Genomic DNA, 55,076 nt, shown 5'->3' on the forward strand with positions numbered 1-55,076 from the left:
CCGTGCGGACCCGCAGGGCGGCCACCGAGTCGATCCGCTCGTACTCCAGGTCGTGGGTGCGTTCGACGAGGAAACGGGCCCGGGGTCCGAGCAGCGCGCCGAGTGCCTCCGGGTCGGTGAGCCGGGCGAGGGCCCGGTCCTGGATGACACCCATGCACGCGTCCTTTCACGCCGCGGCGGACCCGCGGAGCGAAGGCGCTCCGGGCGGCGGCAGGAGACAGGGACGCACGTGGGCACGGGGCGCGACAAGGGCTTCTACTCCGTGCGGTGGAGAAGAGGAACCGATCGGGCGATTGCGCTCCGCCGGGTGTTTCCGGCCCTCTCCCCCGCCCCTTCGGGGGAGCGCGCGGGGTGGGCACGGGGTGGCGCGCGGGGGCGCGCGCACACCGGACCCGGGTGCCGATCTCCGCCCCGCACGGCATATCTGACGTGACGTCACATTCAGGGGCGGAGCGTCACGCGGTCAACACGAGTCCCCTCAGGCGCGGCCGGGGTCACCGAGCAGACCGAAGACCGGGCGCAGCCCCTCGGGCCGCCGGTCGACGGGGAGGTGGTCGACGAAGTGGACCCGGGCGCCGAGGGCGAGGGCGCCGCCGTCGGCGGTGCGGTCGTCACCCACCATCAGCGTCTCGGCCGGGGCGAGCCCGAGGCCGTCGCAGGCGTAGCGGAAGATGGCCGGGTCCGGCTTCTGGACGCCGACCTCGTAGGACAGCGCGTAGAGGTCGATCCACTCGTCGAGCCCGTGCGCGCGGAACACCGGCCGCAGGTCCCAGCCGATGTTGCTGACGACGGCGACGAGCACGCCGCCTCGGCTCAGCTCGCCGAGCGTCCGGGCCGTGTCGGGGTACGGCTGCCAGGCCGCCGGGCTCATGTGCCGGTCGTACAGGGCGCGGACCAGCGCGGGGTCGGTGATCCCGGCCGCTTCGATCAGACCCGAGTAGGCGGCACGGTGCCGCTCGGCGTCGAGGTCCCGCTCGTCCCACAGGCTCCGCAGCCCGTCCGGCACCCGCAGCGGGGACGGGCCGCCGGGCAGCGCCCCGTACGCGGTCAGGCGCTCGACGGCGTGGGCGAACTCGTCGCCGGAGAGCCGGACGTCCGCCTCGGCGAGGACGGCGTCCAGCCAGTGCGCGGTGGACTCGACACGCAGCAGGGTGCCGGAGAAATCGAACATCACGCCTTTGATCACCCCTCGATCCTAGGACGTGTCGTCACCCTCCCGCCGTCGCCCGGGCCGGGCCGGGAACTTCCGGAACCTCCTCCGCGTTATACCCCCCACGGGTATACCGAGCGGTGTACCGAGGAGGAGGCACGGTGCGAACAGAAGGCACGGCGCGGACCGACCGCCCGGCACGGCGGCTCGCGGCGCTCGAACCGGAGCAGGCCACGGGCAAGGCGCGCGAACTGCTCGCCGACATCGTCGAGCGGCACGGCTCGGCCGGCGAGATGGTGTCCACGATGGCCCACTCGCCCGCGCTCATCGAGGGCTATCTGAGCCTGTCCCGGGCCATGAAGCGGGTGAAGATCCCCCGGGCGCTGAGCGAGAAGCTGTCCCTCGCCGTCCAGGAGTGGATCGGCTGCGGCACCTGCCGCGAGGCCCATGTGGCGGCGGCGCGGGCCGCCGGACTGTCCGAGGCGGACATCGAGCTGGCCCGCCAGGGCACCTCCACGGACGCCCGCGAGGCGGCCCTGATCGCGGTGGCGCTGCGGGTGCTGGCCGAGCCGAGCGCCCTCGGCGACGAGGACGTGGCGGAGCTGCGGGCGCACGGGTGGAGCGACCGGATCATCGCGGAGGTGGTCGGGGTGGTGACGCTCAACCTGCTGACCGGCGCCTTCAACCTGCTCGCGGGCATCCAGCCGGCGGGGCCCGGGCATCCGGAGGGCTGAGGCGCGGGGCGGCCCGCCGGGCCCGGCACCGTCGTGCCGGGTCCGGCGGGCCGCCGGGGAGGTCAGACGCGGTCGGCCGCGATCAGGACGTACTGGAACGAGCCGTCCCGGTACGAGTTGATGAAGGCCTCCTCGATGCCCGTGACCAGGGACGAGGTGGCGCGCAGCTCCCAGTACGGCAGGGTCTCCGGGGTCAGGTCGATGACCGCCTGCGGGACCAGGCGGTTGTCCGCCATCGTCTTCAGGTACTCGCGGCGCGAGTGGATGTTGCACTCGAAGTGCGCGTTGATCTGGGAGACCCACTTCGAGGGCTGGCCGTAGCGCGGGTTCCAGCAGCCGGTGATGGTGACGTACCGGCCGCCGACCTTCAGGATCCGGGAGTGCTCGGCGAAGAGGTCGTCCAGGTCGACGTACATGCTGGACTCGTTGTTCCAGGAGCCGGCCGCCTGACCGGTCTCGAAGGGCGTGTTCAGCATGTTGCACACCCGGGCCCGGACGTGGTCGCCGATCCCCAGCTCGGCGGCGCGCCGGTTGGCGAACTCGGCCTGCTTCGCCGAGAGGGTCACGCCCTCCACCGTGGCGCCGAAGCGCTGGTGGGCCATGACCATGGAGCCGCCGCGCCCGCAGCCGGCGTCGACGAGGGTGTCGTCGCGCCCGATGGCCCCCAGGTGGTGCAGCAGCACGTCGGCCTGCGCCGACTCCAGCCGGTGCAGCTCGGCGATCAGCTTCTTCTCGTACGCGCTGTCCTCGGTGTCGCCCAGGGCGGCGTGGTCGATGTCGCCGATGCCGTAGTGGTGGTGGTAGAGCCCGTCGACGTCGCCGAGCTTCAGGTTCACCGGTCGGGCCTCCGCGTCCCAGTACCGCGCGATGTCCCCCTGGTACGGCGAGGCCGGGCCGGGGACGAACGCGGTGGGAGCGGCGCCGTTGAGGGTGGTGAACTCGGTGCTGGTCACAGATGAATCCATTCTCTTGATTACCAGAAGTCGGGCAGGCTGTATCGATAGGTGTTGGTCTGGTGCCAGTAGTGGTTGCCGTCCACCCAGACGGCCACCCCGCGCAGGAAGCGCAGCAGGGTCGGCACCGGGCAGGCGGCGGCCAGTTCGGCGCTCTCCGCCTCGAAGGCGCGCATCAGGTCGTTGTGGACCCCGATCGCCTTGAGGTAGGCGTCCTTCTCCGCGAGGCCCTCGCGTTCGGCGAGCACCACGGGCAGGTTCAGGTGCTTGCCCGGGCTGTCCAGCTCCTTGGTGTAGGAGTACAGGTCGTTCACGATGGTGCTGGCGTTCCCGGCGAGCGCGAGCACCCGTTGCATGGCCGGCTGGGCGTGCAGGTCCGCCGGCAGTTCGTAGCCGCCGACGGTGTCCGTGATGGTGGGGCAGGGGCGGAAGTTGTTGAACTGCCGCATCGCCAGGTACTCCCACACCTCGGGCAGGTGGTCCGTCTCGGCCCAGGCCGCCTCGGCGAGGTAGCCGAGGTGCAGCCGGGCCATGTCGTGCCGGAAGCGGTCGGCCTGGGAGGGGGTGGCCTGCCGGACGAAGTAGTCCATGGCGGACCGGTAGGAGCGCCGCGGCGCGTCCGCGTGGAGCGAGTCGGCCCAGGCCGGGGCGTACTCGTCCGTGGTGTGCAGCGGGTCGAGGGCGGTGTGCGCGAGGAGCAGCCGCCCGCCGAGGCCGACGGGCGAACCGCCGTGGTCCTCGCAGTAGATGTCGTCGACGGCGTTCTCGGCGACCATCAGGCGGGTCGCCACCATCAGGTGCTCGATGGTGGGGGCGTCCGGGTGGCAGGCCACCATGTAGCGCCCGACGGAGAAGCCGTCGAACTCGCCCTCCCAGTCGTCGGGGAACAGCTGGACCTCGTCGACCGCCCAGTCCTTGATCCGGCGGCTGACCTCCGCCACCCGGGCCGGGTCGGGCTCCGCCACCGGGTGGTAGTAGAGGCCCGGGATGTGCAGGGCGTCCGCCGGCGGCGCCGGTTCGGACACCGGGTCCCCGGCCGGGTCCGGCACGGGGACCGGGTCCGGGGCGAGGAGCGGTTCCGGCACGGGGGCCGGTTCCGGGCGGCGGGCCAGGGACAGCGTGCTCGTGCCGAGACCGCTGGGCCCGCGCAGGATCCGCTCGATGGCGGAGGGCTGGTCGGTGAGGGGGGAGGGCCCGGGGTCGGGCATCCGTGACTCCTTGCTGAGGTGAAGAGGCTGACCCCGGCTCCCGGGCGGGCTCGCCCGGCCCGGGCAGGTCCGGGCCGGGCCGCGGACCCCGGGCGGATCCTCCGGTCGCGCCCGCGGTCACGCGCTCGCGCCGCGCGGCTCAGTCGCGGCGGCGGGCGATCTGCACGTTCTCCAGCACGCCGAGCGCGTCGGGCACCAGGACGGCGGCGGAGTAGTAGGTGGTGACCAGGTACGAGATGATCGCCTGCTCGCTGATGCCCATGAAGCGCACGGACAGGCCGGGCTCGTACTCCTCCGGGAGGCCGGTCTGGCGCAGGCCGATGACGCCCTGGTTCTCCTCGCCGGTGCGCATGGCGATGATCGAGCTGGTGTTGTCCGGGCTGATCGGGATCTTGTTGCAGGGCAGGATCGGCACCCCGCGCCAGGCCGGGACGGACTGTCCGCCGAGGTCCACGTGGTCCGGGTAGAGCCCGCGGGCGTTGAACTCCCGCCCGATCGCGGCGATCGTGCGCGGGTGGGCGAGGAAGAGCTTGGTGCCCCGGCGGCGGGAGAGCAGCTCGTCCATGTCGTCCGGGGTGGGCGGGCCGGAGTGGGTCTGGATGCGCTGCTTGAAGGCGGCGTTGTGGAGCAGGCCGAACTCGCGGTTGTTGACCAGCTCGTGCTCCTGGCGCTCGCGCAGGGCCTCGATGGTCAGCCGGAGCTGCTCCTCGGTCTGGTTCATCGGGCCGTTGTAGAGGTCGGCGACCCGGGTGTGGACCTTGAGGACGGTCTGGGCCACGGAGAGCTCGTACTCCCGCGGGTTCAGCTCGTAGTCGACGAAGGCGCCGGGCAGGTCGTACTCGCCGACGTGGCCCGCCGACATGGCGATCTCGGCCTCGCCGTGCTTGTTCTGGCGCTGCAGCGGCAGGGAGCTGAACTCCCGGATGTGGGCGTCCAGGCTCGGCGCGGAGGCGAGGACGGCGGCGAAGTCGGCGCGGGAGAGCGTGAGCAGGGTGCCCGCGGTCTCGGCGGTCGCGGTGTAGTCCCACCTGGCGTCGGCGTCCAGGAGGGCGTTCTCACCGAACTGCTCGCCGTCCGCGAGGACCGCGACGGCGATCTCGTCGCCGTACTTGCCGGCCGAGGTCTGGCCGATCCGGCCGTGGGCGATCAGGTGGATCCTGTCGGCGGGGGTGCCCCGCTCGACCAGCACCTCTCCGGCGCGGAACTCGCGCTGCTCGCAGCGGCCGGCCAGCACGGTCAGCACGTCCACGTCGTCGAAGCCGCGCAGCAGGGCCAGTTCGCCGAGCTCCCGGGGGATGACCCGGACGGTGGCGCCGTCCTGGACGAACTCGATGCGCCCGTCACCGACGGTGTAGCTCAGTCGGCGGTTCACCCGGTAGGCGCCGCCCTTGGTCTCCACCCAGGGGAGCATCCGCAGCAGCCAGCGGGAGGTGATCTCCTGCATCTGGGGGGCGGACTTGGTCGTGGTGGCGAGATTGCGGGCAGCCGCGGTGCTCAGGCTGGACTGCGGCCGGTTCGGCTGCTCCAACTGGGCTTCCGCGCCGGTGTCAACGGTCATCGGGCGAGCTCTCCTTCGCGAAGGCGGCGATCGGCACGTTTCCGTGCCGATCGCCGGAAGAGGAAGACAGTGGTCGAAATCTCTGGGAATCGCCCCAGATCCCGGGGAACAGTAACGGCCTGGAAGGCCCGCTCACCCGGTCAGACCGGAGGCATTACCTCGAAGCGGTGATCTTGTATCGCGCGGGGTTTATCCGGGTGAACCTAGGTTTTCCGGCCACTCGCCGAGGAGGCCGGGTGATCGAGGCGATACGGCGTCCGGAAAATGCCGGAAGCACAGTACGGAGCCATGGGTCAGATCCGGCCAAGGGGCGCACAAGGAGCTTTCACCCACCCGAACGGCCGTCCCGCGCACCGAAGTTGCGCGAGAGGCCGAAGAAAGGGTCCCTCCCGGTCCGCGCGGGCCCGCCCCGGCGGCCGGCCGGCCCGGGCCCCGGCGAATGCGTGTACGCGCCATGAGACGTTTCCCGGGTCTTCACATGCGGCACCTTCCGGGTTGGCATGGACACACCTACCCTTCGGGTGCACCGCCCCCCAGCCAACCCCTCAACCGGAGGTAGCCGTGTCCGGCGCGCCCAGACAACGCCGCACCGCCCTTCTGTCCGCCCTCGGCCTCGCCGCCGCCTCGCTCGGCCTGTGGGCCGGCTTCGGCGGGACGTCCTCGGCCCAGGCGGCGGCCACCGTGCCGACCCCGGACCACGTGGTGGTCGTGGTCTTCGAGAACCACGCCTACAGCCAGGTCATCGGGAGTTCCAGCGCCCCGTACATCAACTCGCTGAAGACCGGCGGGGCCAATCTGACCCAGTCGTTCGGCGAGACGCACCCGAGCCAGCCGAACTACTTCGCGCTGTTCTCCGGCTCCACCCAGGGCATCACCGACGACAGCTGCTACACCCCCGGCTTCTCGTCGGCGCCGAACCTGGCCTCCGAGCTGATCGCCGCCGGCAAGACCTGGGCCAGCTACAACGAGACGCTTCCCAGCCAGGGTTCGACCACCTGCAGCAGCGGCAAGTACGCCCGCAAGCACAACCCGTGGTTCGGCTTCTCGAACGTGCCGACCTCCTCCGCCTACACGTTCGCGCAGTTCCCGGCCGACTACACCAAGCTGCCCCAGGTGTCGTTCGTCGTCCCGAACCTGTGCAGCGACATGCACGACTGCTCGGTCGGCACCGGCGACACCTGGCTGAAGAACAACCTCGGCGCCTACGCGACCTGGGCGAAGACCCACAACAGCCTGCTCGTCGTCACCTTCGACGAGGACAACCGGCTCGCCGGCAACAAGATCCCGACCGTGCTCTACGGCCAGCAGGTCACCCCGGGATCGACCTCCGCGACCACGTACAACCACTACAACCTGCTCCGCACGATCGAGGACATGTACGGCACCTCGCACGCCGGGCAGGCTGCGGGCGCGGCCCCGATCACGGGCATCTGGACCTCGTGACGTGTACGTAGCGGACAGTCGCAGCACCCCCGCGACGCCCGCGCCCGCCGCCCGGGGCACCCGCCCCGGGCGGCGGGCCGCCGTCGCCCCGACCGTGCTGGCCCTCGGCACGGTCAGCCTCGTCACGGACGTGTCCTCGGAGATGGTCACGGCCGTCCTCCCGCTCTACCTGGTCGCCGGACTCGGCCTCTCGCCGCTCGGCTTCGGCCTGCTCGACGGCGTCTACAACGGCTTCAGCGCGCTGGTCCGGCTCGTCGGCGGCCACCTCGCCGACCGAGGCGGACGCCACAAGACCGTGGCCGTCCTCGGCTACGGCCTGTCGGCGCTGTGCAAGCCCCTGCTCCTGGTGGCGGGTTCGCTCCCGCTGATCGGCGCCGTGCTGGCCGCCGACCGCACCGGCAAGGGACTGCGGACCGCGCCGCGCGACGCGCTGATCTCGCTGGCCTCGGCGCCGGAGTCCCGGGGCCGCGCCTTCGGCGTGCACCGGGCGATGGACACCGCGGGCGCCCTGATCGGCCCGCTCGTCGCCTTCCTGATCCTGCGTCAGGCCGTGGACGGCTACGACGCGGTGTTCACCGTGAGTTTCTGCGTGGCCGCGGCGGGCGTGCTGGTGCTCGTCCTCTTCGTGCCCTCCCGCCCCCGGCGGCCCGCCGGCGCCGCCCCGGCCGGAGCCCCCCGCGCCTCCCTGCGCGCCGCGCTCGCCCTGCTGCGGATCCACGAGGTCCGCCGGCTCGCCCTCTGCGCCCTCCTGCTGGGCCTGGCCACGGTCAGCGACTCCTTCGTCTACCTGCTGCTCCAGCGCCGCCTCGGCGTCCCGGACCAGTGGTTCGCGCTGCTGCCGCTGGGCACCGCCGCCGCCTTCCTGCTGCTGGCCGTGCCGCTCGGACGGCTCGCCGACCGGATCGGCGGCCACCGGGTCTTCCTCGGCGGCCACCTCGCCCTGCTCCTCGCGTACGCCGCCCTGCTCAGCGGCTGGCACGGCACCGCGCTCCCCTACCTGGTCCTCGTCCTGCACGGCGGTTTCTACGCGGCGACCGACGGGGTCCTGATGGCCGCGGCGGCCGGCTGCGTCCCCGCCGCGCTGCGCTCCTCGGGGCTCGCGCTGGTGCAGACCGGCCAGGCACTCGCCCGCTTCGGGTGCTCGATCGCGTTCGGCGCCGCGTGGAGCGCCTGGGGCGACCGCACCGCGCTCGGCACGGCGACGGGCGCGCTCGCCCTGTGCGCCGCGGCCGCGTTCGCCCTCCTCCCCCGGCCCGCCCGCGCCACCGCGCCCCGGGCCTCCGGCGGCCCGACCGAAGCGCTCGGGCCGAGCGGCCAGATCGACCCCAGCGACCCGGCCGACCCGAACTCCCCGAAGGACAGGCCCGCATGACCCTGCGCGTCAAACTGCTCGTGCTGCTCACCGCGCTCGCCGTGCTCGGCGGCGTGGCCGCGGCCTCGCTGCTGCACGCCTCGGACCGGGCCGCCGAGAAGGACCGGGCCCAGGCGGGCGGCCCGGCGGTGGCCGCCGGACCGGTCTCGCTGGCGCCCGGCACGGCGCGGCGGCTCGTCTTCCGCAACCTGGCCTGGGGACCGCACCGCGACGAGCTGGTCACCGTGCCCGCCGCCGCGCCGGGCGGCCCGCGCACCGCGTCCGGGGTGAAGTGCCTGCGCTTCCACTCCGCCGCGGGCACCGGGATCTGCCTCCAGGCCGAGCACGGCACCGTGGAGGACTCCTACCGGGCGGTGGTCCTGGACGCCGCTCTGAAGGAGACGGCCCGCTACCCGCTGCCGGGCATCCCCACCCGGGCCCGGGTCTCCCCCTCGGGCCGCTTCGTGGCGTGGACGGTGTTCGTCGGCGGCGACTCGTACGCGGGCACCGACTTCTCCACCCGTACCGCCGTCCTGGACACCCGCACGCGGCGGCTCACGGCCTCCCTGGAGGAGTTCGCGGTGATCAAGGACGGCAGGCCGTACCGCGCCGCCGACACCAACTTCTGGGGCGTCACCTTCTCCCGCGACGACCGGCACTTCTACGCCACCATGGCGACCGGCGGGAAGACCCACCTCGTCCGGGGCGACCTCGCCGCGCGCACGGTCACCACGCTCCACCAGAACGTCGAGTGCCCCTCGCTCTCCCCCGACGAGACCCGGATCGTCTACAAGAAGCGGGTCCCCGGCGCCCCCGCCGACGCGCCCTGGCGGCTGTACGCCCTCGATCTGGCGAGTCTGCGGGAGACCCCGCTGGCCGACCGCCGCAGCGTGGACGACCAGGCGGTCTGGCTGGACACGAGCACCGTGGCGTACTCGCTCCCCGGCGACTACGGCGCTGACCTGTACACCGTCCCGGCCGACGGCTCCGGCGCCCCGGCCCGGCTCCTGAGCGCGGGCCTCGCGCCGGTGGTGCTGGGCGACCGTCAGGAGGGCTGACCCGGACACCGCACCCGGCCGGCTTCACGCGCTGAGCCGGGCCAACCGGTCACCCATGTCGCCGAGGCCGAACGCGCCCTGTTCGAGGGCCGGTTCGCCGATCCGTCCGATCCGTCCGGGCCGTCCGGGCCGTACGGGGCGCCGGCGGCGCTCGCGGTCGCGGTGCCGGGGGTGGCGGCCGGCGTCCGCGCGACGCGGAACGCCGCCGTGTGACATGCCGTCGGACGAGAGCGACCGGCCCCGGCTGAGGTGCGACGTCTTGAGCACTGCCCTCACGACGGACGACGAGACCTGGCCGCCGCCCCGCTGCCCCCCCGGAACACCACGGAATGCCACGAGTCGCTACACAGCGCCACGAGGCGCCGAAACGGCCGAAGGGCCGTCTCAGATCGCTCTGAAACGGCCCTTCGGCTACGACTCTCTCGAGTCGGGACGACAGGATTTGAACCTGCGACCCCTTGACCCCCAGTCAAGTGCGCTACCAAGCTGCGCCACGTCCCGGTGCCCGTCTGACCTGGGGTTTCCCCGGCCGAACGCGCATGAGAACCATACCGCACTTCCCCCGGTGCCCACGAACCAGTTCGACGCTTGACCTCAAGCGCGCTTGAGGTAGCACGGTGTAGAGCATGACGAACACGACGCACACGCCGACGCCGACGCCGGACGAGGCCGTCCGGGAGCTGCACCGGCTGATGGCGCTGATGACCGGGGACGAGAAGCACTCCACCGCCGCCACCTCCACCCTGGACGCGCTCTGGGTCCTCTACGACCGGGTGCTCCGCGTCTCGCCCGAGCGCGTGGCCGACCCGGAGCGGGACCGCTTCCTGCTGTCGAAGGGGCACGGGCCCATGGCGTACTACGCCGTGCTGGCCGCCAAGGGCTTCCTCGGCGAGGAGCTGCTGCCCGGCTTCGGGGCGTACGACTCCCCGCTCGGGCACCACCCGGACCGCACGCTCGTGCCGGGCGCCGAGATCGGCAGCGGCTCGCTCGGGCACGGGCTGCCGCTCGCGGTGGGCACCGCCCTCGGGCTGCGGGCGCAGGGGCTGCCCGGGCCCCGGGTGTGGGTGCTGATCGGGGACGCCGAGCTGGACGAGGGCAGCAACCACGAGGCCATCGGCTATGCCGGGCCCGCCGGTCTGGAGCCGCTGCACACCCTGGTGATCGACAACGGCTCCGCCACCCACGGCTGGCCCGGCGGCATCGCCTCCCGCTTCGAGGCGGCCGGCTGGTCGGCCGCGACCGTGGACGGACGCGATCACGAAGCCCTGTACGCGGCCTTCACCGCCCCGCACCCCGGACGGCCGCGCGCCGTCGTCGCCCGCGTCGAGCCGAAGAGCGCCTGAGCGCCCACCTCCCGAGGAGACCCTTTCCATGGACACCATGCGTGACCGTTTCATCGCGACCACCGGCCGGCTGCTGGACGAGGACCCCCGGCTCGCGGTCGTGCTCGCCGAGATCAGCAAGGACGGCTTCCAGCAGGCCCTGGACCGGCACCCGGACCGGGTGATCAACGTCGGGATCCGGGAGCAGCTGCTCATCGGGGCCGGCGGCGGGATCGCCCTGACCGGGCTGCGTCCCCTCATGCACACCTTCGCGAGCTTCCTGGTCGAGCGCCCCTTCGAGCAGCTGAAGCTGGACTTCGGGCACCAGGGCGTGCACGGGGTGCTGGTCAGCGCGGGCGGCTCGTACGACTGGCCGGCCGGCGGCTTCACCCACATGTCGCCCGGCGACGTGGCGCTGATGGACACCCTCGACGGCTGGACGGTCCACGTGCCGGGCCACCCCGACGAGGCCGAGGCCCTGGTCCGGGAGGCGGTGGCGGCCGAGGGCTCGGTGTACGTGCGGCTGTCCGTCCACGCGAACGCCACGGCCCGGCCCCGGGCGCGGAGTGGCTTCAGCATGCTGCGCGAGGGGGCGCGGGGCGTGGTCCTCGCGGTCGGGCCGATGCTGGACAACGTGCTCGCGGCGACGGAGGGGCTCGACGTGGGGGTGCTGTACGCGACGACGGTGCGCCCCTTCGACGGCGAGACCCTGCGCCGGGCGGTCGCGGCGGCCCGGCCCGACGTGGTCCTGGTCGAGCCCTATCTCGCGGGGACCTCGACGGCGGCCGCGAACGACGCCCTCGCCGCCGTTCCCCACCGGGTCCTGGGCCTCGGCATCGGACGCCGTGAGCTGCGCCGGTACGGGACGGTCGAGGAGCACTTGGCCGGCCAGGGGCTCGACCCGGCGGCGCTGCGGGCGCGGATCGACGCGTTCCTGGGGTGACCGGGAGGTCAGCCGCCCTCCGGGGGCCGCCCCACCCCGGGATGCCGGTCGAGGAGCGCCCGCGTGGCCGCCTGCCGCCAGGAGTCGGCGAGGATCGCGCGGAGCTCCTCCTCGTCGTCGAGGGCGGCGAGCCGGACCCTGATCCACGCGTATCGGTCGTCGTGCCCTTCGCGGAGGAAGAACGTGCCGGGTTCGGCCGCGATCAGCTCCGCCCGCTCCTCCTTGGGGCACTTGACGCCCAGCACCTGGTCGTCGTCGGAGAGCGAGGCGAACATCCGGCCGCCCGGTCCGGCCCGGAAGGTGGGCATCCCCCAGGCGGGTTTCTCGACCGCCTCGGGCAGGGAGAGGGCGATCCTGCGCACGTCGTCGGAAGTGACCATGGCCCGACCGTACGGCCTGCCCGCCCGGCCCGGCGAGCGAAGGGGCCCGACACCGGCCGACCGGCCCCGAGCCGCTCCGCGCGTCCCCGACCGCCACCGCCCCGGACGGCCGATCACTGCCGACCGCTCGTCGACCGGACCGCCGACCGAGGCCGACCGGCCGACGGGCGGGTGCGATCGCCTGTGATCGGTAGCGATCAATGACGATCATCTCCGCCCCCGGCTCCACCCGGCACCGACGGCGTACGCGCCCGCGCGCACACCGTCATCCACGCCCCCTCACGCTCTGTATCGCGCCCCGGCGCCGGTGAATGCCTCTGTGCGCCCCTGATGCCGCGCGCGCACTCCGCAGCGGGGTCGTGAAGCTCCAAGAAGCCCGTGTTTCCGGGCCGTGCGCCCCTCGGAGGACCTTTCCGGAATGGCGCTCACGCGGTGTGAAAGGGGCCTCTGAGGCGACTTCGGGGGCCTCGGCGCCATATGCCTCAGAAACCGTTGCCGTTGGCATGTGGCAGAAAGATGCCCTCGGGGAATGTCCTTGCAGTCGGACTGAGCAGGCCAACATCACATCAAACACAGTCGGATACAAACGTCAACCGTTCCTGTTTCAGACAAACTTGGTGGCGATATTGATCCACCCGAGAAAGATCAACACCATGAAGTGGTCGGCCTGTTCGGGACGGGACCACTGCCGATGCACCACCTGCTCGGACCACTAGACGAGCGGGCATAAGCAGGGGAGGGACTCGGATGGACGGCTACTTCAGCAGTCGTATGCATCACCAACTCCGCGACACTGTGAGGGAGTTCGCGGAGAGTGAGGTTCGGCCACGGATACCCGAGATGGAGGCGTCGCGCTCGGTCCACCACGAACTGTCCCGGCTGATCGCCGAGCAGGGCTGGTTGGGCGCGACAATCAGCCACGAGTACGGCGGGATGGGCGCCGGACACCTCGCCAAGACCATCATCATCGAGGAGCTCGCCCGGGTCAGCGGAGCCATGGGCGCCATGGTCCAGGCCTCGCAGCTGGGCACGGCCAAGATCGTGCACTTCGGGAGCGACGAACAGCGCAAGACCTGGCTCCCCGCCATCGCCGCCGGGGAATGCCTGCCGACCATCGCGGTCACCGAACCGGAATCCGGGGGCCATGTCCTCGGGATGTCCGCGACCGCCGAGCGGGACGGCGACGACTACATCCTCAACGGCAGCAAGGTCTACGTCGGAAACAGCCATGTCGGCGACCTCCACGGGGTCGTGGTCAGGACCGGCCCGGGATCGAAGGGGCTCACCGCCTTCCTGGTCGAATCCGACCGCCCGGGCTTCCGGACCGGGCCGCAGCGCGAGGCCATGGGGCTGCACGGGTTCAGCTTCGGCGAACTCATCTTCGAGAACTGCCGGGTGCCGGCCGCCAACCGGCTCGGCGACGAGGGGGACGGCCTCGCCGTCGCGTACTCCTCCAGCGTCCTGTACGGCAGGGCCAATCTGACGGCCGTGTCGCTCGGTATCCATCAGGCCATCCTGGAAGAGACCACCAGGTTTGCCACCGAACGGATCCGCTACGGCAAGCCGATCGCGGAACTGCCCACTGTCAAGCTCAAGTTGGGCCAGATGCAGTCGCGTCTGATGACGGCCCGGCTCGCCGCCTACCATGCCGTCCATCTGCTCGACCAGGGGATGTCCTGCGACACCGAGCTCATGAACGCCAAACTGGTGAACGTCGAGTCCGCCATCGACTCCGGCCGCAACGCCATGGAGATCCACGCCGCCGCGGGCCTCTTCACGGACCGCCCCATCGAGCGGTACCTCCGCGACGCGCACCACATGTTCGCTCCCGCCGGCACCTCCGACATCCAGCTCCTGCGCCTCGCCGAGGTCGCCCTGGGACAGGACAAGGGAAGCTGGTCGGAGCGCCTGTCCGACGTCGTCCGCAGGGAACCCGCGGGCTGCTGAGGAGATGTCCACCGAAGAACCGTGCCCCGGCGTCCGGCGACGAAGCCGAACACCGGGGCACCCGTACGCGCGCGACCGGCCGTACGGAAGGGCGCCGGACGCCGTCAGATCATGCCGTCCTCGCGGCGGTGGATCTGCTCCACCAGCTCGGCGGCCATCGCCTTGATCGTCTCCAGGCCCGCCCGCCCCCAGGGACGCACGTCCGTGTCCACCACGCAGATGGTGCCGAGCGCGATCCCGGTGCGGTCGATCAGCGGGGCGCCCATGTACGAGCGGATGCCGATCTCGTCGACGACCGGGTTCCCCGCGAACCGCGGGTAGTCGCAGACGTCCTCCAGCACCAGGGCCTTGCGGCGCACCACCACGTGCGGGCAGTAGCCGTGGTCGCGGGCCATGAAGCGGCCGACGCCCCCGGCTCCGGCCGCCGCCGCGCCCAGGTCGGAGCCCGAGTGGGTGCCGGCCGGGGTGTGCAGTCCGGCGAAGAACTGCCGGTTCTCGTCGATGAAGTTGACCATCGAGAAGGGCGCGCCGGTCACCTCCGCCAGCCGCCGGGCGAACTCGTCGAAGGCCGGGTCGGGCTGCTCGCCGAGGCCCAGTTCGTGCAGTCGGCGGACCCGGGCGGGCGCCTCGTTGTCGATGGGCGTGAGCAGCAGATGACCGGTCGGGTCGTAGGTCATGTCGTGGCTCCGTAGCTCGGCACCGCGGCCGGGATGGTGGTGAGCAGATGCTGGACGAGGGTCAGCAGGGTGCGGATCCCCGAGCTGGAGATCCGGGCGTCGCAGAGCAGCACCGGCACCGTGGGCTTGAGGTCGAGGGCCGACCGCACCTCGTCGGGGTCGTAGCGGAAGGCGCCGTCGAACTCGTTCACGGCGACCACGAACTCGATGCCCCGCCGCTCGAAGAAGTCGATGGCGGAGAAGCAGTCCTGGAGGCGCCGGGTGTCGGCGAGGACGACCGCGCCGAGGGCGCCCTCGGAGAGCTCGTCCCACATGAACCAGAAGCGCTCCTGGCCGGGGGTGCCGAACAGGTAGAGCACGTTGCGCGCGTCGAGGGTGATGCGGCCGAAGTCCATGGCGACCGTGGTCGTGGTCTTGGACTCCACGCCTTCCAGGCTGTCGGTGGCCGCGCTGACCGAGGTCAGCAGCTCTTCGGTGCTCAGCGGTTCGATCTCGCTGACCGCGCCCACGAAGGTGGTCTTGCCGACGCCGAAGCCACCCGCCACCAGGATCTTCAGCGCGGTGGGAAAGGGGTCGGCGGCGAAACTGTCGTGGCGCTCAGAGCCGTTGTCGTAGGCCATCGAGCACTGCCTCCAGCAAGGAACGGTCGGTTGGGTTGGCGTGGAACCGGGGCGCCCGGGCGGTGATCGCCCCGCAGTCCACGAGATCGGAGAGCAGGACCTTGGTGACGACGGCCGGGAGCCGTAAGTGCGCCGCGATCTCCGCCACCGAGGTGGGTCCGCCACACAGCCCGAGGGCGAGGCTGTGTTCCGGACCCATGTGCGGCTGGGGACTGGCGCCGGTCGCCATCACCATGGAGAGCAGGTCGAGCGCCGCGGTCGGCTTCGTCCGGCCACCACTGACGGTGTACGGGCGGATCAGCCGGCCGGCCGCGTCGTCGAGCCAGGGTCCTTCCTGGTGGGACCCCATGGTCACTGTCCCGCACTGCCCGCCGCGCCGGCGGCCTGTCTGGCCGGGGTGACCAGATAGGGGCGGACGCTCTTGACGAGCATCGCCATCTCGTAGCCGAGCACGGCGGCGTCCGCCTCCCGGCCCGCCAGCACGGCGAGACAGGTGCCGGAGCCGGCGGTGGAGACGAAGAGCAGGGTGGAGTCCAGCTCGACCACCACCTGGCGCACCTCGCCGCCGTCGCCGAAGCGCGCGCCGGCGCTGCGCCCGAGCGAGTAGAGCCCCGAGGCCAGGGCGGCCATGTGGTCGGCCGCGTCGGGGTCGAGGCCGTGGACGGATTTCACCAGGCCGTCGGAGGAGAGCAGAACGGCGTTGCGGGTGTACGGGACCCGCTGGACCAGTCCGCTCAGCAGCCAGTCGAGATCCGAGGAATGGCCGTGCGGCCCATTGCTCGCCATGGTGCATCTACTCCTTGTGCGCGTCGCCTGGACGCAGCGGTTCACGGGGGGAGGGCTGGGATTCGGCGAGTCCGATGCCGCGCTGGAACGCGGCCATCAGACCCGGGTCGTGCAGGGCGTGCTCCTCGGGCTTGCGGGCCGCGGGCTCGTCGCGCAGCTGCGGGACGAGGTGCTCCTGGGCGCGCCGCTTGGGAAGGACGGGCCTGCTCGGCGCTCCGGTGCGCGGGGCCGGGGGGACCGCGGGCGCCGGGGCGGGGTAGGCACCGCCGGGCCCGGCGGGCTCGGCGTGGCTCGGCTGGGACGGGACACCGGACAGGCCGGCGCCGGAGACCGTCTCGGCGTAGACCGGGCGGGGCGGGGCCGGCGGCTGCTGCGCGGGCGGGGGGCCCGGCAGGTGCGCCGTCGGGTGCGCGTGCGCCGGTGCGTGCGCCGGTACGGCCGAGGGGGGCGGCGCGGACAGGTGCGCGGGGGCGGGCACGGACACGGGGGGTGCCGCGGGGGCCGGGGCCCGGACCGGGGCGGGGGCCGCGGCCGGGGCGACCGCCGGGGCCGGGGCGGGCGCGGCGACGGCCTGGGCCGCCGGGGGCGCGGGCTGGACCTGGGGAGCCTGAGGGGCCTGGGCAGCCCCGGCCGTGCCCCGGTTCTCGGTGCGGGCCAGGCCCTCGGGGTCGACGCCGAGGAGTCCCTGCGGCAGGACCAGGACGGCCTGGACGCCGCCGTAGATGTTGGACTGGAGGCGGACGGCGATGCCGTGCCGCCGGGCGAGGGCCGAGACCACGAAGAGTCCGATCCGCCCGTCCTGGAGCAGGTGGGCGACGTTGACCTGGTCGGGGTCGGCGAGCAGGGCGTTCATCTTGTTCTGCTCGGTGACGGGCATCCCCAGGCCGCGGTCCTCGACCTCGATGGCGAGGCCGGCGGTGACGTACTGGGCGCGCAGCAGCACCGTGGTGTGCGGGGCGGAGAACACGGTGGCGTTCTCGACCAGCTCGGCGAGCAGGTGGATGACGTCGGCCACGGCATGGCCCCGCAGCGTACCGTCGATCGGCGGCACCAGCTTCACGCGCGGGTACTGCTCGACCTCCGCGATGGAGGAGCGCAGCACCTCGGTCATGGTCACCGGGTTGGACCACTGGCGGCGGGAGATGGCGCCGCCGAGGACGGCGAGGTTCTCCGCGTGCCGGCGGATGCGGGTGGCGAGGTGGTCGACGGTGAACAGGCCCTTGAGCAGCTCGGGGTCCTCGACCTCGTTCTCCAGCTCGTCGAGGAGCTGGATCTCGCGGTGGACGAGGGACTGGAGCCGGCGGGCGAGGTTGACGAAGACCTCGACCTTCTGTTCGTTTCCGACGCTGCTGGAGAGCCGCGAGGCCTGGACCACGGCGCTGACGGCCGCCTCGTGAGAGCGCGTCAGTTCGTGGGCGAGCAGGTCGAATTCGTCACTCGAACCGGTGCCGGGCGGCAACGCGGGCCGGGCCTCGGGGCTCTCCCCCCTGCGCAACTGTTCGACGACCGTACGCAGTTCGCTCTGAGCCCGGGCGCTCGTGCGGCGCAGCGCGTTGGCGCGGTCCAGGACCGACTTGGCGGCCCGGTCGGCGCCGAGCGCGGCGGCGGTCACCGAGGCCACCGTGAGCGCGGCGGCGCCGGTGAGGGCGGCCCAGAGGCCCGGGGTGACCTCGGCCCCGGTGGAGCGGATGGTGAAGAGCACGGCGGCGGCTCCGCCGAGCGCGACGGCGACGGCCGGGAGCACGGAGGTGCGCAGCAGTTGGGGACGTATGCGCGCCTCGCTGGGCAGCCGCACGGGGGAGGGGGAGGAGCCGGTGCCGGCCGGACCGGCGGCGTTGCGGGCGCCCGACCGGCCGTGGCGCCCGCCCTCGCGGCGTTCGGACCGCGGGGCGGGTGCGCGAAGTTGAGACATGGGTGTCCTTGGTACGTGCCCGGAAATCGGCGTACTACGGGGGGTGCACTACAGGAGAGAACGGTCGGGCGGAACAGGGGGGAACGGGGCTGAACGAGGCTGAACGCGGCTGAACGAGGAAGGTGAATCACGTGGATGTGATGACCCTAACGATGATCACCGAGCAGCCACTGTAGTCGTCAACCGTTCATCTGCGGTGCGCAGTTGGCAAACTTACCCCGTAGGAAGCCCCGGTCTGCTAGCACCCTTCGCACGAAAGGCCGAGACCTGTCGGCCGAAACCTTTCGGACCGCACGGGGAGGGGCGAACGGAAGGGGGCGGAGGCGTGTGTACGCCTCCGCCCCACGGAGAATGCGCCCGCGAACGGAATCCCGTGCGGGGGCGCGGACTAAGGAGTCGGCGCGGTCTCCTGCGCGCTCGGGCCGCCGCTCCAGGCCCTGAGCCGGCCGCCGTGACAGGTGCGGGCGTCGCCGCCGGGGCGTACGGGTCTTCTCTGCGATACGTGAAGCGCGGTGGAACAGGGACGGCCTCAGGGAGCCAGAGCTCGTGCGGCCAGTCCGAGCCCTACGACGACGACCAGGGCGGAGGTGGCCACCGGTCCGATGCGTGAGGCGGTGCCCACGATCCGACGCAGCCGGGGGTGGTCGCCGGCTTTCTTGATGCGGTGTCCGACGTGGAGGAGGAGCAGTCCGGCGAGGGTGAGGGTGGCCGCCATGCCGAGACCGTAGGCGAGGACAAGGAGGACGCCGAAGGCGGTGCGGCCGAGTGCGACTGCTCCGAGGAGGACGACGAGGGCGGAGGGGCTGGGCACGAGACCACCGGCGATGCCCATGCCGATCAGACCCGCCTTCCCGGCAGGGCGAGAAGCATGTGTGTGCTGGGATGGCACATGCCGGTGCGTCCTGTGAGAGGCAGGTGTCGGGGCTGGCACGGTGAGGGTGCGGGTGGCGGCAGCAGCGGATTCCGGCGCGCCGGCACGGGGCTCTGTCGAGGAAGCCTGATGGTGGCCTGTCCCGTGTCCGTGCTCGTGCTCGTGCTCGTGCTCGTGCTCGTGCTCGTGCTCGTGAGAGTGGCCGTGCCCGTGGTGATGGTGGCTGTGTCCGTGGGGGTGATGGTGGTGGCCGGAGGCGGGTTCGTTGCGGAGGGCTCGGGTCAGAAGCCAGAGGCCGATGGCGGTGACGATGAGTCCGCTGGTCAGGCCGAGCCAGGCCAGGATGGTTTCGCCTGCGAGGTGGGTGGCCGTGGGGAGGGCGAGGCCGAGGACCAGGACGCCCGCGGTGTGGGTGAGGGTCACGGTCGCGCCGACGGTGACGGCGTCGCGCCGGGTTCCGCGGCGGCCGGCGAGGTAGGCAGCCATGATCGTCTTACCGTGACCGGGCAGGAGGGCGTGGGAGGCCCCCAGGACGATGGCGAGGAGGAGAGTGAGGAGGCCGACGGGGAGGGTGAGTTCGTGCCGGGAGACGAGGGCGTCGAACCAGCTCGCGACGCGGCCGGCGGATGTCCCCGCGGGGCCGGCCGCAGGCGTGGGGGTGTCGGTGGTGCCGTCGGCGGGAGCGGTCAGCAGTTCGGCGGTGCGCTGGTCCAGTGGTGTGGCGAGCGGGTCCGGCGGGTAGCGGCGGAGTTCCTGTGTGGGGGACGTGGCGGGGAGATCGGTTCCGGTGACGCGTAGTCCGATGCCCTTGGCGGTGATCTCCCGCCATCCGATGCGGGTGGTGTCGTAGTGAGTGTCGACGTTGATGGCGCCGCCGCGCTCCAGCGGGGCGGGAGCGGTGTAGGTACAGGTGAGTCGGCTGGTCTTGAGTCCTGCTTCGCCGGGCTCCCAGGTGAGCTGCGCGGCCCGGGGGCTCCATCGGGAGGGGCCCGCGGCGGTGCGCAGTGCGAGTTGGCCGGCCAGTGCCGTGCAGGTGGTGCGGGCGTACCGGGCGTTCTCAGCTTCGGTGAGGGTGTTGTCGTGGTCGGTGTCGATGAGAGGGCGCTCTTGGAGGGCGGCGATCTCGGCGCGGTCGACGATGACGGTGGCGTCGATGCGGTCTGGGTGCAGGACGAGGCCGGTGTGGTAGTTGACGGTGAAGTTGCCCAGGGGGTGGGCCGGTGCGGCTGCCGCGGCGGGGGTGGTCAGGCTGCAGAGGGCGGTGAGCAAGACGGCGGCTGTGGCGGCGGTGCGGCGTGCTGGGGTCATGGTTGGGTGCCGATTCGCTGGGACAGGGCACGCGCCTGGGCGGCGTGCAGCGGGTTGAGTGCGGGAGCCTGACCGAGTGCAGACCGCAGGTCGGCGGTGGCGGCCTGGTCGTCGCCCAGGGCGTGGTGGATCTCGGCCCGGTGGTAGTGCCACAGAGCGTTCCGGGTGCCGAGCGCGAGGGCCTGGTCGGCGTGTGCGAGGGCCTCCTCGCTGCGTCCGGCACGGTGCAGGGCCCACGCGTAGGCGTCGTGGACGGCGACGAACGGTCTTGTGCGCAGGGCCTGCTCGGCCATGGCGACGGCGCGCGTGGGGTTGCCGTGGTCGGCTTCGAAGAGGATGGCGTCGGTGTCCGGCGAGCCGCCGGCGGCGATACGCAGGGTGTCCTGGGCCCTGAGCAGGGCGTACGAGGCTTCGGCCTGTTCGTCGTGCCCGAGAGCCTGGTGCGTCTCGCCGAGGGCGAGCAGGAGGTGCGGCAGGGGCGCGATGTCCGTCGCGTGCTGCCAGTCGGCGCGTGCCTGTCTCGTCTGGCCGAGGGCGGCGCGGGCGCGTGCTCGGGCATCGAGGAGCGCGGGGTCGGCCGGTGCTTCTCGCAGCCCTTGTCCGGCTTCGCCGAGCGCCTGTCGCGCGTCGCCGTCCTCGAGTGCGAGGCCGGACAGGCAGGCGTGGGCGAAGGCACGCTCGCTGTCGGTGGTGGCCGCGGCCAGGGAACGCCGCATCAGTTCTGCCGCCCGCCCGGTGCTGCCGCGCAACTCGAAGACGTAGGAGGCGCGGGCCAGGGAGGCTGCGTCGGGGCGCAGGTCGTTCATCTTCTGCACGGCCCGCTCGGCGTCGCGGTAGTGGCCGAGCTGGGTGTGGGCGTCGGCCAGGATCCCGTACGCGGCCGGGTTGTAGGGGTCGCTGGTGATGGCCTTGTCGGCCCAGGTGCGGGCGGCGGTGAACGCGTGGCGGGCGGCGGCGAGCGCGGCCATGCCGGTCTCGGCGCCACTGTTGCCGCTCGGCTGCAGGGAAAGGGAGCGGCGCAGGGCCTTCTCGGCCGCGGCGTAAAGGGCGGGGTCGGCGGTGGTGCGGGCCTGCTCGATGCGGGCCATCCCGAGGGCCGTCCAGGTGTTCCAGTCGCCCGGCAGACGCTCCAGGCGAGCGGTGAGCGCCGCAGCCGGAGCCGCGGACCGGGCGGCCCCGCCGGGAGGTGCGGAGGCGGGGGAAGGGGGTGTGCCAGGGACGGCGGGGTGGATGAGTACGGCTCCGGCGGCGAACATCGCGATGCCCAGGGAGAGGGTGATGCCGACTTTCGTCAGCCGGTGTCGGCCGCGGGCGGGCGTGGGCGGGTCAGGGGTCATCGGAGGGTGTCTTCCTGCGTGAATGACGCGCTCCCGGGGCCAGGCCGGTCGTGGTCCGGCCCCGGGAGCCTTGATGGTGCGGTGGCGTCACATCAGGCGCGGCTGCGGCGGCGCATCCGCCATCCGGCCGCCGCGAGCAGGACGGCCCCCACGCCGCCGAGGGAGGCCGCGGACTTCTCCTTGCTCTTGGCCATGCCGGAGGGTCCGCTGTTGACGGACTTGGTGTGGGGCAGGGCCAGGTACGGGAAGGAGTTGCCGAAGGGGACTTCGTTGGCGTTGACCTTGTCGCCGTCGGCGAGGGCCGGCACCAGCTGTCCGGTCTGGGCGGCGCCTTCGACGGCCTGGAGGGAGATGTCGATGACGTCGTCGGTCAGGCGGCGTCCGTTGGGGAACCCGGCCAGGTCGCCGGCGAGCACTCCGTACCGGTTCGGGTTCGCGGCCGGGGGTACGGCCATGTTCAGGCGCAGTTCCTCCGCGGGCACGATGCGGCGGAGGTCGGCGTCACGGTTGAGGCGGTGGGCGTTGAGGTCGGCCTGGATCGGCCCGCACGCCTTGCAGATCCCGGTGAGGTAGATCTCGGCGAGGTCCTTGCGCGGGGCGGGCGGGGCGGGGACGCCGTAGACCTGCTGGATCAGCTTGGGCAGGATCGGGTCGAGGACCTTGTCGACGACCGGCTGGACGGTGCGGTCCTGGTCGGGGTTGAGGGTGTTGAAGGCGTCCTTGTACTTCAGCGGGACGACGACCTCGTTGACCAGGGGGTTACCGAGCCGGGAGACCTGCTTCCACTTGTCGCCGTGCCCGGTGCGGGAGTCGGAGACCTGCACGCCCTTGCGGTCGGTGGTGGACCAGATGCCCACGATCGGGTTGCGTGCGGGGGTGTAGTCGAGTGCCAGGAACTTCTTGGGGATCTGCAGGGCGACGGAGTTGACGTTGTAGCCGGCCAGGGTGTCCTGCCCGCGCTCGGACAGGTTGCCGCCGTACAGCAGGTCGAAGACCCTGAGGTCGGCGAAGAAGGGGTCCTCGGCCTGGCCGGCGAACGCCTTCCCGCCACCCGGCAGACCGCGTACGGCCTGGGCGCGCAGGGAGGCGTAGTCCGGCATGGAGGCGGGGCCGACGCGCGACGGGGCGGCCGGCACGTCGGACAGCAGGACCCTGCTCTTCCTGCCGCGGGTCTCGATGAGGTCGTAGACCTGGCGGAAGTTCAGGTCCGGATCGTCCAGGGTGGTCACCTGGCCGGTGTTGTAGAGGAACTGGTTCGCGTCGTCGCGGATCCGGTTCTTGAACCGCCAGGTGTAGGTGACGTCGGCGTTGCCGTCACCCGTGTTGTCGATCTTGATGTTGTAGCGGAGGTCCTCGCCGAAGGCGTAGAAGTTCGGCCCGCCGTTCGGTTCCTCGAACGGGATCCAGTTCGCCACCAGGGTGACGGTGTCGGACTTGTCGGGGCTGGTGAACGCGTAGACGTCGGTGTTGTCGGCGCGTGGATCGCCGGCGATCAGCGGAGCCTCGCGGTGGCTGGAGGCGGAACTGACGCCGGGGCCGAGAGCGAGGACGGCCATGGCGGTCGCGAGGGCGCCGGAGCCGAGGACGAGCAGGGAGTGGTCCAGCATCCGGCGTCGGCCGGACGCCGTGGGTGTTGCCTTCACGAAGAGGTGCTTCCTTCCCAGCAAGGTGCGCACCGGGCCCGGCCTGACGGGGCGGGCGGCGGTGTCGCCAGGGGCTTGTCGGGTGGCGGTCGGCACCGCGGCGAACGGGAGGTTCGCGCTGCCAGGGCAGGGTCAGGAAAGGCAACGGGGACTGACCAGGCCCGGACACACCATCGCGCAGGGCTGCGCAGGGCGAAGGAAACCACGCCCGGACATCGCCGCGCACCTGCCCGCCGTCCGCCGCCGACGCGTCCGGGCCCGTGAGACGCGCTAATTGCGCAGGTCAGAGGATTTCTGGCCCCGCCTTCGAGACGGGGACGACACGCGGTGTCACTCTTAGCCCGAATGAACCGACTTCCGCTTGTCGCAACTCGGTTGCAACAGTGCAGGGCTGATGACGAGGGTGTCCGTTCAGCTGTTGTCGCCGCGTTGATGACCCCTGGCCCACGTGGCGAAGGAGTGAAGGCGCTCGTCCGTCGTGACAGCCGCCGCGCACGCGGGCCGATCGCTGTCATCGGCCCGTCGGCAGCGTTGCGCCCAGGAGCGGGGAGTAGGCCAGGCCGAGGGGTTCTGCCGGGCCGCCGTCTTGACGCAATCCACGGAGTGGTTCGTCCCGAATCTTCTACGTGAGGTCCAGATGGGCTGCACACCGGTTCCACGCCGAGAAGGTCAAGGGAGGTGTGCATGATGGCCGGGATGTCTGCACGTGCTGAGGCTGATGGCCTCAGCGGCCCCGGTCGGGCTGCTGGCCGGCGCGACCGTGCCGGGTGTTTCCGCCACGGCGCGCGGGGGGTCGACGCTGTCCGCGACGTCCTCAGCGGTCACGAAGGGCCGGGAGCCGGTGCCACGGCTGGTGGTTCCGGTGCGGCGGCTGCGCCCGGGCGAAGAAGCGGTAGCCGTCGTGGAGCTCCGGCACTGCTTGTGCCTCACCCCCGCGCTCTCCGCCCGGGCTCCGGTCCAGGCGGCCACCCACGGCCAGGAGTGATCACAGACACCGCATTCACGTCCTGCGAGCCTCCTGTCACAGCGCACGTTGAGCTTCCGCCGGGTGTCCAGGCCACCGGGCATGCCCGCCAGATCGCCGCACGCATGCTGGCCCTGGAACCGGCCCTGTGCCCTGACCCGGTCGCTGAAGACCTCGTACTCATCGTCTCCGAACTGGTCGCCAACGCTGTCACGCACGCCCGAGGGCCCTACGCGCTCACGGTCAGCATGGAGAAGGGGCGGGTAGGCATCGCGGTCAGCGACGGATCCGTCGGCCTGCCCGGTCTGCAAGGCGAGCCGGAGGAGACCGCCGAAAGCGGGCGTGGCCTGAAGATCGTCCGAGCGTTGGGCGCGGATCTCTTCGTCAGTCCCTCGGACCGTGGCAAACAGGTCATCGCGGTCCTCACCTGGTAGCCCGCGTGGCCCTCGTAGGTGCTGCGGGTGGCTGTGCCGACAGCCACCCGCAGCAGACCCGCCCGGACCGGACGGGGAGACGGTCACCGTGTCCCGGCAGTCCGGAGGGTCACCGGTCCGCGCCGCCCCGTCTTGTCGGCGGCGGACCGGGGCTCTTGCCCTCGGCGGTCGGTCAGGCGTTGACGCAGGTGTTGCCGAAGGCCGGGTTCAGCAGGCCGATGACGCTGACGGTGTTGCCGCAGGCGTTGACCGGGATGTGGACGGGCACCTGGATGAGGTTGCCGGAGCCGACGCCGGGCGAGTACGCGGCCACGCCCTGCGCGCCCGCGTCGGCGGACGCCACCGAGCCTCCGGCCACCACGACCGCGCCGGCGGCCAGGGCAACGGCCAGACCTCGTCGCACACGCACCATGTTTTGCACCTTTCGTGAGGATGGCGGCCGCCCAGAGATCCCGTACGGCCGGTGAGGTATCCCGTGAGCTTCCTCGGGAGCCCCTCACGCATGGTGTTCGCGACTGTTCTCCCGCCGGTTTGGTGCCGGCGCTCCGCGTCCCTCGAACGGGTTACCCGCAGGTGGCGCAGGTGGCGAAGAGCCCGCCCATCCGCAAGGCCGTCCGCTACGAAGAACGGGCGACACACGAACAGATTCCCCACAGCGGACCGTCTCCGGGGACGGTCCGGCACCGTACGAGCGACGACACAAGGAGCGGCATGCGATGGACGCCCCGCCCCCCGACGGCCGGCCCAGGCCGCCGTCCCTGCGCCTTCTCCCCACGGGCGGAGCGGCGAAGGTGAACCAACCGATTCCCTTCGGCGCCGACCGCCCCACCGACACCGGCCGCAACGACCTCACCGAGGTCATGCGGCAGGTCGCCCACGGTGACAAGCAGGCGTTCTCCGCCCTCTACGACGCCCTCGCACCCCTGGTGTTCGGCATCGTGCTCAAAGTCGTACGCGACCGGTCCCAGTCGGAGGAGGTGGCCCAGGAGGTGATGATCGACCTGTGGCGGCAGGCCGCCCGCTACCGGCCCGAAGCAGGCGCCGTCAGAACCTGGGCAGCGACCATCGCCCACCGCAGGGCCGTCGACCGGGTCCGCTCCGCCCAGGCCGCCACCGACCGCGAACACGCGCGGGCGGCCCGCGAGCACACCACCGCCTTCGACGAGGTCGCCGAACAGGTCGAGACCCGCCTGGAGTCCGAACAGGTACGCCGCTGCCTGCGCGGCCTGACCGAACTCCAGCGCCAGGCCGTCACCCTCGCCTACTACCAGGGCCTGACCTACCGTGAGGTCGCCGAGAGCCTGCACACGCCGCTTCCCACCATCAAGACACGCATGCGCGACGGACTGATCCGGCTCCGCGACTGCATGGGGGTGACCACATGAACCAGCACCACTCCGACCTCCACGCCCTCGCCGCCGCCTACGCCCTGGGCGCAGTCGACGACGACGAACACAAGGACTTCGACGCCCATCTCCGGACGTGCGAGGCATGCCGGCAGGAAGCAGCCGAGTTCGAGGCCACCACGGCGCGCCTGGCCGTGGCCGTCTCCCAGACTCCCCCGGCCACGACCAAGGCACAGGTCATGGCCGCCATCGACGGTGTACGCCAGCTGCCCCCGCGTGTCCCCGCGCCCAGGGCGGTGCCCGCCCTCGGTGGCTTCCTGCGTCGTCGTGCGGTGCCTTGGGCGCTCGCCGCCAGCGTGGCCGCCGCCGTGCTGGGAGGCGTCGCGGTCTGGCAGACACAGAACGGACAGGAGCTGGAGCAGCAGGCCCGCCAGGCCCAGCAGCAGCTCGACGCGGTCAGTGCCGTCCTGGCGGCCCCCGATGCCCGCACCGCGCACGGCAAGGCGGCCAACGGCGCCGTGACCACCGTCGTCGCGTCCGAGCAGCGGAACCAGGCCGTCTTCACCGCCGCCAACCTGCCGGCGCCCGGTGCCGGGAAGACCTATCAGCTGTGGCTCGACCACGACGGCACCATGCGCCCGGCCGGACTCATCGACCACGACGGCACGGTGATCCTCGCCGGGAACCCCGCCGACGCGGGCGCCGTCGGCCTCACCCTCGAACCCGACGGCGGCTCTCCCCAGCCCACCACCGACCCCCTGCTCCTGATGGCCCTGCCCACCTGACCGGCCGCCCGCACCCGCGCAGAGACTCGACAGTCATGAAAGGCCCGCCCGCAACCGCCCGGTCTTCCAGCGCATGTGGGAGTTCTACCTCGCCTGCTCGGAAGCCGGATTCCACTCCCGCTACCTCGACGTCCGCCAGCTTCTTCTCACCGAAGGGACCCCCCGATGAGCCCCGCCGCCGACCGACTCGCGCAACTCCTCGGCCACTTCCTCCCGGGGCCGCTCCCCGTGCGCGTCCGGGCCTGGGACGGCAGCCAGACGGGCCCCGCCGACGCGCCCCTGGTGGCCCTCCGCTCGCCCGACGCGCTGCGCCGCCTTGTGTGGCAACCGGGCGAGCTCGGCCTGGCCGAGGCGTACGTCACCGGCGACCTGGACGTCGAGGGCGACCTCGCCGACGCCCTCTCCACGGCCGGCCGAAACGTCCGCGACCGGCCCGCGACCCGCCCCGGACCGGCGGGCCTGGCCGCGGCCACCGCCCTCGCCGTACGCCTCGGTGCTCTCGGACCGCCCCCGAAGCGCCCCGACGGGCGGGCCCGCCTGACCGGCGGCCTGCACAGCGTCGCGCGGGACCGCGCGGGCATCAGCCATCACTACGACCTCTCCAACGACTTCTACGCCCTCCTCCTCGACGAGACGATGGCGTACTCCTGCGCCTACTGGACCCGGCCCGACGATCCGGCCTACACGCTGGCCGACGCGCAGCGCGACAAACTCGACCTGATCTGCCGCAAACTCGGCTTGGGCCCCGGGGACAGGCTGCTCGACGTCGGCTGCGGCTGGGGCTCCCTCACCGTCCACGCGGCGCGCGCACACGAAGCCCGCGTCACCGCGGTCACCCTCTCCCGCGCCCAGCACGAGTTCGTCACCGCGCGCGCCGCGCGCGAGGGAGTGTCCGACCTCGTGGACGTCCAGCTGCGGCACTGGCGCGACATCGACGGCGGCGGCTACGACGCGGCCGCGGCCGTCGAGATGGGCGAACACGTCGGCGACGCCGAGTACCCCGCCTTCGCCTCCGCACTCCACGACGCGCTGCGCCCCGAGGGCCGCCTCCTGGTCCAGCAGATGTCCCGCGGCTCCCACGCACCCGGCGGCGGGGCGTTCATCGAGACGTACATCGCCCCCGACATGCACATGCGCCCCGTGGGCCGCACCGTGGACGTGCTGGAGACCTCCGGTCTGGAGGCCCGCTCCGTCGAATCGCTCCGCGAGCACTACGCGACCACCATCGACGCCTGGCGCTCCACCCTCGAACAGCGCTGGAGCGACATCGAGGCCCTCGTCGGAACGACCACCGCCCGCGTCTGGCGGCTCTATCTGGCCGGCGCGTCGCTCGCCTTCTCCGAACGCCGCATGGGCGTCGACCAGATCCTCGCCGTGCGGCCCGCCCGCGAGGGGGCGTCCGGCATGCCGGCGACCCCCGCAGCCTGGTACGCCGAGGCGGGGCCGGCGTGAACGGCACCGCCTGGGGCGCCCTCGGCGTCAACCTCGCCGTCTGCGCGGCCCGCAGCAGCGGCTTCCTCCCGCTGCCACCCCGGAGAACCGCTCGTGGCACACCGGAGAGGACGCGATGAGCAGATCCGAGCGAAGCAGCGCCTTCCCCGCTCTCCACCTGCCCGAGCCCCGGTTTCTGCCCGCGGCCGGTGCGGTCCTGCTCTTGCACGGCGGACGTGCCGACTCCCTCGCGCCCCCGCCGCCCCTCAACCTCCCCGACCTGAGGATGAGGGCTTTCGCCCGTGCGCTCGGCCAGGACCCCCGCCACGCCGACGTCCTCATCGGGTACGTCCGCTACCGGACGCGCGGCTGGAACGGAGAACGGGCCGACCCCGTCCACGACACGCGCCGGGCCCTGGCCGACCTTGCCGACCTGGCCGGCCCTCTGCCCGTGGTGCTGCTCGGGCACTCGATGGGCGCCCGTGCCGCGCTGCGCGCCGCCGACGATCCGCACGTCCGTGGCGTCGTGGCACTCGCTCCCTGGTGCCCTCCCGGTGAGCCGGTCACCCACCTGGCGCATCGCACCGTGATCGCCCTCCACGACCCAGCCGACCCGGTCACGTCCGCCACCGACACCTGGGCCTGCCTGCGCCGCGCTGAGGCGGCCGGAGCCCGCGTCCGAGGCATCCGCATGCCCGGCGGCCGCCACACCATGATCGGCCGCTCACGCCTCTGGCACAGCCTCGCCGCCCGCGGCACAGCCGACGTGCTCGGCCTGGCAGCCCCGCCCGGCGCCTCTGACCCGGAGACGATGTGGGGCGCCGGGCCGCTGGACGCCGTCATGTTCGTCCCGTCCGCCGGCGAGCGTCACCCGATCCGTCCGCGCCGCCGCCGCAGCTGATCGGTCTCCCGGACGCCGGCTCCTACGCCCTGCTGTCTCCTGATCGAAGGAACCCCATGTCCTCTGCTCGTTCCGCGCTTCTGCTCGCCGGTCTGATGGCCTCGGCGGGCCTCGCTCACTTCGCCGCCCCCACGCGGTTCGACTCCATCGTGCCGCGCTCTCTACCGGGCAGCCCCCGGGCCTGGACCACGGCCAGCGGCGTGGCCGAGCTGGCCCTGGCCGCCGGTCTCGCGCTGCCGGCGACCCGAAGGGCGAGCGCCCACGCGACCGCTCTGTTCCTCGCCGGAGTGTTCCCGGCGAACGTCAAGATGGCCTACGACTGGCGTGACCGCTCGGCAACGGCGAGAGCCGTTGCCTACGCGCGGCTTCCCCTCCAGGTCCCGCTGGTCCTCTGGGCCCGCCACGCCGGTATGCCGGAGGTCCGGCGTGGCCCCGTCGGCGACCACGGGTGAGAAGGAGCACTGAGGTGGCGAGAAGTGTGAGCACTTGGGCGATGACGACGCGATTCCCGTCAGTGGACCAGGCCGGTTCGTACATGAGCACGCAGTGCACGACCACGCTCCTCGCCCGAGAGGCGAGTCAACGGGGCCACGACCCTGCCCCGCTCGTCCTCACCCGACGTCACCGATCACCCGCCAGGTCGAGATCACGCTCGGACGCCTCGACAGGGATCTGCGCCGACTTCGGCCGGCGCCACGGATGAGCGATCGGCTGGGACACTCCCCGCCACCAAGCATCCGCGGGCAGCCTCCCCGCCGGCTCGAACGGCTCACCAGGACGAGGAAACGCCACCGCCTGCCCGACCTCCTCGACCGCGTCCCGCGTCCACTCCCCCGGCTCCGCCCACGGATGCGGGGCGAGGTTGAAGGTGCCCCAGTGGATCGGCAGCAGGACGCCGTGCGGGGCGCCGCCCTGGAGGTCGAGGTGGGCGCGGACGCCCTCGGCCGGGGTCATGTGGATGTCGGGCCAGTACTCGGAGTAGGCGCCGATCTGGATCATGGTGGCGTCGAAGGGACCGTGCGCGGCGCCGATCTCGGCGAAGCCGGAGAAGTACCCGGTGTCGCCGCTGTGGTAGATCCGGTGCTCCGGGCCCTCGACGACCCAGGAGGCCCAGAGGGTGTGCTGCTGGTTGCGCAGCCCACGGCCGCAGAAGTGCCGGGCCGGGGTCGCGGTCAGCCGCAGGCCGCCGACCTCGGTGGACTCGGTCCAGTCCAGCTCGCGCAGCCGCGAGGCGGGCACGCCCCAGTGCTCCAGGTGGGCGCCGACGCCGAGCGGCACCGCGAAGACGGTGCCGGTGCCCGCCAGCGCCTTGATCGTCGGCAGGTCGAGGTGGTCGTAGTGGTCGTGGGAGATCACGACGACGTCGACCGGGCCGAGCGCGGCCAGCGGTACCGGCACGGGGTGCAGGCGCCTGGGGCCGGCGAAGGCGAAGGGGGAGCAGCGGTCGCCCCAGACCGGGTCGAAGAGCACCCGGCGGCCGTCGATCTCGGCGAGGACGCTGGAGTGCCCCATCCAGGTGATCCGCAGGCCCGAGGCGGGCGGGCGGGCCAGGTCGGCGAGGGTGGTGGGGTGGACGGGGATCGTGCCGGTGGGGGCTCGGCGCGCCCGCGCCTCCTTCTCGAAGTAGATCTTCGCGAACTCGACCGTGGAACCGGACGGCCGGTGCCGGGCCCGCTCCGGGTTCTGGAAGACGCCGTCCGCGTAGTTCGGGGAGCGGCGGATGCGCGCGAGGCGCTCGCCCGTCGGGTCGGCGCCGAAGGCCTCGGGGCGCAGCGCGCGCAGCCGTGCCCGCAGGGAGTGGTCGGGGCCAGTGCCGGTCACAGGACCTCCTGAAAGTCGAGGATCTTCTCATTATGGGCGGCCCGCCGGGTCCGGCGCCCGGACGATCGGTGATACTGAACCGCCATTCAGTAGAGCCGGGAGCACCCGGGAGTACCGAGGAGTACGCCGATGAGCGCCGCCCCCTTGTTGAGCGTCGACTGGACCGACCACGTGACCGGCCGCCGCGGCCACCTGGTCGTGGACCGGCTGGTGCGCGGGGTGGCCAGCGGCGGGCTGCGGATGCGCGAGGGGTGCACGGCCGAGGAGGTCGCCGGGCTGGCGCGCGGGATGACGATGAAGGAGGCGCTGCACTACGACCCCGCCGCGCGGTACGTGCCGCTGGGCGGCGCCAAGGGCGGCATCGACTGTGATCCGCGCTCGCCCGAGGCGTACGGGGTGCTGGTCCGCTACCTGCGGGCGATGCGCCCGTACATCGAGCGCTTCTGGACCACCGGCGAGGACCTGGGACTGACCCAGGACCTGGTGGACCGGGCGGCGGCGGAGGCGGGGCTGGTCTCGTCGGTCCAGGCGGTGTACCCGCTGCTCGACGACGAGGCGGCGGCCCGCGCGCGGCTCGCCGACGCGTTCGCGCTGGAGGTGGACGGGATCGGCCTGGACGAGCTGGTCGGCGGCTGCGGCGTGGCCGAGGCGGCGCTGACGGCCCTGGACCGGGCGGGCACGCCGTACGCCGGGGCGCGGGTCTCCGTGCAGGGCTTCGGGACGATGGGCGGGGCCACCGCGCGCTTCCTGGCCCGCGCGGGGCTGCGGGTGGTCGCGGTCGCCGACGTCGGGGGCACGATCGTGAACCCGGCGGGTCTGGACGTCGAGGCGCTGCTGGCGGCGCGCGACGCGTACGGGGCGGTGGACCGGGCGGCGCTGCGGCCCGGGGACCGCGAGGAGGCCGGGGACGCGTGGCTGGGCGTGGACGCGGAGGTGCTGGTGCCGGCCGCCGTCTCGTACGCCGTGGACGCGGCGAACCAGGAGCGGGTGCGGGCGCGGCTGGTGGTGGAGGCCGCGAACATGCCGGTGCTCCCGGAGGCGGAGCGGCTGCTGGCCGCGCGCGGGGTGACGGTGCTGCCGGACGTCGTCGTCAACTCGGGCACCAACGCCTGGTGGTGGTGGACCCTCTTCGGCGATGTGGAGGCCGACGCGGACGCGGCGTTCGCGCAGGTCAGGAGAGCGATGCGGAGGCTCGTCGGGCAGGTGCTCGACCGCGCGGACGCGGACGGCGCCGGCCCGCGCGCGGCGGCGCACGCCCTGGTGGAGGAACGGCTGCCGGAGATCGCCGAGCGCTACGGCTGGTACTGACGTGGCGCGCGTGCGGCTGGACCCTGCCCGGCGGCGCGAGGCGCTGCTGCGCGCGGCCGTCGCCCGGATCGAGGCCCGGGGCGTCGCGGCGCTGCGGATCGCCGACGTGGCGGCGGACCTCGGGGTCAGCGCGGCGCTGGTGGTCTACCACTTCGCGAGCAAGGAGCAGCTGGTCGCGGCGGCCTTCGCGCACGCGGCCGAGGAGGACCTGGTCCGGCTGCGCCGGGTGCTGGACCGGCCCGCCCCGGCGCTGCGCCGGCTGCGGGCGGCGGTCCGCTGGTACGCCCCGACCGGCCGGGCGAAGGGCTGGCGCCTGTGGATCGAGGGCTGGGCGGTCTCGCTGCGCGAACCGGCGCTGCGCGAGGTCGCCGGGGCGCTGGACCGGGAGTGGAAGGCCGCGCTGGCCCGGGTGATCGCGGAGGGCGCGGCGGCCGGCGAGTTCACCTGCCGGGACCCGGCGGGCACGGCCTGGCGGCTCACCGCCTTCCTGGACGGCCTGGCCGTCCAGAGCACCGCCTACGCCGGCGCGCTTCCCCGCGCGACCCTGCTGTCCTGGGCGGACGAGGCCCTGACCCGCGAGCTGGGCCTGGCGGGCAGGGGCGGCCCGGACGCGTGTCGCCCGGACACCGCCCGGCCCGGCCCCGCCGGTGCGGGCCCGGCGGGGGCGGCCGAGGCGCCTCAGACCAGCTCGTAGACCGCCGTCACCGACACGTGCTCCTCGATCTCGCCGGGGGCGAGGGGGACGCTGTCGCCGCCGTCGGCGGGGGCGCTGGGCAGGGCGCCGGGGGTGGGGCGGACGCTGTCGCCCTCGGTGAGGGAGACCAGCCGGCCGAGGCGCCGACCGCTCAGCGCGGCGTGCTGGGCGGCCTTGTCGCGGGCGTCGCGGAAGGCCGCCTCCCGCGCCTTCGCGCGCAGCGCGGTCGGGTCGGAGACGTCGAAGGAGACGCCGTTGACCCGCCCCGCGTCGCCGGTCGCGTCGCTGACCGCGCCGATGACCTGCCCCGCCCTGTCGATGTCGCGGACCTTGACGGAGAAGCTCTGCCCGGCCTGATAGCCCGTCACCTTGCTCTCGCCCTCGGGCGTCTGGGTGTAGACGGGCGAGAGGGACAGGCTCTCGGTGCGGATGTCCCGGTCGGCGATGCCCTGGGCGCGCAGGGCGGCGAGGAGGGCCTTGGCCGCCTCGCTCTGCGCGGCCATCGCCTCCTTGGCGGTCGCCCGGGTCGCCTCCACGCCGACCGAGACCACGGCCAGGTCGGGCGCGGCGGACGCCCGCCCGCTCCCGCTGACCGTGACGGTGGTGGCGGCGGTCCGCTCGGCGGCGGTCCGGGCCGGTCCGGCGGCGGCGCTGCCCGGCCCGGCGGCGACGGCGGGGGCGGCCGCGCCGAGCAGCAGTCCGCCGAGGACGGCCCCGACGGCGAGCGCGCGCCCGGTGCGGACGGAGGAGCGGGCGGGCTGGCTTCCGGGGTGACGGGGCGTCATAGGTGGTCCCTTCGGGGATGGTGGTCGGCGCGCACATCCCACCAGCCGCCGCCCCCGGCGGCGCAGCGCCACTCCTGGCGCGCCCGCGTCCTTCACCTCAGCAGGCGAGCGCGAGCGGCGGGCGCCACACCCCGCCGTCCCCGGCGACGCCCGCCGTGGGCGTGTAGGCGAGCGGCACCAGATGGGTGGCGGCGGCGGCCTCGTTGCGGGTGCCGAGCCAGAGGTCGATGACCTGCCAGGGCCGGCCGTCGACGACGGAGACGGTTCGGGGCTGGCCGCCGCAACTGCTGGCGTCGAAGACCCGCCGCCCGTTCGCGGGCGCGCTCCAGCCGACGTTGCCCGGCGCCTCCCAGCCCGAGTAGAGCGAGGGTGCGGTGGCGTAGCCGACCGGGGTGCCCGCGCAGTAGCCGCAGGCGGGGTCGGCGTAGGTCAGCACGTACAGGCGCGCGACGGGGTCCCAGTAGCCGCCGGGCCCCTCGACCTTGCGCAGTCCGGCGACCTTGCGGACGCCGACGCCGCTGCCGCCGCTCCCCCACGGGTCGAGTTGCTCGATGTTGAGCTGCGCCGCGCCGGGCAGGGTGCAGACCAGGGCGGGGGGTTCGCCGGGGGTGCCGGAGTCGATGAAGCCGAAGTCGCCGTTGCCGGCGCAGACGCGGAGCGCGGGCTTGCGGTACCAGCCGTCGGGGGCGGCGCCGGGGCCGCAGGGTCCGGCCGCGGAGGCGCAGCCCATCGTGTTGTAGGCGTTGTTCCGCTTGTCGACGGTGTAGTGCCGGGGGCTGTTGAACCACAGCACGAACGCGCCGTCGTCGCGGCCCCAGCCGGAGCGCCGGATCATGCGCGGGTTGAAGCAGCCCTGCCCGGTGGAGCCGCAGGTGTCCTGCCAGGAGTCGTCGGTCCAGGGGTCCACCGTGGTGGGGTCGAAGAGCTGCCTGGGGGTGCTCCACGGGCCTCGGGGCGTGGGCGCGGTGGAGACGCCGAAGCCGCACCAGGGGGTGCTCCTGACCAGCCACTCGAAGCCGCAGGCGTACATCGTGCCGTACAGGTAGTACGTGTCGCCGAACTTGGCGAGCTGGCCGTCGTGGAGGTCGATGCCGGAGATCGTGAACGCGGGCGGCGCGGTGTCCCGCCCGGGTGCCGCGGCCGCCGCATGCGGCGCCGGGGAGTACAGCGCGGCCACGGCGAGCAGCAGGGTGGCGAGGGTCTGACGGACGCGCACGGGCGACCCCTCCTCCGGGTCCTGGGACCCCGGTCCTGGAACGGCGGTCCACCGATGATCCCGCCGCCGCCCCGCCGCCCCGGGCCCGCCACGCCCGTTGTCGGTGCCGCTTGGTAGAACTTCTGGAACCACCCGAAACGACGTCGTCTGGAGCGCTCATGACCATTGGGGTTCACCTGCGGGACTTCCACGGCCTGCCCGTGTTCGAGTTCCCGGCGCCAGGGGCGGCGGTCGAGCTGCCCGAGGCCGCCTCGGTGGCCTGGCGGCTGTCCGCTCCCACCTACGCCGAGCCCGGGGAGGAGAGCTGGGAGCCGCTGTTCGAGCGCTTCCTGGCGACCGTGGACACCGCCGCGGTGCGGGCCGTCGTCGTCGGCGGCTGGGAGGAGGCGTACGACACCTCGTCGGCCGCGATCGTGAAGGCGATCGTCGGGGCGAACGACCGGCTGACCGGCCTGGAGGCGGTGTTCCTCGGCGACATGACCGTCGAGGACTGCGAGATCTCCTGGATCATCCAGTCCGATGTCACCCCGCTGCTCGCCGCCTACCCGGCGCTGCGCGAGCTGGGCGTGCGCGGCGGCACCGGGCTCGCCTTCCCGCCGGTGTCGCACGGCGGGCTGCGCGCCCTGGTGCTGGAGACCGGCGGGCTGGGCGCCGAGGTGGTGCGCGGCGTCGCGGCCAGCGAGCTGCCCGCGCTGGAGCGGCTCGAACTGTGGCTGGGCACCGAAGAGTACGGGGCGGACACCACGGTCACGGACCTGGCGCCGCTGCTGTCCGGGGAGCGGCTGCCCGCGCTGCGCTCGCTGGGGCTGCGCAACAGCCACATCCAGGACGCGGTCGCCGCGGCCGTCGCGGGCGCGCCCGTGGTGGCCCGCCTGGAGGAGCTCGACCTCTCCATGGGCGTGCTCGGCAACGTGGGCGCCGAGGCGCTGCTGGCCGGGCAGCCGCTGACGCACCTGCGCCGGCTCGGCCTCTCCCACCACTACATCTCGCCGGAGGTGGCCGGGCGGCTGACCGCCGCACTGGCCCCGCACGGGGTGGTGGTGGACCTCGACGACCCGCAGACCCCGGAGGACGACGGCGACGGCGAGCTCTACCGGTACGTGGCGGTCGCCGAATGAGCTCCGCCCCGCCCCTGGTCGTCGTGGGCAACCCGGAGGGCCGCCGGGTGCGGCTCTTCGGGGACGCGGCGCTCGCCGCCGGGCTGCCCCGGCCGCGCGTGGTGCCGTGGCTCGACGTGCTGCGGGGCGGGGCCCGGCTGTACGCGGGGGAGTTCGTGCGGCTCGACTCCCCCGGCGAGGAGCCGGAGGTGGACCGGCTGCTGCGGGACGTGCCGGAGCCGACCCGCGTCGAGGGCACGGGCCGGTGGTACGCGCGCTTCACGGCGGCGGTGCGGGGGCTCGCCGACGCGGCGCGGGCGGCCGGCGCGGTGCTCCTCGACGACCCGGAGGAGCTCGCGGTCCTCTTCGACAAGCGGCTCGGGCACGCCCGGCTGCGCGCCGCCGGGGTCCCGGTGCCGCACGCGCCGACCTCCGGGGCGGCGGCCCCGCCGGTCACCGGCTGGGCGGACGTGCGGGCGCTGACGGAGGGCCCGGGGATGCGCCGGGTGTTCGTGAAGCTCGCGCACGGCTCCTCGGCCTCCGGGGTGCTCGCCCTGGAGACGGCGGCCTCCGGCCGGGTGCAGGCCACCACCTCGGTGGAGCTGCGCGCCGACGGGCGGCTGCACAATTCGCTGCGGGTCCGCCGCTACACGACCGAGCGGGAGATCGCGGCCGTCGTGGACGCCCTCGCCCCGGACGGGCTGCACGTGGAGCGCTGGCTGCCGAAGGCCGCCCTCGGCGGGCGCGCCGCCGATCTGCGGGTGGTGGTCGTCGGCGGCCGCGCCACCCACGCCGTCGTGCGCACCAGCCGCTCCCCCATGACCAATCTGCATCTGGGCGGCGCCCGGGGCGACCTGGGCGCCGCGCGGGCCGCGATCCGCGCGGCGGGGGGCCGCTTCGAGGAGGCGCTGGAGATCTGCGAGCGGGCCGCCGCGGCCTTCCCCGGCACCGGCTGCGTGGGCGTGGACCTGCTGCCCGGGGCCGGCTGGCGCCGTTTCGCGGTGGGCGAGGTGAACGCCTTCGGCGATCTGCTGCCCGGCCTCGGGGGCCTGCCGGGGAGCGGCGCGGAGGGCCTGGACACTTACGGGGCCCAGATCGCCGCGCTCCCGCGACGCGCTCCGGGGCCCGCCGGCACCCCGGCCCGTACCGCCCCCGGCGCCGCTCCCGGCCCGGCCTCCCCCGCCCTCCGCACAGGATCGAGCACGCCGTGACCTCGCCCCCCTTCCCGCCACCGCCGGACATGAACCGGATCGTCGGCAGCCACGACCTGCTGCTCGTGACCCTCGACACCCTGCGGTACGACGTGGCGGCCGAGCTGGCCGCCGAGGGCCGGATCCCGAACCTGGCCCGGCACCTGCCCGGCGGCGCCTGGGAGCTCCGGCACGCGCCGGGCAGCTTCACCTACGCCTCCCACCAGGCGATCTTCGCCGGCTTCCTGCCCACCCCGGCCGCGCCGGGGCCGCACCCGAGGCTCTTCGCGGCCTCGTTCGCGGGCAGCGAGACCACCGCCGAGGGGACCTACGTCTTCCACGAGACGCCCGACCTGGTGTCGGCGCTGGCCCACGAGGGCTACCGGACGGTGTGCGTGGGCGGCGTCGGCTTCTTCAACCGGCGCCCGCCGCTCGGCTCGGTGCTGCCCGGCCTGTTCCAGGAGAGCCACTGGGAGCCCTCGTTCGGGGTCGCCTCGCCGACCTCCTTCGCCTCCCAGGTGGAGCGCGCCGAGGAGGTCGTCGCCGCGCTCCCGCGCGAGCGGCGCCTCTTCCTGTTCGTGAACGTCTCGGCCCTGCACCAGCCCAACTGGTTCCACGCGCCGGGCGCGACCCGGGAGGCGGGCGACACCCGGGAGACCCACGCCGCCGCGCTGGAGTACGTGGACCGGCACATCGGGCGTCTGTTCGCGGCGATGAGCAGCCGCCGCGACTGCTTCGCGATCGTCTGCTCGGACCACGGGACCGCGTACGGAGACGACGGGTTCACGGGGCACCGCCTCGGCCATGAGAGCGTATGGAATGTGCCGTATGCACATTTCATCCTGCCTGGCCCGGACAGCATGGAGACCACCGCATGACCCGCACGACCCCGACGGCGACGCCGACACCGACCGCGACGCAGGCCACGGCCGTGGCGGCCCCGACGCCCCGCCCGTACCGCAGCTACGTCTACGCGTACCCGCACAAGACCGCGTACCGCCCGCTGCCCGAGCGGCCCCCGCTCGCCGCGCTCTGGGCGGACGAGCCGAAGGACGCGCTCTCGCTCTACGCGCACATACCGTTCTGCGAGGTCCGCTGCGGCTTCTGCAACCTCTTCACCCGGATCGGCGCCCCGGACGAGCTGACCACCCGCTATCTCGACGCGCTGGAGCGGCAGGCGGCGGCGGTGCGCGAGGCGCTGGGGGACGCGGCGCCGGTACGGTTCGCCACCGCCGCGTTCGGCGGGGGCACGCCGACCTATCTGACCGCCGCCGAGCTGGAGCGGCTGTGCGACATCGCCGAGCTGCGGATGGGGGCCGACCTGCGGGCGGTGCCGCTGTCGGTGGAGACCTCCCCGGGCACGGCGACCGCCGACCGGCTCGCGGTCCTCGCCGAGCGGGGCGCCACGCGCCTCAGCATCGGCGTGCAGAGCTTCGTCGAGCGCGAGGCGCGGGCGGCGGTGCGCCCCCAGCGCCGGGCGGACGTCGAGGCGGCCCTCGGGCGCATCCGGGACACCGGTGTCCCGATCCTCAACATCGACCTGATCTACGGCATCGACGGGCAGACCGAGGAGTCCTGGCGGCACTCGCTGGACGCGGCGCTCGCCTGGCGGCCCGAGGAGCTCTACCTCTACCCGCTGTACGTCCGCCCGCTCACCGGTCTGGGCCGGCTGGGCCCGGGCCAGGATGCCGACCTGGAGTGGGACGAGCAGCGGCTGCGGCTCTACCGCCAGGGCCGGGACCATCTGCTGGCCCACGGCTACGAGCAGGTGTCGATGCGCATGTTCCGGCGCGCGGACGCGCCCGCCCTCGGCCCCGAGGACCACGCCTGCCAGACGGACGGCATGATCGGCCTGGGCTGCGGCGCCCGCTCGTACACCTCGCGGCTGCACTACTCCTTCGACTACGCGGTGGGCACCCGCGAGATCCGCTCGATCATCGACGCGTACACGGAGGCGCCTGACTTCTCGCGCGCCGAGGTGGGCCGCCGCACCGACCCGGGCGAGGCCCGACGCCGCCATCTGCTGCAGTCGCTGCTCCAGGCCCGGGGCATGGAGACCGCCGACTACGCGGCCCGCTTCGGCGGCGCGCCCGAGGCCGACTTCCCGGCCGAGCTGGCCCGCTTCGAGGCGCGGGGCTGGCTGGACGCGGACGCCCCCGCCGGGCTGCTGCGGCTCTCCCCCGAGGGCCTGGCGTATTCGGACGGGCTCGGCCCCGAGCTGTTCTCTCCGGCGGTCCGGGCGGCGATGGCCGCGTACGAGGCGAAGTAGCGGGGCGCGGCGTGGATCTGACCCTGCTCTACCGGGGCCCGCTGGCCTCCTGCGACTACGACTGCCCGTACTGCCCCTTCGCCAAGCGCCGGGACAGCCGCGAGGCGCTGACGGCGGACCGGGCGGCGCTGGAGCGCTTCACGCGCTGGGCGGCGGACCGCTCCGAGGACCGGCTGCGGATCCTGTTCACCCCCTGGGGCGAGGGCCTGGTGCGGTCCTGGTACCGCCGGGCGCTGGTCGAGCTGTCCCGGCTGCCGCACGTGGAGCGGGTCGCGATCCAGACCAATCTGAGCTGCCGCACGGAGTGGCTGGACGAGGCCGACCCGGACACGGTGGCCCTGTGGTGCACCTTCCACCCGGGCCAGACCCCGTACGAGCGGTTCCTGGGCAAGTGCCGGGCGCTGGCGGAGCGGGGCGTCCGGTTCAGCGTCGGGATCGTCGGCCTGCCGGAGCACCTGGCCGCCGCGCGGCGGCTGCGGGCCGAGCTGCCGCCCGAGGTCTACCTGTGGGTGAACGCGGCGGAGGGCCACGCCTACACCGACGAGGAGGCCGGGGACTGGACGGTCCTCGACCCCCTCTTCCCGTACAGCAGGCAGCCGCACCGCTCGGCCGGGCTGCCCTGCCGCACCGGCGAGTCGGTCGTCTCGGTGGACGGCGACGGGACGGTGCGGCGCTGCCACTTCGTCAAGGCCGAGCTGGGCAATCTGTACGACGGCTCGTACCGGGCCGCGCTGCGCCCGCGCCCCTGTCCGCTCGCCGTCTGCGACTGCCACATCGGCTACGTCCACCTGGAGACGCTGCCGCTGTACGACGTGTTCGCCGGCGGGGTCCTGGAGCGGATCCCGGCCGGCCGGCCCGGGGCCCCTACAGGGGCATAAGGTCGGGGCGCTTGGCCTCGACGTGGTCGCCGGAGCTCTCGCCGCGCAGCCTGCGCCCGATCCACGGGACCAGATACTCCTTGGCCCAGTGGATGTCGTCCTTGCGGACCTCCAGGGTGCCGCGCGGCGGCCGCGGCGGCCACGACTGGTCCGGGTCGGCCGGCACCGGCAGGCCGAGCACCTGGGCGGCGCGCAGCGCGACCCGGGTGTGCCCCTCCGCCGACAGGTGGAGCCGGTCGTCGTCCCAGGCGCGCCGGTCCTGGACGGACCGGAGCGACCACAGGTCGAGCACCGGGCACTCGTAGCGGTCGGCGATGGCCCGGACGTGCGCGGTGTAGGTGGCGATCTTCCCGCGCAGGTGCTTGAGGACCGGCACGTCGCGGGTGTCGAAGCCGGTCGTCACCATCACGGTGCCCACGGCGGAGGTCAGGTCGGCGACCGCGCGCTCGAAGCGCTCGGCGACGTCGTCGGGGTCGGTGCCGGGGCGGATGATGTCGTTGCCGCCCGCGCAGAAGGTCACCAGGTCGGGGGCGAGTTCCTTCGCCCTCGGGACCTGCTCCGCGACGATCTGGTCCAGAAGGCGTCCTCGCACCGCCAGGTTGGCGTAGCGGAAGGCGTCGTGCTCCGGAAGCTGGTCCGCGAGCAGGACCGCGAACCGGTCCGCCCAGCCGACGTACGTCCCGTCGGGCCCGGGGTCGCCGACGCCCTCCGTGAAGCTGTCACCGATCGCCGCGTACGACCCGAATGCGTTCTTGTCTGGTGTTCTCGAATCGTCTGCCACGGGAGCACATCTTTCCTTCACCGATGTGACCTACGCGACCGTAAGGAGGGGTTGACGGCGGGTGACATATGCCACCACTAAAGATTCTCCCAAGTCGGAATAGCCCGGAGGCCCGGCACACGGGTGCCGGGCCTCGGGGTGGAATCCGTGGTGCGGGGCGGTTCAGACGCCGACCCCATGCTGGCGCAGGACGGCCAGCGGGTCGATGTCGGAGCCGTACTCCGGCCCGGTGCGCATCTCGAAGTGCAGGTGCGGGCCGGTGACGTTGCCGGTCGCGCCGGAGAGGCCGATCTGCTGGCCGCCGCTGACGGTCTGGCCGGCGGAGACGGACAGCGAGGAGAGGTGGCCGTACTGGGAGAAGGTGCCGTCGGTGTGCTGGATGACGACCTGATTGCCGTAGGCGCCGCCCCAGCCGGCCGAGTAGACGGTGCCGGGGCCGACCGCGCGGACGGTGGTGCCGGTGGAGGCGATGAAGTCGACGCCGGTGTGGTAGCCGGAGGACCACATGGAGCCGGAGGCGCGGTACGGGGTGGAGACGCCGCCGCCCGCGATGGGGGTGACCCAGCCGGAGGAGGAGGACTGGCCGGCCGAGGAGGAGGACGAAGACGAAGAGGACGAAGAAGCGGAGGACGAAGAGGAGGAGGACGAGGCGGCCGGGCGCTCGGTGCCGCGCGTGGCGCGGGTGCCCTCGCCGCCGCTCTTCGCGGTGCGCTCGGGGGCGGCCTTGGGCGCCGGCGCCGCCTTGGCGGTGCTCTTCGCGGGGTTCTTGGCCCCGAGGGTGAGCTTCATGCCGGGGAGGATCAGCGAGGGGTCCTCGCCGACGACCTGGCGGTTGTCGCGGTAGAGCTTCTGCCAGCCGCCGGTCAGGCGGTGCTCGGCGGCGATCTTCGACAGGTAGTCGCCTCGGACGACGGTGTACGCCTTCGGGGCGGCGGCGGGCGCGGCGGCCGGAGCCTGGGCGGGGGCCTTGGCGGCTACGGCGACGGTGACGGCCTGCGGGGCCTTCACGGCCGGGGCGGCCTGCTCGGCGGCGTGGGCGCCGGTCGCTCCGATCAGCGGCAGGGCGACGACGGCGCCGCCGGTGCCGGCGGCGACGAACCCGCGGGTGATCGGGTTGGCCTTGGGACGGCGGTGCTTACCCTTCGCGGGCATGGCGGATTCCTCTCCGTCGCCTGCGAGGTGAGCTGTCGGGTTCGGACTGGAGCTGTCCGGCCGCGCGGTCACGCGGCTTCACCCCGAGCCGTCCTTCTTCGAGGGGCCGGCGTACTACCTGGGTCCCCCGCTCCTGCCTGATACGGGTGGTATGGGGATTCCGGTCGGCGGCAGGATTAGGCGGTCCGTCCGGATTGAGCGCGACGCTAGACGAGACGGCGGCGCCCGAACAAGCCGCGGTTTTCAGGAATGTGCGTACGGGCGGCTTTTACGGCCGGAATCGCGGTCACCCTCCGTGGATGACGTTCCCTCGATTTCCCTTTCCACAAGGGAATTCGGAAAGGTTGCCCCGCCACGGTCCGTCACGTCTATGACGCTGCTCACGCACCGGAGACCATCTCCCCTGGTATCAGGGCGCGTTATGCCTTAAGTCCCAATTCGGACCAATCGTACATTTCTGTCAGAGAGGGTGCGTCGCGGGCCTCTCACCTGGATGATTGCCCCAGGAACCGATCTCACCACGACCCCTCTCACGACCAGGAGCTTCCGTGACCCACGCGACCACCGAGCCCGAGCTGACCGGCGTACGCAACTTCCGCGACCTCGGCGGGCTGCCGACGGCGGACGGCCGGAGCGTGCGCGCCGGACGCCTCTTCCGCAGCGGTCACCTGGCGCACGCCACGACGGAGGACGCGGAGTTCCTCGCGGCCCTCGGGCTGCACACCGTCTTCGACTTCCGCAACGAGGCGGACCGGCGGATGGAGGGCGCGGACGTCGAGCTGCCGGGCGTGCGGAACGTGAACATACCGCTCAACGACCCGGCCGACGGCAAGGAGTTCTGGAAGCTGGTGCGGACCGGCGACCTGGAGCAGCTGCGCGCGATCCTGGGTGACGGCAAGGCCGCGGCCCGGATGTCCGAGTCGTACCAGAAGATGATCGTGGAGCGGACGGCCGAGCACAGCCGGATCCTGCACGACATGGCCGAGGAGAGCGTCCCGGCCCTGATGCACTGCGCCGCCGGCAAGGACCGGGCCGGGCTGTCGATCGCGATCACGCTGCTCGCCCTGGGCGTGGAGCGCGAGGCGATCGAAGCCGACTACGTGAAGTCGAACGAGCCGCACCGCCGCTACAAGGTGCGGCGTGAGTCCGAGGCGGCGGACGCCATGTCCCCGGCGGTGATGGAGCTGCTGAGCCCCCTCTTCGACGCGCGCGTCGAGTACCTGCGGGCCGCCTTCGCGACCATCGAGGAGACCTGGGGCTCGGTGGAGAGCTACCTGTCCGAGGGGCTGCGGCTCGCCCCGGAGACCCGGGACCGGCTGCGCGGGCGCCTGCTCGCCGAGGCGTAGCCGCCGCCCGCTACTGGTTCTGGCCGCCCATCGCGAAGAGCAGGTAGAGGAAGCCGGCGAAGAGGTGACCGGCGATGAGGTAGGCGAACAGGCGGAGCACCAGCCCCTTGGGGAACTTGCCGTTGCCGCGCTCCTCGCCGGTGTCCGGTACGGAGTTCGCAGGAAGCTCGGACATGTCGGTCCTTTCCACGGTCGGGTACACGGGGTCAGCGCCGGTGCGGGGTGCCGTCGCCGAGGCACAGCTCGGCGACGGGACTCTGCATCAGGGTGTGGACGAAGAGCAGCTCGGCCCCGGCGCGGGTGGCGGCGCCGATCCGGTGCGGGGTGAGCGAGTCGAAGTGCGCGCTGTCCCCGGGATCGAGGACGTGCACGGCGTCGCCGAGGGCGAGGCGCACCCGGCCCTCCAGGACGTGGATCCACTCCTCACCGGGGTGGACCCGCACGATGTCGGCGCGAGTGGCGTAGGGCACATGGACCCGCAGGCACTGCAGGGCGCGCCCGGCGCCGCCGGCCTGGCGGTAGATCCAGCCGTCGGCCTCGACCGGGTCCGAGCGTCCGGCACGGACGACCGGGTCGTGTCCGGGCGGGGTCTCCCCCAGCAGCTCCGAGACCGTCGTACCGTAGATACGGGACAGCGCGAGCAGCATCGGCAGCGAGGGCTGCCGGTTCCCCGTCTCCAGGCGGGACAGGTGGGCCGGCGAGAGCCCGGCCCGCTGTGCCGCGGTCTCCAGGGTGAGTCCCCTGCGGCGGCGCAGGGCCCGCAGCTGCGGGGCGACGTCCGGCAGGATGTCGGGGGCGGCGAGGTCCGGGGAGGCTTCCCCGGGGACGTGGTCCATGCGTCCATTCCGCCAGCTTCGTGCCTCTGAGGCAAGTTTCTTGCCCCAGAGGCAAAAACCGCCGGGCCTGACCGCCCGGTTCCGGTCAGCGCTGCGCGACCGCCTGCTTGACCAGGGTCTTCCCGAAGTCCCACAGCAGCCCGCCGCCCCCGTGGGCGTCGTCCATGACCGCCGTGAAGGCGGTCACGAACCGGTCCACGTCGGCCTCGTCGATCACCAGCGGCGGAATCAGCTTGATCACCTCCAGGTGGTCCCCGGAGACCTGGGTGAGGATCCGGTGGCGCTGGAGCAGCGGGACCACGACCATCTGGGCGAAGAGTCCCTTGCGGGCCGCCTGGAGCATGGTCCAGCGGCTGCGCAGGCCCAGCGAGGACGGGCGGCCGAACTCGATGCCGATCATCAGCCCGCGGCCCCGGATCTCCTTCAGCAGCTCGTAGCGCGGGACCAGTTCGCGCAGCCGGGAGGCGAGCAGGTCGCCGGTCCGCCGTACGTGGGCGACGGTGCCCTCGCTCTCCATGACCGAGAGCACGGCGAGCCCGGCGGCCATGGCCTGCGCGTTCGAGCCGAAGCTGGCCGAGTGGACCAGCACCCGGTCCATGGACGAATAGACCTTCTTGAAGATCCAGTCCCTGCCGAGGGTCGCCCCGACCGGAACGTAGCCGCCGGAGAGCGCCTTGGCGACGCAGACCAGGTCCGGCTCGACGCCCTCCTCGTGCTGGTAGGCGTAGAAGTCGCCGGTCCGGCCGAGACCGGTCTGCACCTCGTCGGCGATCAACAGCGCACCGTGCCGGTGCAGCAGCTCCTGCGCGGCCCGCAGGAAGCCCGGCGGGGCCTCGTGCACGCCCTTGCCCTGGATCGGCTCCACCACGAAGGCGGCCACGTCGCCCTTGCGGAGCTCGCGCTCCAGGGCGTCGAGGTCGCCGAGCGCGATCGGCGTGTCGGGCAGCAGCGGGGCGAAGCCGTCCCGGAAGCCGTCCTCGCCGTTGACCGAGAGCGAGCCGGTGGTCAGCCCGTGGAAGGCGTGCGCGCAGTAGACGACCCGGGGCCGCCCGGTGGCGAAACGGGCGAACTTGAGCGCCGTCTCCACCGCCTCGGTACCGCTGTTGCCGAAGAAGACCCGGTCGAGGTGGGGGCTGTGGGCCAGCAGCCGCTCGGCGAGCAGTCCGGGCAGCGGCTGGCAGTCGAAGCGGGTGAGGTCGGCGAGCCCGGCGTCGAGCACGTCGTGCAGCGCCCGGCGGACGACCGGGTGGTGCCGGCCCAGGCCCATGACGCCGAAGCCGGCGAGCATGTCCAGGTAGTCGGCACCGTCCGCGTCCCAGAAGTGCGCCCCCTCGGCCCGCTCGTACACCTTGTCGAAGCCGATGGTGTGGAGCATCCGAGGGAGCTGGTGGTTGAGGTGGCGGGCGTGCAGCTCGTACCGCTCGCCACCGCGCTCGGCGAGCAGTGCCCGCAGATCGAAGCCGCCCGTGCCACCGGGCCCACCGGCCCCGCCCGCCCCGCCCGCCTCTGCCGTCACGACCGGCTCACCCGTTTCCGTTGACAGTCTCGCGGACCGCGCGCAGGGACTCCTTGAGCGAGCCCATGGTGGCGAGGACGGCGGTGGGTTCGTAGCCGCAGTGCGCCATGCAGTTGGCGCAGCGGGGGTCCTTTCCGCGCCCGTACGCATCCCAGTCGGTCTCTTCGATGAGCTGGCGGTACGTGGGGACGTAGCCGTCGCTCATCAGATAGCAGGGGCGCTGCCACCCGAAGAGGGAGTAGTTCGGGATCGCCCAGGCCGTGCAGGGGAAATCGGCCTTGCCTTCCAGGAAATCCAGGAAGAGCGGCGAGTGGTTGAGCCGCCAGCGGCGTCGGTTTCCGCCTGCGAAGGCCTTCTTGAAGAGCTCCCTGGTCTGCTCGACCCCGAGGAAATGCTCCTGGTCGGGCGCCTTCTCGTAGGCGTACGCGGGCGAGATCATCATTTCGTCGACCTGGAGGTCGTCGTTGAGGAAGTTCAGCACCTCGATGATCGTCTGGGGGGTGTCGGTGTTGAAGAAGGTCGAATTGGTGGTGACCCGGAAGCCGCGCCGCTTGGCCTCCTTGATGGCCGCCACCGCCTCGTCGAACACGCCCTCCTTGGCGACGGACTCGTCGTGCCGCTCGCGCAGCCCGTCGATGTGGACCGCGAAGGCGAAGTACGGGGAGGGGGTGAAGTTCTCCAGCTTCTTCCGCAGCAGCATCGCGTTGGTGCAGAGGAAGACGTACTTGCGCTTGGCCACCAACTGGCGCACGATCTCGTGGATCTGAGGGTGCATCAACGGCTCGCCGCCGGCGATGGAGACCATCGGCGCCCCGGACTCCAGGACGGCGCCGACCGCCTGGGCGACCGGCATGCGCTGCTTGAGCACCCCGGCCGGATGCTGGATCTTGCCGCAGCCCTCGCACTTGAGGTTGCAGGCGAACAGCGGCTCCAGCTCGACGATCAACGGGAACTTCTCCCGCTTGCGGAGCTTCTGTTCGAAGAGGTAGGTCCCGACCCGGATGGACTGACGGAGCGGCATGGCCATAACTCGCTCACCTCCTGGGGAGCAGCAAAGAACGGTGCCATTCGAAGAATGCGGGAAGGACGGCACGAAGAACGCGGAAAGCCGATATTCCACCGCGTACCGTGCCGATCCGGACCAGTTCATGTTCTGGAGCGTCCACGACCACCCGTACGGCCGCAACCGGGCGGGGACCGGCCGTCACCGCCGTCCGCAGGGTGGCGGCGGACTCCATGTCCACGGCGAGCGCCCCGCCGGCCCGCAGTGCGGCCCGCTCGGGGCCGCGCACCACGTGGTCGGAGCCGGTCAGCGGGCCGGTGTGCACGGTGCGCCCCGGCACCGCGCGGGCCAGCGCCTTCACCAGCAGCTCGGTGCCCGCGCAGGGGGTGACCCCGTCGGGCCCTCGGGTCTCCTCGGCGACGATCAGGTCGCCGGGGTGCATCCCGGGCTCCAGCCCCGCGCAGAAGCCGGAGGCGATGACGGCCGCGTCCCGCCACTCCGCCCGCTCCAGCGCCCGGGACACGGTCCGGCGGGCGTGCGCCGGGCCCATCCCGGTGCGCACCACGGCCACCGGCGCGGGCGCCCCGGCCCGCCCGGCGCCGCGCACGCCGCTGCGCAGCGCGAGCTGCTCGATGCCGAGCGCGCAGGCGACCAGCAGCGGCGGTACGGGCGGGCCGTCCGCCGGGTCCCGGGCCATCAGGCGCTCCCGGGGCCGAACAGCACCGGCTCCCCGTGCACGTAACGGCCGAGCGCGGTGAGCGGGAAGACCTGCCGGTACAGGTGGTAGTTGATCGAGAAGTCCCAGGGGAAGCCGGTGCCGGTGAAGTACGGCTCGTCCCAGGAGCCGTCCTCCCGCTGGGTGCCGACCAGCCAGGCGACGCCCCGCCGGACCGCCTCCGACTCCCGCTCGCCGGCCGCGAGCAGCGCGATCAGCGCCCAGGCGGTCTGCGAGGCGGTGGAGGTGCCGTGCCCGACCCACTGCCGCTCGGTGTAGGAGCGCAGGTCCTCGCCCCAGCCGCCGTCCTCGTTCTGCACCGACTCCAGCCAGGCCACCGCCCGCCGGATCGCCGGATGGGCGCCCGGCAGCCCGGCGGCGGTGAGGGCGGGCACCACGGAGCCCGTCCCGTAGACGTAGTTGACGCCCCAGCGGCCGAACCAGGCGCCGCCCGGCTCCTGTTCGGCCAGCAGCCACTCGATGCCGCGGCGGGCGCGCGGGTGCCCGGCCTTCCCCTCGTACGCCATCATCTCCACCACGTGGGCGGTGACGTCGGCGGAGGGCGGGTCGATGACCTCGCCGAAGTCGCAGAACGGCAGCCGGTTGGGGAAGGGGCTGGTGTTGTCGGCGTCGAAGGCGCCCCAGGCCCCGTTGCGCGACTGCATCCCGACCGTCCAGCGGCCGGCCCGCGCCACCGCCGCGTCCACCCGCCGGGGGTCGGGGTGCTTGACCCGGCGCAGCGCCAGGATCACCTCGGCGGTGTCGTCGATGTCCGGGTAGTTGTCGTTGTGAAACTCGAACGCCCAGCCGCCGGGCGGCAGTCCGGGCCGCCGGACCGCCCAGTCGCCGCTGCGCACGATCTCCTCGCCGAGCATCCAGTCGGCCGCCTTGACCAGCGCCGGGTGGTCCGGCGGCAGCCCTGCGTCGGCCAGCGCGATGGTGGCGAGGCAGGTGTCCCAGACCGGCGACTGACAGGCCTCGATCATCCGGGCGCCGTCCTCGCGCCAGACGGCGAAGCGGTCGAGCGACTCCAGGCCCGCCCGCATCACCGGGTGGTCCAGGTCGTAGCCGAGCAGGTGCAGGGCGATCACCGAGTAGACGGCGGGCGGCTGGATGCCGCCCCAGCAGCCGTCGTTCTCCTGGCGCTCGATGATCCAGCGGGCGGCGACGTCCATGGCGTTCTTCCGCAGCCACCGCGGGGCGACCTTGCGGTAGTGGTGCAGCCCCAGGTCGAGGCGCTGGAAGAAGCCGTCCCAACTGGCCAGCGGGGCCAGGGGTTTCGACGGGCGGGGCCGGTCCGGGTCGGCGTGCAGCTCGTCGAGCGGGAAGGGCGCGGGCCGCACCGGGCGCTTGGCGGAGACGACGGTCAGCGGCACGATCGTCTGCCGGGCCCAGCAGCCGAAGTCGTAGATGTTGAGCGGGAACCACGAGGGCAGGAAGATCAGTTCGGGCGGCAGCTCGGGCAGGTCGTCCCAGCGCCACCAGCCGAACAGCGCCAGCCAGATCCGGGTGAAGACCCGGGCCTCGGCGATGCCGCCGCGCTCACGGACCCAGGCGGCGGCGCGCGCCATGTGCGGGGCCTCGGGGAGGTCCCCGGCCAGGCGCAGGGCGACATAGGCCTCGACGGTGACGGAGAGCTCGCCGGGCCCCCCGTAGAAGCTGCTCCAGGTGCCGTCCTCGCGCTGCTCGCCCCGGATGAAGAGGGCCGCGGCGCGGGTGGTCTCCGGGTCGAGGATGCCGAGGAAGCGGCGGAGCAGGAGGTCCTCGGCGTCCATGGAGACGTTGGTCTCCAGGTCGCCCTTCCACCAGCCTTCGGCGTCCTGGCGGCCGAGGAGGTGGCGTACGGAGCGTTCCGCCGCCTCGGCGGCGGAGGCTTCGAGCCCCGTCGCGTCCGCGCGGTCGGCCGGTTCCGTGGTGTCGCTGGCCGCGGCTGCCCGGGGTCCCACGGCCCCGGCGCTTCCGTCGGTCGTCGCTGTCATGGCTTCCCCTTCGTGCAGTCGGTGTACTTCGGCGTACTTCCGCGTTGGTCTGCTTCTTCGGGTCTGCCGTCGGCCGGTGCCGGGAGGCACCGGCCGGCGACTGCGCACTCATATCAGGGTGATGGTGATCATCGCTTCCGTACGACGACGAAATCGGCCAGCGCCGTGAGCTGGGCCCGGACGTGGGCCGGCAGGTCCACCTCGTGCAGGGCCGCGAGGGCGACCGCGTGCTGGCGGCGGGCCTCCTGGGCGGTCCACTCGCGTCCGCCGGCCTCCTCGATGAGGGCGGCGCGGGTGGCGAACTCCTCCTCGGAGAAGCTGTCGAAGTCGCTGCTCTTGGCATCCGCGGCGAGCAGCTCGCCGAGCCGCTCGGAGGCCGGGCCGCCGGCCGCGAGGGCGGCGACGACGGGCAGGGACTTCTTGCGCTGGCGCAGGTCGGACCAGGTCTGCTTGCCGGTGGACTCCGGGTCGCCCCAGATGCCCAGCAGGTCGTCGACGGCCTGGAAGGCGAGGCCGAGGTGGTAGCCGTACTCCTCCAGCTTGTCGGCGGTGCGGTCGTCGGCGCCGCCGAGGACGGCACCGATGGAGACCGCGCAGGCCAGCAGGGCGCCGGTCTTGTTGCCCTCCATCTCCAGGCACTCCTCGACGGTGACCCGCTCGCGGTGCTCGTAGGAGATGTCCTGGGCCTGCCCGTCGATGAGCTTGCGGGTGGCCGTGGTCAGCCGCCGGGTGGCCCGGCCGGCCTCGACGGTGCCGAGTTCGAGGAGCAGCTCGTTGGCGAGGGCGAAGAGGGCGTCGCCGACCAGGATCGCCTGGGCGGGCCCGTGCACCTTCCACACCGTGTCGCGGTGCCTGCGCTGCTCGTCGCCGTCCATCAGGTCGTCGTGGAGGAGCGAGAAGTTGTGCACGAGCTCCACGGCGACCGCGCCGGGGACGCCGACCTCGGCGGCGGCGCCCGCGGCTTCGGCGGAGATCAGGGCCAGGGCGGGCCGGACGGCCTTGCCGCTGTCGCCGTCGGCGGGGTTGCCGTGGGCGTCGATCCAGCCGAAGTGGTAGGCGGCCACGGTGTTCATGGGCGGCGCGAGGCGGTCGACGGCCGCCCGCATGACGGGCGTGGACAGGGCGCGGCCACGCTCCAGCAGCGCGGCGACGTCCGCGGTGTCGACCGCCGGATTCCCCGGGGGCACAGTCGGCACGGTTTCTCCTCTAGTTCCGGTACTCACACTCATGCCGCCTCCTGCAGCGGATGGTCGTAGCGGCGGCCGAGGGCGGAGAGCGCGGCGCCCGCGGCGCTGAAGCCGCTGCGGACCGCACCCTCCATGGTCGCGGGCCAGCCGGTGGCGGTCCAGGCGCCGGCCAGGTACAGGCCCGGGGCGTGGGTGCGGGCGCCGGGGCGGAGCCGCCCGACGCCGGGGGTCGGGGCGAAGGTCGCGGTCCGCTCCCGGGTGACGAAGAAGTCGCGGATCCCGGCACCTCGGGCGGCGGGCAGCAGCCGCTCCAGCTCCGGCAGGTAGCGCTCGCGCAGCACGGCGACCGGCTCGTCGATGTCGTCCTGGGCGGCGGACTGGGAGACGGCGAGGTACTGGCCGCCGCCGGTCAGCCCGGAGGACCCGGTGCGGTCGAAGACCCACTGGACCGGGGAACCGAGCGCGGCGAAGAAGGGCCGGCGCAGCACCGTGCGGTCGTAGACGACGTGCAGGTTGAGGATGGGCGCGGTGCCGATGTCGAGCAGCCGGTCGGGGTCGTCCAGGGCCCCGTCGGGCAGTAGTTCGCGGGTCTCGCGCTGGGGCACGGCGAGGACGACGGCGTCGGCCTCCAGGAGCTCCCCGGCGGTGTGGACCCGCCAGCGGCCGTCCTCGGCGCGCTCGATCCGCTCGGCCTTGGCGCGCGTCTCGGTGCGCACCCCGGCGCCGTCGAGGGCCTTGCGGGCGAGGGTGTCGTGGAGGTCGCCGAGCGGGACGTGCGCCCAGCCGATGTCGGCGGCGCCGGGCTCGGAGAGGAGTCCGGTCTTGAAGACCATCGCGGCGAGCCCCATGGAGGCGTGCGGGGCGGTGGCGTTGAGGGTGGCGACGCCGACGAGGTCCCACAGCGCCTCGACGGTGCGCGGGGACTGCCCGTGCCGGCCGAGCCAGGTGGCGAAGTCGATGCCGTCGAGGGCGGGGTCGGCGGGGTCGAGCTTCTTCAGGGCGAGCGCGGCACGGCCGACGCTCGCGCGCTCGGCGAGCGAGAGGTGCGGGTAGGTGGCGAGGCTGGCGGCGAGGTGCAGGGGCACCGGCAGGTTGGCCCGCCGCAGCCGCCCGAGGCGGGGGCCCGACGGGCGCCCGACGTCGAGCACCGGCACGTCGAGCCGGGGCTGTACGGGCGCGAGGCGGGCGCCCTCGACCCGGTCGAGGAACCATCGGTAGGCGGTGCAGCAGCGCAGGTAGACGTGCTGCCCGTTGTCGACGGTGAGCTCGCCGCGCCGGAAGGAGAAGGCGAGGCCGCCGAGCCGGGGGCGGCCTTCGAGGAGGGTGACCCGGACGCCGGAGTCGGCGAGCTGGAGGGCGGTGGTGACGCCGGCCAGTCCCCCGCCGACGACGACGGCGTGCGGACGGGAGCCGCCGCCGAGGGCGGTGCCCCCGGCCGTGGCGCGGTGCTCGTCGGCGGTCATGCGGCTCCCTCCCTTGCGGACGTCATGGTCAGGGACGCGGTCCGGGCGGCTCCGGTTGTCCGGGCGGCGCCTTTGGTCCGGGCGGCCGCTCCCGCGCGCCTCACGCGGGCCGCCTGACGCCGGTCCGGCGCGAGATGTGCCGGGCGTCGAGTCCGGAGAGGCCGCGCACGGCCACGTACGCCTTCTCCCGGCCGGGCAGCGAGACCCGGCCGCGCAGCACCGCCGAGGGGTCGCGCTCGATGCGGTCGAGCAGCCTGCGGTAGATGCCGGCCATCGCGGCGACGCAGGCGCCGCTGCGCCGGTCCAGCATGGGCAGCAGCCGGTAGCCCTCGGCGAACAGCGCGCGGGCGCGGCGCACTTCGTAGTGGACGAGGCCGTCGAAGTCGCTGCCCGCGGGCGGGGTGTCGGTGCCGAAGCCCTCGGAGCAGCCGAACTTGGCGAGGTCGTCGGCGGGCAGGTAGGTGCGCCCGTTGCCGGCGTCCTCGCGGACGTCCCGGAGGATGTTGGTGAGCTGGAGGGCGAGCCCGAGGGTGTCGGCGTACTCGCCGGCCCGGTCGGCCCCGTACGCGCCGGGCTGGGTGCCGAAGACGCCGAGCGAGAGGCGTCCGATGGCCCCGGCGACGCAGCGGCAGTAGACCTTGAGGTCGTCCCAGGTCTCGTAGGTCTCGCCGCGCACGTCCATGAGGACGCCGTCGATGAGCTCGTCGAGCCCGCCGAGGGGGATGGGGAAGCGGCGGGCGGCGTCGGCGAGGGCGACGGCCACCGGGTCGGTGTCGTCGTCCTCGACCTCGCCGGCCCGGACCCGGTCGAGCAGCGCCCGGGTGGCCTCCAGGCGCCGGTCCTTCTCCTCGGGCGCGAGGGGCCCGTCGCCGATGTCGTCGACGCGGCGCGAGAAGGCGTAGAGCGCCGACATGGCCTGCCGCTTGTCCAGCGGCAGGAGTCGGATCCCGTACGCGAAGTTGCGGGCCTGCTGCCCGGTCACGGCCTCGCAGTAGCTGTACGCGGCCTGTACCGGTGCGGTCGGCTGCGGCTGTGCCTCCACGGTCCGGCTCACCCCTCTCTCCGCGCCGTGAGCAGGAGGGCGCCCGCCCGGCGCATCAGACTCGGTTTGGCGGCCTTGGGCGGCCCGGGCAGGACGTCGAAGCCGGCGGCGGCGATCGCGTCGAGCGCCGCGTACCCTCCAGCGGTGAAGCCGGCGAGGAGCACCCGCAGCCGTCCCTGGACGCTGCCGACGAGCGGCGCGCCCGCGTCGAGCAGCGAGCGGGCCCGGTCGGCCTCGAAGGCGATGAGGGCGCGGACGGAGGCGCCGGCGGTGGGCCGGGCCAGGTCGTCCTCGGTGACGTGGAAGCGCTTCATGTCCTCGGCGGGCAGGTAGATCCGGTCGCGCGCCAGGTCCTCGGCGACGTCCTGGAGGTGCTCGACGATCTGCAGCGCGGTGCAGATCTCGTCGGAGCGGCGCAGTCGCTCGGGGGTGGCGGTGCCGGTGAGGGCGAGCACGAGCCGGCCGACGGGGTTGGCGGAGAGCTCGCAGTAGGCGAGCAGGTCCTCGTAGCGCTCGTAGCGGCGGACCCGCTGGTCCTGCCGGTTGGCGGCGACGAGGCCGAGGAAGGGCTCGGGGCTGAGCCGGCGGCGTTCGACGGCGGGCACGAGGGCGCGCAGCAGCGGGTGGTGCGGCCCGCCGTCGGCGGGGTCGAACACGCGCAGCAGGTCGGTCTCGAAGGCGTCGAGCATCGCGAGCCGGTCGTCGGCCCGGTCGGGGTCCACGCCGAGGTGGCGGGCGTCGGCGCCGCCGGGCGCGAGGTCGCCGTCGCCGATGTCGTCGACGAGCCGGGCGAAGCCGTAGACGCGCATGAGGTCGTCACGCCAGGCCCGGGGCAGGAAGAAGGGGGCCACGGGGAAGTTCTCGTCCGCGGCCTTGCCGAGCGTCGTGCGCGAGGTGGTGTCGGGGTGCACCTGCCGGGTTCCCGTCACCGGCCGCTGCCCGACGCGGGGACGGCGACACCCTCGTGGAGCTGGAGATTCTGCGTCATGGCCGTCATATCTCCCGTTCTACACTGCGGATCCAATCCATCCTATTTCGGACACGCCGCCGACCTCTGCCCGTGGCTCACCGCCCGGCGGTCGGGGCGCCGAGGGGGATCACCCCAGTTGCCACGAAACAGACCGGTACAGCTTACGTCGTAAGGGACTCCGGACGGCGCGCGGGGGCCGCGCGCCCCGCCGTGACGCGGCGATCACCGCCAACCCTCGCGTACGCGGCGGTAGTTGGCGGATTCCCGACCGTCATGGGGCGCGTGTCCCGGAGACCACCATGGCGAGGGTGGATTCGACGACGTCGGCCCGGCGCTGGGCCGGCAGCCGCCGCAGCGGGCCGTCGAGCAGCAGGAGTGACAGTCCGTGCACGGCGGACCACGCGGCGGCCTCGGCGGCCGGGCGGGGCCGGCGGGGCGGCCGGGCGGTCGCCGCGAGGGCGTCGAGGGCGTCGGCGAGCAGGGTGAAGGCGCGCACCTCGGGGCAGTCGCCCCCGGCCTCGGGCCCGTCCTGGCCGGGACCGGCGGCGGAGGGCGTACGGGGGGTACTGAAGGCCGACCGGTAGAGGCCGGGCTGGTCGACGGCGAAGGCCACGTAGCCTCGGCAGAGGGCGGCGAGCCGGGACTCGGCGGCGAGCCCCGGATCGTCGGCGCCGGGGGCGCGGGCGGCGGTCCGCTCCATGGAGTCGGCGAGGACGCGGCGGGCGTGGTCGCGGACCGCCGCGAGGAGCTCGCCGCGCCCGTCGAA

The 55,076-nt window shown here is 73.3% G+C and carries 51 protein-coding genes, 1 tRNA gene, 1 pseudogene and 1 riboswitch (2 of these 54 running past the window's edge); of the genes and pseudogenes, 21 read left to right on the top strand and 32 right to left on the bottom strand.

The annotated features are described in order from the left end of the window. Positions 1 to 154, bottom strand: partial view of a hypothetical protein gene (locus ACZ6J5_RS11160; RefSeq protein WP_469390070.1) — the beginning only. 650 nt of this gene lie to the left of the window's left edge; the window shows 154 of its 804 coding nt (coding positions 1-154); its start codon is at positions 152 to 154; its stop codon lies beyond the left edge, outside the window. 324 nt (positions 155 to 478) lie between these two features. Continuing rightward, positions 479 to 1,183, bottom strand: a complete 705-nt coding sequence (locus ACZ6J5_RS11165; protein WP_469390517.1) for an HAD family hydrolase — start codon at positions 1,181 to 1,183, stop codon at positions 479 to 481. A 128-nt stretch (positions 1,184 to 1,311) separates the two neighbouring features. On the opposite strand from ACZ6J5_RS11165, the gene ACZ6J5_RS11170 reads away from it, so the two are divergent. Continuing rightward, on the top strand, positions 1,312 to 1,884 hold the full coding sequence (locus ACZ6J5_RS11170; protein WP_469390072.1) for a carboxymuconolactone decarboxylase family protein: 573 nt from the start codon (positions 1,312 to 1,314) through the stop codon (positions 1,882 to 1,884). A gap of 62 nt (positions 1,885 to 1,946) precedes the next feature. Here ACZ6J5_RS11170 and ACZ6J5_RS11175 read toward each other — a convergent pair whose 3' ends face one another. The 3 genes and pseudogenes from ACZ6J5_RS11175 to ACZ6J5_RS11185 all read right to left on the bottom strand — a co-directional run bounded on the left by ACZ6J5_RS11175 (position 1,947) and on the right by ACZ6J5_RS11185 (position 5,603). Then, positions 1,947 to 2,837 (bottom strand): geranyl diphosphate 2-C-methyltransferase, encoded by an 891-nt coding sequence (locus tag ACZ6J5_RS11175; protein WP_469390074.1) that lies wholly within the window; start codon positions 2,835 to 2,837, stop codon positions 1,947 to 1,949. A 20-nt stretch (positions 2,838 to 2,857) separates the two neighbouring features. Beyond that, positions 2,858 to 4,150, bottom strand: a pseudogene (locus ACZ6J5_RS11180) (family 2 encapsulin nanocompartment cargo protein terpene cyclase); the annotation flags it as partial. Between the two features lie 34 nt (positions 4,151 to 4,184). Continuing rightward, positions 4,185 to 5,603: a family 2B encapsulin nanocompartment shell protein gene (locus ACZ6J5_RS11185; RefSeq protein WP_469390076.1), complete on the bottom strand. Its 1,419-nt coding sequence runs from the start codon at positions 5,601 to 5,603 to the stop codon at positions 4,185 to 4,187. A gap of 561 nt (positions 5,604 to 6,164) precedes the next feature. Between ACZ6J5_RS11185 and ACZ6J5_RS11190 the strand changes: the two genes are divergently transcribed. From ACZ6J5_RS11190 to ACZ6J5_RS11200, 3 genes are read left to right on the top strand one after another with little or no spacing between them, the layout of a single operon-like run. Continuing rightward, positions 6,165 to 7,046 (top strand): alkaline phosphatase family protein, encoded by an 882-nt coding sequence (locus ACZ6J5_RS11190; RefSeq protein ID WP_469390078.1) that lies wholly within the window; start codon positions 6,165 to 6,167, stop codon positions 7,044 to 7,046. 1 nt (position 7,047) lies between these two features. Then, on the top strand, positions 7,048 to 8,418 hold the full coding sequence (locus tag ACZ6J5_RS11195) for an MFS transporter (RefSeq protein WP_469390080.1): 1,371 nt from the start codon (positions 7,048 to 7,050) through the stop codon (positions 8,416 to 8,418). Further along, positions 8,415 to 9,455: a TolB-like translocation protein gene (locus ACZ6J5_RS11200; protein WP_469390082.1), complete on the top strand. Its 1,041-nt coding sequence runs from the start codon at positions 8,415 to 8,417 to the stop codon at positions 9,453 to 9,455. Before ACZ6J5_RS11195 ends, ACZ6J5_RS11200 begins: the two co-directional genes overlap by 4 nt. Positions 9,456 to 9,882: 427 nt before the next feature. Here the strand turns inward: ACZ6J5_RS11200 and ACZ6J5_RS11205 are convergent. Further along, a tRNA-Pro gene (locus ACZ6J5_RS11205) sits at positions 9,883 to 9,956 on the bottom strand. A gap of 125 nt (positions 9,957 to 10,081) precedes the next feature. On the opposite strand from ACZ6J5_RS11205, the gene ACZ6J5_RS11210 reads away from it, so the two are divergent. Together ACZ6J5_RS11210 and ACZ6J5_RS11215 are read left to right on the top strand one after the other, a co-directional pair. Then, complete coding sequence (locus ACZ6J5_RS11210) at positions 10,082 to 10,798, top strand: transketolase (protein WP_469390084.1); 717 nt, start codon at positions 10,082 to 10,084, stop codon at positions 10,796 to 10,798. 28 nt (positions 10,799 to 10,826) lie between these two features. Further along, positions 10,827 to 11,720, top strand: coding sequence for a transketolase family protein (locus ACZ6J5_RS11215; protein ID WP_469390085.1), 894 nt, complete (start codon positions 10,827 to 10,829; stop codon positions 11,718 to 11,720). A gap of 8 nt (positions 11,721 to 11,728) precedes the next feature. Here ACZ6J5_RS11215 and ACZ6J5_RS11220 read toward each other — a convergent pair whose 3' ends face one another. Continuing rightward, entirely contained in the window at positions 11,729 to 12,100 is a 372-nt protein-coding gene (locus ACZ6J5_RS11220; protein WP_469390087.1) for an MmcQ/YjbR family DNA-binding protein, read from the bottom strand. Positions 12,101 to 12,847: 747 nt separating this feature from the next. Between ACZ6J5_RS11220 and ACZ6J5_RS11225 the strand changes: the two genes are divergently transcribed. Beyond that, positions 12,848 to 14,047 (top strand): acyl-CoA dehydrogenase family protein, encoded by a 1,200-nt coding sequence (locus ACZ6J5_RS11225; RefSeq protein WP_469390089.1) that lies wholly within the window; start codon positions 12,848 to 12,850, stop codon positions 14,045 to 14,047. A gap of 104 nt (positions 14,048 to 14,151) precedes the next feature. Here the strand turns inward: ACZ6J5_RS11225 and ACZ6J5_RS11230 are convergent, their stop codons facing one another. The 8 genes from ACZ6J5_RS11230 to ACZ6J5_RS11265 all read right to left on the bottom strand — a co-directional run bounded on the left by ACZ6J5_RS11230 (position 14,152) and on the right by ACZ6J5_RS11265 (position 23,165). Continuing rightward, entirely contained in the window at positions 14,152 to 14,724 is a 573-nt protein-coding gene (locus ACZ6J5_RS11230) for a GAF domain-containing protein (RefSeq protein WP_469390091.1), read from the bottom strand. Next, a complete protein-coding gene (locus tag ACZ6J5_RS11235) occupies positions 14,721 to 15,344 on the bottom strand; it encodes a GTP-binding protein (protein ID WP_469390093.1) in 624 nt (207 codons plus the stop codon). Before ACZ6J5_RS11235 ends, ACZ6J5_RS11230 begins: the two co-directional genes overlap by 4 nt. After that, positions 15,322 to 15,693, bottom strand: a complete 372-nt coding sequence (locus ACZ6J5_RS11240; protein ID WP_469390095.1) for a DUF742 domain-containing protein — start codon at positions 15,691 to 15,693, stop codon at positions 15,322 to 15,324. The genes ACZ6J5_RS11235 and ACZ6J5_RS11240 overlap by 23 nt, the downstream gene beginning before the upstream one ends. A gap of 2 nt (positions 15,694 to 15,695) precedes the next feature. Then, the gene (locus ACZ6J5_RS11245; protein ID WP_046911062.1) at positions 15,696 to 16,130 is read right to left on the bottom strand and encodes a roadblock/LC7 domain-containing protein; all 435 of its coding nucleotides are present in this window, start codon (positions 16,128 to 16,130) and stop codon (positions 15,696 to 15,698) included. A 7-nt stretch (positions 16,131 to 16,137) separates the two neighbouring features. Next, a complete protein-coding gene (locus ACZ6J5_RS11250; RefSeq protein WP_469390097.1) occupies positions 16,138 to 18,042 on the bottom strand; it encodes a sensor histidine kinase in 1,905 nt (634 codons plus the stop codon). A 529-nt stretch (positions 18,043 to 18,571) separates the two neighbouring features. Continuing rightward, on the bottom strand, positions 18,572 to 20,221 hold the full coding sequence (locus ACZ6J5_RS11255; RefSeq protein WP_469390099.1) for a HoxN/HupN/NixA family nickel/cobalt transporter: 1,650 nt from the start codon (positions 20,219 to 20,221) through the stop codon (positions 18,572 to 18,574). Next, entirely contained in the window at positions 20,218 to 21,558 is a 1,341-nt protein-coding gene (locus tag ACZ6J5_RS11260; RefSeq protein ID WP_469390101.1) for a tetratricopeptide repeat protein, read from the bottom strand. The genes ACZ6J5_RS11255 and ACZ6J5_RS11260 overlap by 4 nt, the downstream gene beginning before the upstream one ends. 92 nt (positions 21,559 to 21,650) lie before the next feature. Then, positions 21,651 to 23,165: a DUF4331 domain-containing protein gene (locus tag ACZ6J5_RS11265; RefSeq protein WP_469390519.1), complete on the bottom strand. Its 1,515-nt coding sequence runs from the start codon at positions 23,163 to 23,165 to the stop codon at positions 21,651 to 21,653. 732 nt (positions 23,166 to 23,897) lie between these two features. On the opposite strand from ACZ6J5_RS11265, the gene ACZ6J5_RS11270 reads away from it, so the two are divergent. Continuing rightward, positions 23,898 to 24,599, top strand: a complete 702-nt coding sequence (locus ACZ6J5_RS11270) for an ATP-binding protein (protein WP_469390103.1) — start codon at positions 23,898 to 23,900, stop codon at positions 24,597 to 24,599. Between the two features lie 172 nt (positions 24,600 to 24,771). Here the strand turns inward: ACZ6J5_RS11270 and ACZ6J5_RS11275 are convergent, their stop codons facing one another. Beyond that, positions 24,772 to 25,011, bottom strand: coding sequence for a chaplin (locus ACZ6J5_RS11275; RefSeq protein WP_469390105.1), 240 nt, complete (start codon positions 25,009 to 25,011; stop codon positions 24,772 to 24,774). A 379-nt stretch (positions 25,012 to 25,390) separates the two neighbouring features. On the opposite strand from ACZ6J5_RS11275, the gene sigK reads away from it, so the two are divergent. From sigK to ACZ6J5_RS11300, 5 genes are all read left to right on the top strand, one after another. After that, positions 25,391 to 25,984, top strand: a complete 594-nt coding sequence (sigK, locus tag ACZ6J5_RS11280; protein ID WP_469390107.1) for an ECF RNA polymerase sigma factor SigK — start codon at positions 25,391 to 25,393, stop codon at positions 25,982 to 25,984. Further along, complete coding sequence (locus ACZ6J5_RS11285) at positions 25,981 to 26,730, top strand: anti-sigma factor (protein WP_469390109.1); 750 nt, start codon at positions 25,981 to 25,983, stop codon at positions 26,728 to 26,730. The genes sigK and ACZ6J5_RS11285 overlap by 4 nt, the downstream gene beginning before the upstream one ends. 165 nt (positions 26,731 to 26,895) lie before the next feature. Further along, a complete protein-coding gene (locus ACZ6J5_RS11290; protein ID WP_469390111.1) occupies positions 26,896 to 28,182 on the top strand; it encodes a class I SAM-dependent methyltransferase in 1,287 nt (428 codons plus the stop codon). A 265-nt stretch (positions 28,183 to 28,447) separates the two neighbouring features. Beyond that, positions 28,448 to 29,062 (top strand): alpha/beta fold hydrolase, encoded by a 615-nt coding sequence (locus tag ACZ6J5_RS11295; RefSeq protein WP_469390113.1) that lies wholly within the window; start codon positions 28,448 to 28,450, stop codon positions 29,060 to 29,062. Between the two features lie 56 nt (positions 29,063 to 29,118). Next, on the top strand, positions 29,119 to 29,514 hold the full coding sequence (locus ACZ6J5_RS11300; protein ID WP_469390115.1) for a DoxX family protein: 396 nt from the start codon (positions 29,119 to 29,121) through the stop codon (positions 29,512 to 29,514). Between the two features lie 169 nt (positions 29,515 to 29,683). Here the strand turns inward: ACZ6J5_RS11300 and ACZ6J5_RS11305 are convergent, their stop codons facing one another. Continuing rightward, positions 29,684 to 30,883 (bottom strand): MBL fold metallo-hydrolase, encoded by a 1,200-nt coding sequence (locus ACZ6J5_RS11305; protein WP_469390117.1) that lies wholly within the window; start codon positions 30,881 to 30,883, stop codon positions 29,684 to 29,686. 129 nt (positions 30,884 to 31,012) lie between these two features. On the opposite strand from ACZ6J5_RS11305, the gene ACZ6J5_RS11310 reads away from it, so the two are divergent. Next, positions 31,013 to 32,191: a Glu/Leu/Phe/Val dehydrogenase dimerization domain-containing protein gene (locus tag ACZ6J5_RS11310; RefSeq protein WP_469390119.1), complete on the top strand. Its 1,179-nt coding sequence runs from the start codon at positions 31,013 to 31,015 to the stop codon at positions 32,189 to 32,191. A gap of 1 nt (position 32,192) precedes the next feature. Next, complete coding sequence (locus ACZ6J5_RS11315) at positions 32,193 to 32,885, top strand: TetR/AcrR family transcriptional regulator (RefSeq protein ID WP_469390121.1); 693 nt, start codon at positions 32,193 to 32,195, stop codon at positions 32,883 to 32,885. Here ACZ6J5_RS11315 and ACZ6J5_RS11320 read toward each other — a convergent pair. Both ACZ6J5_RS11320 and ACZ6J5_RS11325 read right to left on the bottom strand, forming a co-directional pair. Further along, a complete protein-coding gene (locus tag ACZ6J5_RS11320; RefSeq protein WP_469390123.1) occupies positions 32,870 to 33,670 on the bottom strand; it encodes an SIMPL domain-containing protein in 801 nt (266 codons plus the stop codon). The genes ACZ6J5_RS11315 and ACZ6J5_RS11320 overlap by 16 nt on opposite strands. 97 nt (positions 33,671 to 33,767) lie before the next feature. Beyond that, positions 33,768 to 34,886: a glycoside hydrolase family protein gene (locus ACZ6J5_RS11325; protein ID WP_469390125.1), complete on the bottom strand. Its 1,119-nt coding sequence runs from the start codon at positions 34,884 to 34,886 to the stop codon at positions 33,768 to 33,770. Between the two features lie 158 nt (positions 34,887 to 35,044). Here ACZ6J5_RS11325 and ACZ6J5_RS11330 point away from each other — a divergent pair, with 158 nt between their 5' ends. Genes ACZ6J5_RS11330 through ACZ6J5_RS11350 form a run of 5 tightly spaced genes read left to right on the top strand, consistent with a single transcriptional unit; the run spans position 35,045 to position 40,320 of the window. Continuing rightward, the gene (locus ACZ6J5_RS11330; RefSeq protein WP_469390127.1) at positions 35,045 to 36,004 is read left to right on the top strand and encodes an STM4015 family protein; all 960 of its coding nucleotides are present in this window, start codon (positions 35,045 to 35,047) and stop codon (positions 36,002 to 36,004) included. Continuing rightward, complete coding sequence (locus tag ACZ6J5_RS11335; RefSeq protein ID WP_469390129.1) at positions 36,001 to 37,194, top strand: STM4014 family protein; 1,194 nt, start codon at positions 36,001 to 36,003, stop codon at positions 37,192 to 37,194. The genes ACZ6J5_RS11330 and ACZ6J5_RS11335 overlap by 4 nt, the downstream gene beginning before the upstream one ends. 29 nt (positions 37,195 to 37,223) lie before the next feature. After that, a complete protein-coding gene (locus ACZ6J5_RS11340) occupies positions 37,224 to 38,051 on the top strand; it encodes an STM4013/SEN3800 family hydrolase (protein WP_469390521.1) in 828 nt (275 codons plus the stop codon). Next, positions 38,048 to 39,442 carry an STM4012 family radical SAM protein gene (locus ACZ6J5_RS11345; protein WP_469390131.1) on the top strand — a complete coding sequence of 465 codons (1,395 nt, stop codon included), beginning with the start codon at positions 38,048 to 38,050 and terminating at the stop codon, positions 39,440 to 39,442. Before ACZ6J5_RS11340 ends, ACZ6J5_RS11345 begins: the two co-directional genes overlap by 4 nt. Before the next feature lie 11 nt (positions 39,443 to 39,453). Continuing rightward, positions 39,454 to 40,320 carry an STM4011 family radical SAM protein gene (locus ACZ6J5_RS11350; RefSeq protein WP_469390133.1) on the top strand — a complete coding sequence of 289 codons (867 nt, stop codon included), beginning with the start codon at positions 39,454 to 39,456 and terminating at the stop codon, positions 40,318 to 40,320. On the opposite strand, the gene ACZ6J5_RS11355 is transcribed toward ACZ6J5_RS11350, so the two are convergent. Together ACZ6J5_RS11355 and ACZ6J5_RS11360 are read right to left on the bottom strand one after the other, a co-directional pair. Next, positions 40,307 to 41,101, bottom strand: a complete 795-nt coding sequence (locus ACZ6J5_RS11355; RefSeq protein ID WP_469390135.1) for an SGNH/GDSL hydrolase family protein — start codon at positions 41,099 to 41,101, stop codon at positions 40,307 to 40,309. The genes ACZ6J5_RS11350 and ACZ6J5_RS11355 overlap by 14 nt on opposite strands. 162 nt (positions 41,102 to 41,263) lie before the next feature. Beyond that, on the bottom strand, positions 41,264 to 42,253 hold the full coding sequence (locus ACZ6J5_RS11360; protein ID WP_469390137.1) for a LysM peptidoglycan-binding domain-containing M23 family metallopeptidase: 990 nt from the start codon (positions 42,251 to 42,253) through the stop codon (positions 41,264 to 41,266). A 4-nt stretch (positions 42,254 to 42,257) separates the two neighbouring features. Next, a riboswitch (cyclic di-AMP (ydaO/yuaA leader) is annotated at positions 42,258 to 42,412 on the bottom strand. A 389-nt stretch (positions 42,413 to 42,801) separates the two neighbouring features. Between ACZ6J5_RS11360 and ACZ6J5_RS11365 the strand changes: the two genes are divergently transcribed. Further along, positions 42,802 to 43,599: a tyrosine-protein phosphatase gene (locus tag ACZ6J5_RS11365; RefSeq protein WP_469390139.1), complete on the top strand. Its 798-nt coding sequence runs from the start codon at positions 42,802 to 42,804 to the stop codon at positions 43,597 to 43,599. Positions 43,600 to 43,609: 10 nt separating this feature from the next. Here ACZ6J5_RS11365 and ACZ6J5_RS11370 read toward each other — a convergent pair whose 3' ends face one another. The 11 genes from ACZ6J5_RS11370 to ACZ6J5_RS11420 all read right to left on the bottom strand — a co-directional run. Next, positions 43,610 to 43,774, bottom strand: coding sequence for a DUF6126 family protein (locus ACZ6J5_RS11370; protein WP_469390141.1), 165 nt, complete (start codon positions 43,772 to 43,774; stop codon positions 43,610 to 43,612). A gap of 31 nt (positions 43,775 to 43,805) precedes the next feature. Next, positions 43,806 to 44,435: a helix-turn-helix domain-containing protein gene (locus ACZ6J5_RS11375; RefSeq protein ID WP_469390143.1), complete on the bottom strand. Its 630-nt coding sequence runs from the start codon at positions 44,433 to 44,435 to the stop codon at positions 43,806 to 43,808. A gap of 85 nt (positions 44,436 to 44,520) precedes the next feature. Beyond that, positions 44,521 to 45,951, bottom strand: a complete 1,431-nt coding sequence (locus ACZ6J5_RS11380) for an aspartate aminotransferase family protein (protein WP_469390145.1) — start codon at positions 45,949 to 45,951, stop codon at positions 44,521 to 44,523. Positions 45,952 to 45,958: 7 nt separating this feature from the next. Continuing rightward, complete coding sequence (gene hpnH, locus ACZ6J5_RS11385; RefSeq protein ID WP_362474656.1) at positions 45,959 to 46,978, bottom strand: adenosyl-hopene transferase HpnH; 1,020 nt, start codon at positions 46,976 to 46,978, stop codon at positions 45,959 to 45,961. 7 nt (positions 46,979 to 46,985) lie between these two features. Further along, positions 46,986 to 47,651, bottom strand: a complete 666-nt coding sequence (locus ACZ6J5_RS11390; protein ID WP_469390148.1) for a phosphorylase family protein — start codon at positions 47,649 to 47,651, stop codon at positions 46,986 to 46,988. After that, the gene (shc, locus tag ACZ6J5_RS11395; RefSeq protein ID WP_469390150.1) at positions 47,651 to 49,648 is read right to left on the bottom strand and encodes a squalene--hopene cyclase; all 1,998 of its coding nucleotides are present in this window, start codon (positions 49,646 to 49,648) and stop codon (positions 47,651 to 47,653) included. The genes ACZ6J5_RS11390 and shc overlap by 1 nt, the downstream gene beginning before the upstream one ends. A 128-nt stretch (positions 49,649 to 49,776) precedes the next feature. Further along, positions 49,777 to 50,835 (bottom strand): polyprenyl synthetase family protein, encoded by a 1,059-nt coding sequence (locus ACZ6J5_RS11400; protein WP_469390523.1) that lies wholly within the window; start codon positions 50,833 to 50,835, stop codon positions 49,777 to 49,779. A gap of 38 nt (positions 50,836 to 50,873) precedes the next feature. Next, complete coding sequence (gene hpnE, locus ACZ6J5_RS11405) at positions 50,874 to 52,298, bottom strand: hydroxysqualene dehydroxylase HpnE (RefSeq protein WP_469390154.1); 1,425 nt, start codon at positions 52,296 to 52,298, stop codon at positions 50,874 to 50,876. A 100-nt stretch (positions 52,299 to 52,398) separates the two neighbouring features. Next, positions 52,399 to 53,352, bottom strand: coding sequence for a presqualene diphosphate synthase HpnD (gene hpnD, locus ACZ6J5_RS11410; protein WP_469390156.1), 954 nt, complete (start codon positions 53,350 to 53,352; stop codon positions 52,399 to 52,401). Further along, the gene (gene hpnC, locus ACZ6J5_RS11415) at positions 53,349 to 54,269 is read right to left on the bottom strand and encodes a squalene synthase HpnC (RefSeq protein WP_469390158.1); all 921 of its coding nucleotides are present in this window, start codon (positions 54,267 to 54,269) and stop codon (positions 53,349 to 53,351) included. The genes hpnD and hpnC overlap by 4 nt, the downstream gene beginning before the upstream one ends. 312 nt (positions 54,270 to 54,581) lie before the next feature. Beyond that, a protein-coding gene (locus tag ACZ6J5_RS11420; RefSeq protein ID WP_469390160.1) for a TetR/AcrR family transcriptional regulator crosses the window boundary here: on the bottom strand, positions 54,582 to 55,076 show its 3' portion. 162 nt of this gene lie beyond the right edge of the window; the window shows 495 of its 657 coding nt (coding positions 163-657); its start codon lies off the right edge, out of view; its stop codon occupies positions 54,582 to 54,584.

Source organism: Streptomyces sp. NPDC042100 (assembly GCF_055582325.1).

Coding starts and splice junctions, on each gene's coding strand:
- ACZ6J5_RS11375 (WP_469390143.1), bottom strand. CDS start 44,435: ATGGACCACGTCCCCGGGGAAGCCTCCCCGGACCTCGCCGCCCCCGAC.
- ACZ6J5_RS11360 (WP_469390137.1), bottom strand. CDS start 42,253: ATGCCCGCGAAGGGTAAGCACCGCCGTCCCAAGGCCAACCCGATCACC.
- ACZ6J5_RS11245 (WP_046911062.1), bottom strand. CDS start 16,130: ATGGCGAGCAATGGGCCGCACGGCCATTCCTCGGATCTCGACTGGCTG.
- ACZ6J5_RS11235 (WP_469390093.1), bottom strand. CDS start 15,344: ATGGCCTACGACAACGGCTCTGAGCGCCACGACAGTTTCGCCGCCGAC.
- ACZ6J5_RS11210 (WP_469390084.1), top strand. CDS start 10,082: ATGACGAACACGACGCACACGCCGACGCCGACGCCGGACGAGGCCGTC.
- ACZ6J5_RS11185 (WP_469390076.1), bottom strand. CDS start 5,603: ATGACCGTTGACACCGGCGCGGAAGCCCAGTTGGAGCAGCCGAACCGG.
- hpnE (WP_469390154.1), bottom strand. CDS start 52,298: ATGACCGCCGACGAGCACCGCGCCACGGCCGGGGGCACCGCCCTCGGC.
- ACZ6J5_RS11320 (WP_469390123.1), bottom strand. CDS start 33,670: ATGACGCCCCGTCACCCCGGAAGCCAGCCCGCCCGCTCCTCCGTCCGC.
- ACZ6J5_RS11255 (WP_469390099.1), bottom strand. CDS start 20,221: ATGACCCCAGCACGCCGCACCGCCGCCACAGCCGCCGTCTTGCTCACC.
- ACZ6J5_RS11250 (WP_469390097.1), bottom strand. CDS start 18,042: ATGTCTCAACTTCGCGCACCCGCCCCGCGGTCCGAACGCCGCGAGGGC.
- ACZ6J5_RS11300 (WP_469390115.1), top strand. CDS start 29,119: ATGTCCTCTGCTCGTTCCGCGCTTCTGCTCGCCGGTCTGATGGCCTCG.
- ACZ6J5_RS11230 (WP_469390091.1), bottom strand. CDS start 14,724: ATGACCTACGACCCGACCGGTCATCTGCTGCTCACGCCCATCGACAAC.
- ACZ6J5_RS11225 (WP_469390089.1), top strand. CDS start 12,848: ATGGACGGCTACTTCAGCAGTCGTATGCATCACCAACTCCGCGACACT.
- ACZ6J5_RS11270 (WP_469390103.1), top strand. CDS start 23,898: ATGTCTGCACGTGCTGAGGCTGATGGCCTCAGCGGCCCCGGTCGGGCT.
- ACZ6J5_RS11335 (WP_469390129.1), top strand. CDS start 36,001: ATGAGCTCCGCCCCGCCCCTGGTCGTCGTGGGCAACCCGGAGGGCCGC.
- ACZ6J5_RS11260 (WP_469390101.1), bottom strand. CDS start 21,558: ATGACCCCTGACCCGCCCACGCCCGCCCGCGGCCGACACCGGCTGACG.
- ACZ6J5_RS11285 (WP_469390109.1), top strand. CDS start 25,981: ATGAACCAGCACCACTCCGACCTCCACGCCCTCGCCGCCGCCTACGCC.
- ACZ6J5_RS11295 (WP_469390113.1), top strand. CDS start 28,448: ATGAGGGCTTTCGCCCGTGCGCTCGGCCAGGACCCCCGCCACGCCGAC.
- ACZ6J5_RS11390 (WP_469390148.1), bottom strand. CDS start 47,651: ATGGCCCGGGACCCGGCGGACGGCCCGCCCGTACCGCCGCTGCTGGTC.
- ACZ6J5_RS11345 (WP_469390131.1), top strand. CDS start 38,048: ATGACCCGCACGACCCCGACGGCGACGCCGACACCGACCGCGACGCAG.
- hpnH (WP_362474656.1), bottom strand. CDS start 46,978: ATGGCCATGCCGCTCCGTCAGTCCATCCGGGTCGGGACCTACCTCTTC.
- ACZ6J5_RS11340 (WP_469390521.1), top strand. CDS start 37,224: ATGAACCGGATCGTCGGCAGCCACGACCTGCTGCTCGTGACCCTCGAC.
- ACZ6J5_RS11330 (WP_469390127.1), top strand. CDS start 35,045: ATGACCATTGGGGTTCACCTGCGGGACTTCCACGGCCTGCCCGTGTTC.
- ACZ6J5_RS11310 (WP_469390119.1), top strand. CDS start 31,013: ATGAGCGCCGCCCCCTTGTTGAGCGTCGACTGGACCGACCACGTGACC.
- ACZ6J5_RS11215 (WP_469390085.1), top strand. CDS start 10,827: ATGGACACCATGCGTGACCGTTTCATCGCGACCACCGGCCGGCTGCTG.
- shc (WP_469390150.1), bottom strand. CDS start 49,648: ATGACAGCGACGACCGACGGAAGCGCCGGGGCCGTGGGACCCCGGGCA.
- ACZ6J5_RS11200 (WP_469390082.1), top strand. CDS start 8,415: ATGACCCTGCGCGTCAAACTGCTCGTGCTGCTCACCGCGCTCGCCGTG.
- ACZ6J5_RS11275 (WP_469390105.1), bottom strand. CDS start 25,011: ATGGTGCGTGTGCGACGAGGTCTGGCCGTTGCCCTGGCCGCCGGCGCG.
- ACZ6J5_RS11265 (WP_469390519.1), bottom strand. CDS start 23,165: ATGCTGGACCACTCCCTGCTCGTCCTCGGCTCCGGCGCCCTCGCGACC.
- ACZ6J5_RS11240 (WP_469390095.1), bottom strand. CDS start 15,693: ATGGGGTCCCACCAGGAAGGACCCTGGCTCGACGACGCGGCCGGCCGG.
- ACZ6J5_RS11290 (WP_469390111.1), top strand. CDS start 26,896: ATGAGCCCCGCCGCCGACCGACTCGCGCAACTCCTCGGCCACTTCCTC.
- ACZ6J5_RS11220 (WP_469390087.1), bottom strand. CDS start 12,100: ATGGTCACTTCCGACGACGTGCGCAGGATCGCCCTCTCCCTGCCCGAG.
- ACZ6J5_RS11370 (WP_469390141.1), bottom strand. CDS start 43,774: ATGTCCGAGCTTCCTGCGAACTCCGTACCGGACACCGGCGAGGAGCGC.